Source organism: Serratia bockelmannii, assembly GCF_051803255.1.
Lineage (GTDB): Bacteria > Pseudomonadota > Gammaproteobacteria > Enterobacterales > Enterobacteriaceae > Serratia > Serratia bockelmannii.
Genome location: NZ_CP196512.1, coordinates 3634466 through 3689587, shown reverse-complemented (window position 1 = coordinate 3689587; position 55122 = coordinate 3634466). Strand labels below are relative to the sequence as shown.

The following is a 55122-nucleotide window of genomic DNA, read 5'->3' as shown; positions in this document are numbered from 1 at the left end:
GCCCGAGGTTAAGGCCTTGCGTTTATCCACCGCATCCTCCCTCGACATTGTTCCTACTTCTTCGCATTAGGTTCAATAATTTTATCAGCCGACCAAACAATAAATTCACGATTTAATTTGTGATGATGAAATTCCTATTCGGCCATGCCAGTGGAGTGTAAAAAAACACGTTAAGATAAAACAATTGGCAAAAAGTGTGATTCTCCCTGGAGATGTAAATGCATCTTTGACGGGAGCATTTTATGTGGGTTGTTTTTGTTTTGCCGTTTTTTTGCGGGTGGATTTATATAACATGATCATTTTCAGTTATTTAAGTAATGACTTTTCCTATGCCGCAAAAATGGCGCTGCCAAGGTGATTTTTTTTAGGATTAATCTTAATGACTTGGTTTGGTTGGTTAACGATTTTAATGAAAAGGACACAATTTTTATAAAGGCAGGGAGCGCACATGGACTATCGGAAAGATATTCTTTTACAGGTATTAGAGTATATGGAGAAGAATATTATAGAGGGGCTTTCCGTCGAGAAAGTGTCTATTATCTCAGGGTATTCTAAATGGCATTTGCAACGGCTGTTTAAACATTATTTTGGTATGACGCTCGGAACTTATATCAGGCACAGAAAGCTGAGCCGATCCGCAATTTTGCTTAAACAACATCAAGGGAACATACTGGATGTCGCCTTGGCATCGGGCTTTGCCTCTCAGCAATGTTACACGCGGGCATTCAAACGTTTCTTTGGCGAAACGCCCAACAGCTTTAGAAACAGCCGGGGATGGGATTTCTCCATCCAGATCCCACCGTATGGCAATGACAATAAGCCCTATTTTTATCACACGGTCATGCCGGATGATATTGAGTTGTTAAAGCAGTACAAAGCATTGATTTTCCATTCCATAAGGAAATACAGAGATGCCAGTGACATTACGCAGACTAATGAAAAATGGTTAAGCAAGAATGGAAAAGCTTATGGTGTGGAAAAAACCAGAGCGGGTAAATGGCATTCAAATGGTAAGGAACAAGAGGTTTTCCACTCTATTTTTAACTTCTACATACCCAGAGGGAAATATATTGTTATTCCCTTTATGGGGGCGTTGCCTGAGTACATTGATTTTTTTGAAAGCATCTATGACGCTTACCTGCCGGCCATTAATGTCAAAATGAGGGAAAGCTTTTTTATCGAGCTATATAGAAACGAGCATTTAAACAGCGAAGTTGTTAATGTCGATATACTGATTCCTGTGGTGTAGCGTTGAGAAAAGGAGACATCATGAGTGTAGAGAAATCCCCCGGTTCAATGAATAAACACCATTACGCTTTCGGTATGCTACCTTTAACGTTGTCTGTGTCTGGCTGGGTGAACGTTGCCGGTTTAGGCTGGCAGGTCATTCAATTAATGCTGGCATTAACCCTCTTCATGTTTTCAGGAAATGCGATGGCCAATAATCGGGAGCCTCAACAAATAGCGTTAGTCGGTACCTGGACCCATATTCCGGATGCGCCCACGGTGCAGAAACCGGCGTTCCCCAGTGAAGGGCTCTATCGTCTGAGGGTAAATGTCGACGGCACGTTAACGCTGCTCAATGTTATCAAGATGAAAAGCCCGTCATGGATCGCAAAATCTCGCGATGGTCGTTTCGCCTATGTCACCAATGAAGAGGATGCGGGAACGGTGACCGCCTTGGCAATAGACGACGCAGGCAGCGTGCGGGTGCTGAATACGGTGAGCAGTGCGGGCCAGCAGCCGACGCATGCCACACTCAGCCCGGACGGCAAGTTTCTGTTTGTCGCCAACTACTCCGTCGCCAATGGCGGCGCGGGGGTGACGGTATTGCCGATTCGCAGCGACGGCACATTGGGTGAACGCGTGCAGCATTACCCGTTTATACCCGGCTCCGGCATCGTGCAGGGGCGCCAGGAAGGCGGGCATGCGCACTCCACCACCTTCAGCCGTGATGGCCAATACCTGTACGCGGCGGATCTCGGCGGCGATAAGTTGCACGCCTATCGCTATCGCCCGGATAACGCGCAGCCGCTGCAGGCGGATGCTTCGCGCGATGTCGGCTTTGCGCCCGGCGCCGGTCCACGGCACATGGTGTTCTCGCCAGAAGGCGAATATGCGTATGTCATCACTGAAATGGCGGGCGAGATCGAGGCGTTTGCCGTCAGCGATCATCGATTGACGCGGCAAGGGAAAGTGAAACTGAACGGCGGCCTCGATTCGGCGGAGGAGAAAAGCGGCGGGGCTATTATCCTGAGCCCGAGCGGCAGATATCTTATTGCCACCCATCGCGGTACCGATAACCACCTGCTGGTATTTAAAATAGGCAGGGACGGTCTGCCAGGCGTGCCGACGCGCTATGAGGCCGGCGGCATTGAACCGCGGGCGCTCGCTTTTGATGCCGACGGCAACCGCCTCTATGTCACGAATGTGTTCACCAATAGCGTTACGCTGTTCGATTTCGATGATGAGACGGGCGAGTTGCAGGCCAGAGGTGAGGCGGCGACGGTCTCAACGCCGACGGATATCAAGTTTTTCAACTAATGCCCATCATAACGCTTGGAGGAATCCGGGACTGAACAAGGGAAAAGGGGGATTGCGGGTGCAGATGATGGGGAATGGCTTGATGAGAAAGAATGGTGTCCCCGACTGGAATCGAACCAGTAACTAGCCCTTAGGAGGGGCTTGTTATATCCGTTTAACTACGGGGACGCTGCGGACCGGCAACCGAAGCTGCCGGGGCATTATACCTTTTTTTACCCGCAGAATAAGCGCTTAGCGGCGCGTTTGCTCAATACCTCGCCAGTTCGCGCCGAAATTTCCTCGGCTAACCGACGGCGATCACGGTTTTTCCCCGCCGTGGCGCCGTTTTTCCTCTTGCAGGCGCGCCGCCTTATTTTTGGCGCTCAAATCGTTGCGGATTTGCGCGTGGCTGATCAGCGCAAAGATAAAGGTGCCGCCGATGATGTTGCCCGCCAGCGTCGGCAGGGCGAACGGATAAACGAATGCTTGCCAGCCAATCGCGCCGTTGAACACCAGATACAGGATCTCCACCGAGCCGACCACGATATGCGTCAAATCGCAAATCGCCACCAGGTAGGTCATCAACACGATCACCCAAATTTTCGCCGCGCCGGCGGCCGGGAACATCCATACCATGGTGGCGATGATCCAGCCGGCCAGGATGCCGTTGGCGAACATTTCTCCCGGCGTATGGCGCATCACCTCTTCGCCCAGGCTGATGAAGGCGCGGCGCGTTTCGGCGTCGAACAGCGGCATATGGGTAAACGCCAGCGCCGCCAGCGCGGTGCCGATCAGATTGCCGAGCAGCACCACGCCCCACAGGCGCAGCAGGATAAGCAGGTTGCGCGGCGTGGGTTTATGCATAATGGGCAGCACCGCCGTGACGGTGTTTTCGGTAAACAGCTGCTGGCGCGCCATGATGACAATGATAAAACCGAAGGTGTAGCCGAGGTTCTCAATGAAAAAGCGGCTGGGATCGTCCGGCAAGCGGGCGTGGAAAATGCCTTTCGCCGCCAGCGAGGCGCCCATCGACAGCCCGGCGGCAATCGCCGACCACAGCAGCGCCAGCCCGTCGCGCTCCAGCTCTTTTTCGCCTTCCATTCGGATCTGTTCATGCACCGCCGCCGCGCGTGACGGCAGATTCTCTTCCCTGACTTCGATTTCGCGTTTGCCCTGTTCCTGCTCTTCGCTCTCTACCTGCATTGTCTCATCCGGCTCGTGCTGCTGGCGTTGCTGGTCGTTCATGCTGTCGCTCCTGCTCAATAAGGGTGAGGTCACGTCATTAAGCGTAGTTGCCCGGCCAAAATGCGGCGAAATACAGAAAAAGGTAACAAGAGTTAAAATCCGCCGATTTTTTCCACGCATTCTTGATCCTGCTCGCCATATTGGCCCCTCGGCGCGCCCGCCGCAGGCTGCGTGTGGGGAAAGGCTTATGCTATGATTCGCTATCCCAAAGAAAAATATGAGTTCCCTGATGCTGGAAGCCAAAAGTCTGAGTTGCGTGCGCGATGAGCGCATCCTGTTTAGCGAGCTAAGCTTTTCAGTTCAGCCGGGCGATATCATTCAGGTAGAAGGGCCGAACGGCGCGGGCAAGACCAGTTTGCTGCGCATCCTCGCCGGTTTGGCGCGGCCGGACGGCGGTGAGGTGTGCTGGCGCGGGCGCAACACGCTGCGCGATCGCGCGGCGTATCAGCAAGATTTGCTGTTTATCGGCCATCAACCTGGCATCAAAGCCGTATTGACACCCTTCGAAAATCTGCAGTTTTATCAGGCGGTGCGCGGCGCGGCCGAGCATCAGGCCATCTGGCGCGCGCTGGAGCAGGTCGGGTTGGTGGGGTACGAGGATCTGCCGGTGGCGCAGCTTTCGGCCGGGCAGCAGCGGCGGGTGGCGCTGGCGCGATTGTGGCTCAGCGCGGCGCCGCTGTGGATCCTCGATGAACCCTTGACGGCGATCGATAAACAGGGCGTAGCCGAGTTGATTAGCCTTTTTGAACAACATGCGCAGCGTGGCGGCATGGTATTGTTGACCACGCATCAGGATTTGGCCGGCGTCAGCCAAACGGTGGGCAAAATTCGTTTGGCGGAACACGACGCGGGGAGTTTGTGATGTTTTTGACTCTGGTGCGTCGCGAATTGAAGATCGCCTGCCGTAAAGGGTCGGAGATCGTCAACCCGCTGTGGTTTTTCCTGATTGTGATCACGCTGTTCCCGCTGGGGATTGGCCCTGAACCGCAGCTGCTGGCGCGGATTGCGCCGGGCATCGTGTGGGTGGCGGCGCTGCTGGCCTCGCTGCTGTCGCTGGAGCGGCTGTTTCGCGACGACTTTCTCGACGGTTCGCTGGAGCAGCTGTTACTGCTGCCGACGCCGCTGCCGATGACGGTGCTGGGCAAAGTGTGTGCTCACTGGGTCGTGACGGGATTGCCGCTGCTGATCCTGTCGCCGCTGGTGGCGCTGCTGTTGTCGCTCGATATGCAAACCTGGCTGGCGGTGGCGGGTACGCTGCTGCTCGGCACGCCGACGCTGAGCCTGATCGGCGCTATCGGCGTGGGGTTGACCGTCGGCTTGCGCAAAGGGGGCGTGCTGCTCAGCCTGCTGGTGTTGCCGCTGTATATCCCGGTGCTGATCTTCGCCACCGGCGCGATCGACGCCGCCTCGATGGGCATGCCGATTGACGGTTACCTGGCGATACTCGGTGCGATGCTGGCGGGCAGCGTGACATTGGCACCGTTTGCCACCGCAGCGGCGCTGCGAGTGAGCGTGCACTAGCTAACGTATTGAATGAACAGACGGGGCAAGGCCGACAAGAGCGTACCCTGCAGAAGATTTTCGCCGTTTCGATCGCTCGGGGCGGCCGACGCATAAAAATTACCGTGAGCACTGACGACAATGTGGAAATGGTTACATCAACTGGCGCGGCCTGAACGGCTGTATCACGTCTGCGGCCGCTTTATCCCCTGGCTGGGGCTGGCGGCGGCGGCCTGCCTGCTGCTTGGCTGGGCATGGGGCTTTGGTTTCGCGCCGAAGGATTATCAGCAGGGCGACAGCTTCCGCATCATTTATATTCACGTGCCGGCGGCCATGTGGTCGATGGGCATCTATGCCTCGATGGCGGTGGCGGCGTTTATCGGCCTGGTGTGGCAGATGAAAATGTCCGATACCGTGGTGGCGGCGATGGCGCCGATCGGCGCGGTGTTCACCTTTATCGCGCTGGTGACCGGCTCCGCCTGGGGCAAGCCGATGTGGGGCACCTGGTGGGTGTGGGACGCGCGGCTGACCTCCGAGCTGGTGCTGCTGTTCCTTTATATGGGCGTCATCGCGCTGTATAACGCTTTCGAAGACCGCCGCCTGGCGGGCCGGGCCGCCGGCATTCTGGTGCTGGTGGGCGTGGTGAACATTCCGATCATCCATTTCTCCGTCGAATGGTGGAATACGCTGCATCAGGGCTCGACCAACATGCAGCAATCCATCGCGCCAAGTATGCGCACCCCGCTGCGTTGGGCGATCCTCGGCTACCTGCTGTTGTTCGTTACGTTGACGCTGATGCGTCTGCGCAATTTGATTCTGTTCCAGGAGCGCCAGCGCCCGTGGGTTGCCGGGCTGGTGAATAAGGAGCGTCAGTCATGAATGCCGCATTCGATTCCTGGCCGGCGTTTTTCGCCATGGGCGGTTATGCCTTCTATGTCTGGCTGGCGGTCGCCGTCACGCTGATTTCGCTGTTGGGGCTGGTGGCACATACCGTCTGGCAGCGGCGGCAGTTGCTCGCCGAGATCGGCCGCCGTCAGGCGCGCGAGCGGCGCATTCGCCATGCGCAACAATCAAAACAAAAATCCGCCGCACCGCGGGAGAAATCATTGTGAATCCACGTCGTAAAAGCCGCCTTTATCTGGCGATCGTTGTGCTGATCGGCATTGCGCTGACCGCAACCCTGATGCTGTACGCGCTGCGCTCCAACATCGATCTGTTCTATACCCCGGGTGAAATCCTGCAGGGCAAGGGCGAAAATCATGAGAAGCCCGAGGTCGGCCAGCGGCTGCGTATCGGCGGCATGGTGATGCCCGGCTCGGTGAAACGCGATCCCAATACGCTGCAGGTCAGCTTCAAGATTTACGACGCGCGCGGCGCGATCGGCGTGACCTACACTGGCATTCTGCCGGACCTGTTCCGCGAAGGGCAGGGCGTGGTGGCGCAGGGCGTGCTGGGCGAGGGCAACGTGGTCAATGCGCGCGAAGTGCTGGCCAAGCACGACGAGAAATACACGCCGCCAGAAGTGGCCGACGCGATGAAAGAGAATCACAAAGGGCCGGCGGAAGCGTATAACGCGCCGCAGGCGGAGGGTGCCAAGTCATGATGCCGGAACTGGGCAGTTTTCTGCTGTGCCTGGCGCTGGCGATCGCGCTGTTGCTGAGCATCTACCCGCAGTGGGGCGCGGCGCGGCAGGACAGCCGCATGATGGCGGTGGCCCGGCCGCTGACCTATGGCATGTTCGCGGCGATTGCGCTGGCGTTCCTGTGCCTGGTGCATGCCTTCGTGGTCAACGACTTTACCGTCGCCTACGTGGCCACCAACTCCAATACCCAACTGCCGGTGTATTACCGCATCGCCGCCACCTGGGGGGCGCACGAAGGTTCGCTGCTGCTGTGGGTGCTGCTGCTGAGTTGCTGGTCGCTGGCGGTGGCGTTGTGCAGCCGGGCGATGCCGCAGGACGCGGTGGCGCGGGTGCTGTCGGTGATGGGCATGATCACCGCCGGTTTCCTGCTGTTCATCATCATGACCTCCAACCCGTTCACCCGCACGCTGCCGAACTTCCCGATCGACGGCAGCGATCTCAACCCGCTGCTGCAGGATATCGGCCTGATCTTCCACCCGCCGCTGCTGTACATGGGCTATGTCGGCTTCTCGGTCGCCTTCGCGTTCGCCATCGCCTCGTTGATGGCCGGCCGGCTCGACACCGCCTGGGCGCGCTGGTCACGCCCGTGGACTACCGCCGCCTGGGTGTTCCTCACGCTGGGCATCGTGCTCGGATCGGCCTGGGCCTACTATGAGTTGGGCTGGGGCGGTTGGTGGTTCTGGGATCCGGTGGAGAACGCCTCCTTTATGCCGTGGCTGGCCGGCACCGCGCTGATGCATTCGCTGGCGGTGACCGAGAAACGCGGCACGTTCAAAGCCTGGACGGTGCTGCTGGCGATCACCGCCTTCTCGCTGTGCCTGCTCGGCACCTTCCTGGTGCGCTCCGGCGTGCTGGTCTCGGTGCACTCCTTCGCCTCCGATCCGGCGCGCGGCATGTTTATTCTCGCCTATCTGGTGATCGTGATCGGCGGTTCGCTGCTGCTGTACGCGGTCAAGGGCGGCCAGGTGCGCAGCCGGGTGCAGCACGAAACCTTCTCGCGCGAGACCTTCCTGCTCGGCAACAACGTGCTGCTGATCGCCGCCATGCTGGTGGTGCTGTTGGGCACGCTGCTGCCGCTGGTGCACAAACAGCTGGGGCTGGGCAGCATTTCGATCGGCGAGCCGTTCTTCAATACCATGTTCACCTGGCTTATGGCGCCGCTGGCGCTGCTGTTGGGCATTGGGCCGCTGGTGCGCTGGCGCCGCGATGAGCCGCGCAAGCTGTGGCGGCGCCTCGGCGTAGCGCTGCTGGCGACGCTGGTGCTGTCGATTCTGCTGCCGTGGTTGCTGCAGGACAGCATCGCCGGCATGACGGTGGTGGGCCTGATCATGGCACTGTGGGTGATCATCCTGACGCTGATGGAGCTGCATGAGCGCGCCACCCATCGTCACGGTTTCTGGCGCGGCCTGCGACAGCTGTCCCGCAGCCACTGGGGCATGGTGCTCGGCCACCTCGGCGTGGCGGTGACGGTGATCGGCATCGCCTTCAGCCAGAACTACAGCGTGGAGCGTGACGTGCGGATGAAGGCCGGCGACAGCGTGGATATCCACAATTATCATTTCGTGTTCCGCGACGTGCACGACATCCGCGGCCCGAACTACAGCGGCGGCGTCGGTATCATCGACGTGACGCGCAACGGCAAGCCGGAGGCGACGCTGCATGCGGAGAAACGCTACTACAGCGTGGCGCGCAGCATGATGACCGAGGCGGCGATCGACGGCGGGTTCAGCCGCGATCTGTACGCGGCGCTGGGCGAGGAGCTGGAAGACGGCTCCTGGGCGGTGCGCCTGTATTACAAACCCTTCGTGCGCTGGATCTGGTTCGGCGGCGTCTTTATGGCGATCGGCGGCCTGCTGTGCATTCTCGACCCGCGTTATCGCATGAGCAAAAAGCTCAAGCGCGAAGGCAAGCTGGAGGCGCAATCATGAAGCGTAAGCTGCTGTTTATCCCGTTGGTGCTCTTCCTGCTGCTGGTGGCGGCCCTGATGGTGCAACTGACGCGCAACGCCGGCGGCGAAGATCCGACCATGCTGGAGTCGGCGCTGATCGGCAAACCGGTGCCGACCTTCAGGCTGGAATCGCTGGATCAGCCCGGCAAAACCTACGATCAGGCGGTGCTGCGCGACGGCAAGCCGATATTGCTCAACGTCTGGGCCACCTGGTGCCCGACCTGCCGCGCGGAGCACCAGTATCTCAATACGCTGGCGGCGCGCGGCGTGCGGGTGGTCGGCCTGAACTATAAAGACGATCGTGCCAAGGCGGTGACCTGGCTCAATTCCCTCGGCAATCCCTATGCGCTCAGCCTGTACGACGGCGACGGCATGCTGGGGTTGGATCTCGGGGTGTACGGCGCGCCTGAGACCTTCCTTATCGACGGCCAGGGGATCATTCGCTATCGCCACGCCGGCGACATGAACGAGCGCGTCTGGCAGCAGGAAGTGCTGCCGCTGTATAAAAAGTACGGGGGTGAGGCATGAGGCTGATTGTTCTGCTGTGTGCCGCACTGCTGAGCTGGAGCGCCGCCGCGGCGATCGATACCTATCGCTTCAACTCCGTCGAGCAAGAGCAGCAGTATCGCGAGTTGACCGAACAGCTGCGCTGCCCGAAATGTCAAAACAACAGCATTGCCGATTCCAACGCCATCATCGCCGCCGACATGCGCACCAAGGTGTACGAACTGATGATGCAGGGGCAAAACAAGCAGCAGATTATCGATTACATGGTGGCGCGTTATGGCAACTTCGTCACCTACGAGCCGCCGGTAACGCCGGCGACGCTGATCTTGTGGATCGGCCCGCTGCTGTTCGTATTGATCGGCGGGGCGGTGGTGATCCTGCGCACCCGTCGGCGGCCCGATGCGGCGGCGGATGATGAATTCTCCGAACGGGAACGGCAGCGCCTGGCGGCGCTGTTGCAAGAGACTGACAGGAAGAAACCCTAATGGCTTTTTGGCTGATTATTTGTGTGTTGTTGGCCGGCGCCGCCGCGTTGCTGGTGGTGCCGGCGATGCGCCACGGCAAGCAGAGCGCCGCCACGCGCGATGCGTTGAACAAGGCGTTTTATCAGGATCGCCTCAGCGAGCTGGAGCAGGATGAGCAGCAGGGCGTGGTGGCCGAGCGCCCGGAGCTGGTCAAAGAGCTGCAACAGAACCTGTTGAACGACATCCCGGCCGAGCAGATGGTGCAGGCGAAGCCGATCAACCGCTGGGCGCTGGTGCCGGGCGTGGTGTTACTGCTGGCGGTGACCGTTGGCTTTTATCTGAAAACCGGCGGGTTGGCGCAGGTGCTGGACTGGCGTCTGGTGCAGGCGCAAATGCCGGAATTGCGCGAGCGCGTCGCCAACGAGCGCGCCAAACCGCTGAGCATGGAAGAGATTGCCCGTCTCGGACTGGGGCTGCGCACCGCGCTGCAGCAGGACGATCGCAATATCAACGACTGGATGATGCTGGGGCGCGTCGGCATGGCGTTGAACAATGCCACTACCGCCACGCAGGCCTTTGCTCATGCTTATCAATTGGATCCGAATAGTCTGGAAGTGCGGCTCGGCTATGCCGAGGTCTTGACGCGATCCAACGATCCGGAGGATAACAAGCAGGCGACGCAGCTGTTGCGGCGCATGATCGCGGAAAACCACAGCGATCCGCGGGTGCTCAGCCTGCTGGCGTTCAATGCCTTCGAACAGGGCGATTTCAAGCAGGCGATCGGCGCCTGGCAAGTGATGCTGCAGCTGCTGCCGGCCAACGATCCGCGCGCGGAAGTGATAAAGCGCAGTATTGCACAAGCAAAAGCCCAGGCCGGCGGAGAAACTGTTAAACTGAATGTGACCGTTGCGCTGTCACCGCAGGCGGCGAAAGCCATGCCGCCGCAGGGGACGCTGGTCATTTCGGTCACCGACGGCGTCAGCCCGGTGCCGGTCGCAGTAAAACAATTGCCGTTGAGCCGTTTTCCGCTGTCTTTCTCACTGGATGACAGCAACGCCATGATGCCCGAGCGTCTGCTCTCGGCGCAGCATCAGGTGCAGGTGCGTGTGCGCCTCTCACAGGACGGATTGGCCACGCCGCAACCGGGGGACTGGTTCGGCGAAAGCTCGCTGCAGACATTCAGCGGTAAAGAGCAGGTTAGCGTTCAGATAAACAAGCAGGTCCCTGAAAAATAAGACCGAACGTGTTTTTATGGAGAAAAATATGAACTTTCGCCTGACTGGGGTGGCATTCGCAGCGGCATTACTGGTGGGCTGTGCCAGCGCGCCAGACAATGAGCCGCAAGGGCGTTCTGATCCTCTGGAAGGATTTAACCGGACGATGTTCGACTTCAACTACAACGTCCTGGATCCTTATATCTTGCGTCCGGTCGCGGTGGCCTGGCGTGACTACGTGCCGATGCCGGCGCGTAACGGCATCAGCAACTTCACCTCCAACCTGGAAGAGCCGGCCAGCATGGTCAACGCCTTCCTGAAGGGCGATCCTTACCGCGGGATGATCCACTTCAACCGTTTCTTCCTGAACACCCTGCTCGGGATGGGCGGCCTGATCGATGTGGCCGGCATGGCCAACCCGAAACTGGCGCGCGAAGAGCCGAATCGCTTCGGCAGCACGTTGGGGCATTACGATGTGGGTTACGGCCCGTACGTGATGTTGCCGGGCTACGGCAGCTTCACGCTGCGTGACGAAGGTGGCGACTTTGCGGATACGCTGTATCCGATGCTGAGCTACCTGACCTTCTGGATGTCGGCGGGCAAATGGGTGGTCGAGGGTATCGAAACCCGCGCTCAACTGCTGGATTCCGACGGTCTGCTGCGCAATTCCTCCGATCCTTACATCATGGTGCGCGAAGCTTACTTCCAGCGCCACGATTTCATCGCCAACGGCGGTTCGCTCAAGCCGGAAGAGAACCCGAACGCCAAGGCGATTCAGGGCGAACTGGACGAGATCGACTCGCAGTAATCCCGGGCATTATGCCAATGAAAACCCGCCGTCAGGCGGGTTTTTTTATGCCCGCGCGAGCGACAGGCAAAGAAAAAGCGCCCCAGGGGGCGCTTTGGCATCCATCTCAAGTGAGATTAGAAGCGGTAGTTGAAGTTGGCGCCGTACAGCCAGGCCTTGCCTTCGGAGGTGAAGGTATAAGGACCTTCGTTGATGGTGACTTTCTGGCCGTGCATGTAGGACACGCCGACGTCGACCGAGGCGTCTTTGTTGAACGCATAGGTAGTACCGGCACTCAGCCAGAAACGGTCCTGATCGGGAATGGAGATCGAACGGTTTTGGGCAGGCACCGGGCTGTCATCGAAGGCGATACCGGTACGGAAGGTCCAGTTATCGTCGTAGAAGTAGGTGGTACCCAGCGCGATGCGGTAAGCGTCTTTGAAGCCTTCATGCTTCTGGAACAGGGTCTGGCCGTTGTTGCCGGTGGCTTTCAGCTCCTGGAACTGGCTCCAACTGGTGTAGGCCAGGCTGTAGTGGATGGCCCACTGCGGCGCCACTTTGTTATAGCCGGACAGTTCCCACATTTCCGGCAGGTGCAGGCTCAGAGAACCCGGAATGGTGGTGCCGTTGGTGCCCCACGGAAGACCTTGAGAGGCCAGCAACGGGTTGAAGGCTGAAGGCAGGCTGCTCTTGTAATCGCCGTCGAAGTCGATTTTCACTTCTGAGCGATAGGTGAAGCCGTAACGGTTGTTTTCATCCACTTCGTAGAGAATACCGGCGTTCCAGCCGAAGCCCCATTCGTCGCCTTTCAGATGAGAAATTTGGGTATCTGCCGGGATCTGCGAAACCGGGCCGGCCAACTGTGGCGGCAATTTGCCTGAACCGGCGATCAATTTTGGCAGATCGCCGGCGTAACGCTCGAGTTTAGCCTTGGCGTAGACGGCGTCAAAACCCAGACCGAAGCTGAAGTTTTTGTTCAGGCGATAAGCGCCGCTCAGGTTCAGGTTCAGGGTTTCCAGATCGGTTTTGCCGCCCATGGAACCCGCCGCGTAACCGTCGTTATATTCGGTCGCCAAACCGAAGTTGCTGGTGACCGAGCCGCCTACGGCGAATTGATCGTTAATTGGGTGAACATAATGCAGGTTCGGCACCCAGGCTGTCGGTGCGATGTTTTTCGCATCCAGGCTGGCGCCGGAAGGAGATCGGCCACTGATATCGACGTCCGGATCGATGAAGACTGCGCCGAAAGAAAGTTCCGGACGGGTATACATCATCAGCAATGCCGGGTTGCGGCTTGCGGAGGCCGCCGTATCCGCCATGGCGCCTTCGCCAGAATACGAACGTCCTAAACCAGCTGATGAGAACTCATTCAGCTGGAATCCTGCGGCAGACACGTTTGAAGAAATAATTGCCACTGCAGCTGCGAGAGCTGATTTAGTCAATAGGTTTTTCTGGCTCATGACCAAAACCTCATTATGTGTTTATTATTTAAACTATTGTTACACGAAGTAACAAGGAGCGCGGGATTGTAGGGTCCGTTATCGTTCAGACAAATCAGACCAGTGGCTGAAGTATAGGTCTGACCTGTGAAAATGTTGCAAGTTTGTTTTTGAAATATTTCCAACCTGATATCAAAAAAGAGATCTGCTTAACAAAAAGCCAGCGGTAAATAACAAAATTCTTACCATTCCTTAGCAGACGCTCATTTTTATTTGTGATTTCCATCACTTAAAACACCCAGTAAAAGTAAGTGCTAGTGATTGCCGGCGTGGAAGCGTAAAATACCCGCAGAATTTTGTGGCTTTGTGCCGGTGAGTGAAACGGCAATTTGGGCTGATAACAGAGGCCCTTGAGGAGAACCAATCATGTCAGATGCAATTAATAAATGCAGCGCCCAGGAAACCGCCGCGTGTTGCTGCGTGGATGTCGGCACCGTGATGGATAACACCGATTGCACCGCGTCCTACAGCCAGGTGTTCAGTAATCAACAAGATGCGGAAGCGATGCTGGCCGCCCTGAGCGAAAAGGCGCGCGCGGTCGAATCCGATCCTTGTGACATCAGCAGTAGCATTAAACCGGTTGACGGTGGCGTGCAGTTGGAGGCCGATTTCACCTTCGCCTGCCAGGCGGAAACCCTGATCTTCCAGCTCGGCCTGCGTTAATCCCCGCTTTACCCCCGGCGCCGCCTGCTGCGCGCCGGGGATTTCCTTCCCCGTGCCGCCCCGATAGAAAGTGCGCCTGCTCGCAGTTTTGATCTCTGCCGGTTTGCCAAATGTAACCGTTTGGTTAACAATGACCTCATCAGGTCAGACCTCTTTCTGCCCATTGCGCTGACGTTATTTTCTTCAGGAGCATTTATGAGTAAGGCACTGCCGTTGGTGACCCGTCATGGTGACCGCATTGCGATTGTGAATGGACTGCGTACCCCCTTTGCCAAACAGGCAACTGCCTATCACGGCATTCCGGCGGTGGATTTAGGGAAAACGGCGGTGAGCGAGCTGTTGGCGCGTAGCGGCATCGATCCGCAGCTGATCGAACAGCTGGTGTTCGGCCAGGTGGTGCAAATGCCCGAGGCGCCGAACATCGCGCGTGAAATCGTGCTCGGTACCGGTATGAGCGTTCATACCGACGCTTACAGCGTGTCGCGTGCCTGCGCCACCAGCTTCCAGGCGATCGCCAACGTGGCGGAGAGCATCATGGCCGGCAGCATCAGCGTCGGTATCGCCGGCGGGGCGGACTCTTCTTCCGTCTTGCCGATCGGCGTCAGCAAGGCGTTGGCGCGCACGCTGGTGGACGTCAACAAGGCGCGCACGCTGTCGCAGCGTCTCAAACTGTTCAGCCGGCTGAAATTCCGCGATCTGATGCCGGTGCCGCCGGCGGTGGCGGAGTATTCCACCGGTCTGCGCATGGGCGATACCGCTGAGCAAATGGCGAAAAGCCACGGCATCACCCGCGAAGCGCAGGATGCGCTGGCGCACCGTTCCCACGAACTGGCGGCCAGGGCCTGGCGTGAGGGGTGGCTGCGCGATGAGGTGATGACGGCCTACGTGCCGCCTTACCGCGCGCAGCTTTCTGAAGACAACAATATCCGCAAAGACTCCAGCCTGGCTTCCTACGCCAAGCTGAAACCGGCGTTCGATCGCAAACACGGCAGCGTCACTGCGGCCAACAGCACGCCGTTGACCGACGGCGCGGCGGCGGTACTGATGATGAGCGAATCGCGCGCCAAAGAGCTGGGGCTGCAGCCGCTCGGCTATCTACGCAGTTTCGCCTTTGCCGCCATCGACGTGTGGGAAGACATGCTGCTGGGGCCTTCCTACGCTACGCCGCTGGCGCTGGATCGCGCCGGCATCGGTCTGGCCGATCTGACACTCATCGACATGCATGAAGCCTTCGCTGCGCAAACGCTGGCCAACCTGAAGATGTTTGCCAGCGAAGCGTTCGCCCGCGAGAAGCTTGGCCGCAGCCAGGCGATCGGTGAGGTGGACATGGACAAATTCAACGTCTTGGGCGGTTCCATCGCCTATGGCCACCCATTCGCCGCCACCGGCGCGCGCATGATCACCCAGACGTTGCGCGAGCTGAAACGCCGCGGCGGCGGGCTGGGCCTGACCACCGCCTGCGCCGCCGGCGGGTTAGGGGCCGCGATGATCGTGGAGGTGGAATGATGAGTGCCGAAAACGCATTGCACGAACAGCGGGCCAAACCGTCGGCCTTTCAGCTGACGATTCGCCCCGACAACATCGGCGTGATCACCATCGACGTGCCGGGCGATAAGGTCAATACGCTCAAGGCCGAGTTCGTCGAACAGGTGAACGACGTGCTGATCCGGGCGCAGCAGCATACCGCGCTGGAAGGATTGGTGATCGTTTCCGGCAAGCCGGACTCGTTTATCGCCGGCGCCGACATCACCATGATTGCCGCCTGCACCAGCGTCAAAGAGGCGGAAACGCTGGCCAAGAAAGGGCAGAGCACGCTAGCGCAGATCGCCGCCTTCCCGGTGCCGGTGGTGGCCGCCATTCATGGCGCCTGCCTGGGCGGCGGCCTGGAATTGGCGCTGGCCTGCCACGGCCGCGTCTGTTCGTTGGATGACAAAACCGCGCTCGGTCTGCCGGAAGTGCAGCTGGGCCTGCTGCCGGGCTCCGGCGGCACTCAGCGCCTGCCGCGCTTGGTTGGCGCCGCCAAGGCGCTGGACATGATCCTGACCGGCAAGCACATTCGCGCCCGCCAGGCGCTGCGCATGGGGCTGGTGGACGACGCCGTGCCGCAGTCGATCCTGTTGCAGACCGCCATCGAGCGGGTGAAACAGGGCTGGAAGCATCAGCGCGAGCTGCCGTGGCAGGATCGCCTGCTCAATGGCCCGCTGGGCAGAAATCTGCTGTTCAGCATTGTGCGCAAAAAAACGTTGGCGAAAACCCACGGCAACTACCCGGCGGCGGAACGCATCATTCAGGTAGTGCGCACCGGGCTGGATCACGGCAGCGCCAGCGGCTATGAAGCCGAAGCGCGCGCCTTTGGCGAACTGGCGATGACGCCGCAGTCGGCGGCGCTGCGCAGCCTGTTCTTCGCCTCCACTGCGCTGAAAAAAGAGCGGGGCGGCAATGCCAAGCCGCATGCCCTGCATCGCGTCGGCATTCTCGGCGGCGGCCTGATGGGCGGCGGCATCGCCTGCGTCACCGCCACGCGCGGCGGTTTGCCGGTTCGTATCAAAGACATTAATGAAACCGGCATCAATCACGCGCTGAAATACAGCTGGGACGTGCTTGGCAAACGGGTACGCAGCAAGCGCATGCGCCCGGCGGAACGGCAAAAACAGATGATGCTGATCTCCGGCTCTACCGATTACACCGGCTTTGAGCAGGTGGATATCGTGGTCGAGGCGGTGTTTGAGGATCTGGCGCTAAAGCAGAAGATGGTGGCCGAGGTCGAAGCGAACTGTGCGCCGCATACCGTGTTTGCCTCCAATACTTCCTCGTTGCCTATCGGCCACATCGCCGAAAAAGCCCAGCGGCCGCAGCAGGTGATCGGTCTGCACTACTTTAGCCCGGTGGACAAAATGCCGCTGGTGGAAGTGATCCCGCACGCCGGCACCAGCGAAGAGACTATCGCGACCACCGTGGCGCTGGCGCACAAGCAGGGCAAGACCGCTATCGTGGTGGGCGACAGCGCGGGTTTTTATGTCAACCGCATCCTGGCGCCGTACATCAACGAAGCGGCCCGTTGCCTGCTGGAAGGCGAGCCGATGGAGTCGCTGGACAAGGCGCTGGTGGACTTCGGTTTCCCGGTCGGCCCGATCACCCTGTTGGACGAAGTGGGCATCGACGTCGGCACCAAGATCATTCCGGTGCTGGTCGAGGCGCTGGGGCCGCGCTTCGCCGCGCCGGCTGCGTTCGATGCGGTGCTGAAGGACGGGCGTAAAGGGCGCAAGAACGGCCGCGGCTTCTATCTTTACCCGAGCGAAGGGCAGCAGCGGCAGCGGCGTAAACGTGCGGATACCTCATTGTATACGTTGCTCGGCGTCACGCCGAAGGCGCACATGCTGCCGGCGACCGTCGCCCAGCGCTGCGTGATGATGATGCTGAACGAAGCGGCGCGCTGCCTGGATGAAGGCGTGATCCGCAGCGCGCGCGACGGCGACATCGGCGCGGTGTTCGGCATCGGCTTCCCGCCGTTCCTCGGCGGCCCGTTCCGCTATATGGACGAGCTCGGCGCCGAAAAAGTGGTGAAAACGTTGGAATACCTGCGCCAGCAGCACGGCGAGCACTTCGCGCCGTGCGAACGCTTGCAGCGCATGGCGCAGCAGGGCGAGCGTTTTTACCCGCTGGGGAGCTGAACGCAGGGCGGCCCGATTTGCACTATAGTTGCAACAGGGCCGCGTTGTGATCGCCATCACTCCTTGTAACAGCGTCAGCCGGTGAGGCTGTACAGCAAGGCGTAGGCAGCGGTAAGTTAGCTTGACCGCCATCAATAAATCTCATGGCGGTAAGGTTAAAATTTAACCCGTTGAATTGATTGTTCTGTGAGCAATCGAGGTTTGCCAAGGGAGGGTTGCTGTAAAAAACAGCATTTTCTTTAGGCAAACTTTCAGGCAAAATGCCCGGCCGCCATAAAGAGACGGCGCGTTATCGTTTTAAAGCTTTGGCTTTGGGTTGTAAAACTCGGCGGTACAGCACGCACGGCGTTTCTGTATAGCGTTACTTTGTCAACAACAGCGGTGCAATATGCAAGTTTTGATTATGCGTCACGGAGAGGCGGCGCTCGAGGCAGCCAGCGATGCGGTAAGGCCCCTTACCCTGTGCGGCCGCGACGAGTCCCGTCAGATGGCGGCCTGGTTGAACACCAAGTCTGTGGATATTGAACGCGTGCTGGTCAGCCCCTATCTGCGGGCCGAACAGACGCTGGCGACGGTGCGTGAAGCCTTGACGCTGCCGGAGGGCGAAGAAGTGCTGCCCGAGCTGACGCCGGGCGGCAACGCCGAACAGGTCGGCAGCTATCTGCAGGCGCTGGCGATGCAAGGGGTGAGCTCGGTGCTGATCGTGTCGCACCTGCCGCTGGTGGGCTACCTGGTGGCTGAACTGTGCCCGGGCGAGTGCCCGCCGATGTTCGCGACCTCGGCGATCGCTAACGTCGATCTGCCGGCGGACGGCAGCTACGGCAAATTTGAATGGCAGGTCAGCCCGTCGCAGGTGATGGCCAAAGTGTGAGCCGCGGATGCGGTGCGGAATAAACTCAGGGCGATGTCTGACATCGCCCTGAGTCGTTTCTGCGGGGGGCTATTCTGCCAGCTCCACCAACAGCAGGACGGCGGCGTTGCCGCCCCATTCCTTCGGCGCCTGATGGAACGCCAGCACGTCGGGATGCTGCGCAAGCCACAGCGGCGTTTGCTGTTTGAGAATGTGTTTGCCGTGCCCGTGCATCACGCAGGCGCAGTGCACGTGCTCGCGTTTGCAGGCGGCGATCAACGCCCCCAGCTCCTGCTTGGCCTGCAGCTGGGTCAGGCCGTGCAAATCGAGAAACAGCTCCGGCGAATAATCGCCGCGTCGCAGCTTCTTCAGCTCATACGGGCTGCTGCCGGGGCGCACGTAGCGCGTCGGGCCTTCCTCTTCCAGCTGCGGCTGATATTCATCTGAAAAATAATAGCTGGCATCGACCTGCTCCTGCAGCAGCCGCTGCGGCGCAACCTGTTTGACCTTGAGCTTCGGCGGGCGGTGGACGATAGTGTCCTGGCGCAGCTTTTTTGCGCCCGCCACCGACTCTCTGAAGAGCTGTTGTTCGTCTTTGCTCAGAGGGGGCTTGTTCTTCATGCTTCATTCACCGGAAATCGTTTATTTCGCTAGTTTACCTTGTGAATGAGCGCTGTCGACGCAAAACTCGGGCCAGAGTGAAAAGCGCGAGGGGCGCGCGTGATTTGTCGCGGGCTTCATGGCAAACTATGCGGCTAAATCATGAAACACAGCGCCTGCCGGAGGGCAAATTGGACAAAATTTTCGTCGACGAAGCAGTGAACGAACTGCACACCATTCAAGATATGCTGCGCTGGACGGTAAGCCGCTTCAACGCCGCCAATATCTATTATGGTCACGGAACCGACAATCCGTGGGACGAAGCGGTGCAATTGGTGCTGCCAAGCCTGTTCCTGCCGTTGGACATTCCTGAGGACATGCACACCGCCCGTCTGACCTCCAGCGAGCGCCATCGCATCGTTGAGCGCGTGATCCGCCGCGTCAACGAACGCATCCCGGTCGCTTACCTGACCAACAAGGCCTGGTTCTGCGGCATGGAATTCTACGTCGACGAACGCGTGTTGGTGCCGCGCTCGCCGATCGGTGAGCTGATCAACGATCGTTTCAGCGCGCTGATCCCGCACCCGCCACGCCATATTCTCGACATGTGCACCGGCAGCGGCTGCATCGCCATCGCCTGTGGCTACGCTTTCCCGGAAGCGGAAGTGGACGCGGTGGACATCTCCAGCGAAGTGCTGGCGGTGACCGAGCGCAATATTCAGGCGCACGGCGTCGAACATCAGGTGATCCCGATCCGTTCCGATCTGTTCCGCGACGTTCCCGCGATCCAGTACGATCTGATCGTCACCAACCCGCCGTACGTCGATGCGGAAGACATGTCCGATCTGCCGCAGGAGTTCCGCTTTGAGCCGGAACTGGGCCTGGCGGCGGGCAGCGACGGCCTGAAGCTGGTGCGCCGCATCCTGGCCTGCGCGCCGGACTACCTGACCGACGACGGCGTGCTGATTTGTGAAGTGGGCAACAGCATGGTACATCTGATGGAACAATATCCGGACATCCCGTTCACCTGGCTGGAATTCGAAAATGGCGGCGACGGCGTGTTCATGCTGACCAAACAGCAGCTGGTGGATTGCAAGGATCACTTCAGCCTCTATCGCAGCTAAACCGCATTTCCAGGGCCCGCACGGCGGGCCTCATAACGATAAAAGACTAACGGTAAGGAGCCGTGATGGCAGGAAACAGTATTGGGCAGATTTTCCGCGTCACCACCTTCGGTGAATCTCACGGGGTGGCGCTGGGTTGTATCGTCGATGGCGTACCGCCCGGCATTCCGCTCACCGAAGCCGATTTGCAACACGATCTGGATCGTCGTCGTCCGGGCACCTCGCGTTACACTACCCAGCGTCGCGAACCGGATCAGGTGCGCATTCTCTCCGGCGTATTCGAAGGCGTGACCACCGGCACCAGCATCGGTCTGATCATTGAAAACACCGATCAGCGCTCGCAAGACTACAGCGCCATCAAAGACGTGTTCCGTCCGGGGCATGCCGACTACACCTACGAACAGAAATACGGTCTGCGCGACTATCGCGGCGGTGGCCGCTCTTCGGCGCGCGAAACCGCCATGCGCGTTGCGGCGGGCGCCATCGCCAAGAAATACCTGCAGCAGAAGTTCGGCGTGCAGGTGCGCGGCTATCTGGCGCAGATCGGCGATGTGACCTGTGAGCTGAAAGACTGGGATCAGGTCGAACAGAACCCGTTCTTCTGCCCGGATCCGGACAAGCTGGAAGCGCTGGACGAACTGATGCGCGCGCTGAAAAAAGAGGGTGACTCCATCGGCGCCAAGGTCAGCGTGATTGCGGAAAACGTGCCGGTTGGCCTGGGCGAGCCGGTGTTTGATCGCCTCGACGCCGATCTGGCGCACGCGCTGATGAGCATCAACGCGGTGAAAGGCGTGGAGATCGGCGACGGATTCGCCGTGGTGACCAAACGCGGCAGCGAAAACCGCGATGAAATCACCCCGGAAGGCTTCCAAAGCAACCATGCCGGCGGCATTCTCGGCGGCATCAGCAGCGGCCAACCGGTGATCGCGCATCTGGCGCTGAAGCCAACCTCCAGCATCATGGTGCCGGGCCGCACCATCAATCGCCACGGGGAAGCGGTGGAAATGGTGACCCGCGGTCGCCACGATCCGTGCGTGGGCATCCGCGCCGTACCGATCGCCGAAGCGATGATGGCGATCGTGTTGATGGATCACCTGCTGCGCCAGCGTGCGCAAAACGGTGATGTGGTTTCCGACGTGCCTCGCTGGTAATCGCCATGAAAAACTGGATGTTGGGCCTGGTGGCCCTGACGGCCTCCGCTTCCGCCATGGCGCTGACGCCGTGGCAGAAAATCGACCATCCGGTGGCCGGCGCGCCGCAGGCGGTGGGCGGTTTCGCCAACGGCTGCATCATCGGCGCGCAGCCGTTGCCGCTGAATTCACCGGACTATCAGGTGATGCGTACCGACCAGCGCCGCTATTTCGGCCATCCGGATCTGCTGGCGTTCATACAGCGCCTCAGCAGCCAAGCGAACCAGAAAGCGCTGGGCACGGTGCTGATCGGCGACATGGCGATGCCGGCCGGTGGGCGCTTCAGCAGCGGCCACGCCAGCCACCAGTCTGGGCTCGACGTCGACATCTGGCTGCAGCTGCCGCGCCAACGCTGGAGCGCGCAGCAATTGCTCAAGCCGCAGCCGATCGACCTGGTGTCAGGGGATGGCAAGCAGGTGGTGGCGAGCCAATGGCAGCCGCAAATTGAGTCGCTGATCAAACTGGCGGCGCAGGACGCGGACGTGACGCGCATCTTCGTCAACCCGGCGATCAAGCAGCGTCTGTGCCTGGACGCCGGCGCCGATCGCGCCTGGCTGCACAAGGTGCGGCCGTGGTTCGGCCACCGTGCGCACATGCACGTGCGTCTGCGTTGTCCGGCCGGCAGCCTGGAGTGCCAGGAGCAGGATACGCCGCCGCCGGGCGACGGCTGCGGCGCCGAACTGGCGAGCTGGTTCGTGCCGCATCAGCCGAACGCGAAGCCGGGCAAACCCGTGCCGCCGCCGTTACCGCCGACCTGTCAGGCATTGCTGGATCACCATTTCTCAGCGGAATAACACATGGACTGGTTCGTCATTGGCCCCGAGATGCTCGGGGTGTTGTTTGCGGTAGCGCTGTTGGCGGGGTTTATCGACTCCATCGCCGGCGGCGGCGGATTACTGACGGTGCCGGCCCTGCTGGCGGTGGGGGTTCCTCCGGCGCAGGCGCTGGCGACCAATAAGTTGCAGTCGGTCGGCGGCTCCTTCTCCGCCAGTCTGTACTTCATTCGTCGGCGAGCGGTGAATCTCAACGACCAGAAGCTGACGATTTTTCTGACGCTGATCGGCTCGATCGCCGGCGCCATTTTGGTGCAGCATATGCGCGCCGATTTGCTGCGGCAGATGTTGCCGCTGCTGGTGATCGGCATCGGTCTCTATTTCTTGTTGATGCCGCGACTGGGTGAGGAAGATCGTCAACGCCGTCTCGGGGCCTTGCCGTTCGGGCTGGTGGCCGGCGGTTGCGTCGGGTTTTACGACGGTTTCTTCGGCCCCGGCGCCGGGTCATTCTACGCGCTGGCCTACGTGACGCTGTGCGGTTTCAACCTCGCCAAGTCCACGGCGCACGCCAAGGTGCTGAACTTTACCTCCAACGTCGGCGGGCTGGCGCTGTTCATCATCGGCGGCAAGGTGGTGTGGAGCATTGGTCTGGTGATGTTGGTGGGGCAGGTGCTGGGGGCGCGTTTGGGCGCGCACATGGTGCTGACCCGCGGCCAGAAATTGATTCGGCCGATGATCGTGATCGTCTCGCTGGTGATGAGCCTCAAGCTGCTGTACGACAATCACGGCGCGGAAATTCAGCAGTGGTTGACCGCCTTGGTGCACGGTTAAAGATGAAGAGGGGGCGTTGCTTACGCGCCCTGTCTTATCAGGTATAATGGCCTCTTTATTTTTGTGGTTATAGAGTTTTTATGTCAGACATGCAGACCCGCCATCACTATGAGCAGTTGATCGAGATCTTCAATCGGTGCTTCAGCGATGACTACAACACCCGCCTGGTGAAGGGCGACGACGAACCTATCTACCTGCCGGCCGACGACGAATTGCCGTATCACCGCATCGTGTTCGCCCACGGCTTCTACGCCAGCGGCCTGCATGAAATCTCGCACTGGTGCATCGCCGGTGAAGCGCGCCGCCAACTGGTGGACTTCGGTTACTGGTATTGCCCGGACGGGCGCGACGCGCAAACCCAGAGTGAATTCGAAGCGGTGGAGATCAAACCGCAGGCGCTGGAATGGATGTTCTGCGTGGCGGCCGGTTTCCCGTTCAACGTCAGCTGCGACAACCTGAACGGCGACTGCGAGCCGGATCGCATCGCGTTCCAGCGCAAGGTGCGCGCCCGGGTATTGATGCTACTGGAGCAGGGAATACCCACACGGCCTGCGCGCTTTATTCAGGCGTTGCAATCGTTCTACAATACGCCACCGCTGGCGGCCGAGCATTTTCCGTATCCGGAAGATCTCAACTGACGCCACAGCCCGTTATTTAATGAGGAAATTTGATGATCGCAGAATTTGAAGCGCGCATTTTGGCGCTGATTGATGACATGGTAGAGCACGCCAGCGATGATGAACTGTTTGCCGGTGGCTACCTGCGCGGTCATCTGACGCTGGCGGTGGCCGAAGCGGAAGAACAGGGCGAGCATACTGCCGAAGCGCTGAAAGCGCGGGTGGAAGAGAGCCTGCACAAGGCGATCGCCGCTGGGGAACTCTCGCCGCCGGATCAGATTTTGGTGCGCGGCATGTGGGAAAACCTCTATCAGGCTGCCACCCCTGCCGCCTGACCGCCATGCCGGGGCGCGTCGCCGCGCCCCTCATCCATGAATTAAACCGCACGTCCTTTCAGTAACTTTCGCACCCACATTCGATTCGGATTCAACGCCGCCAGCAGGCGCGCGTCGCCCGGTAACGGTTCGCCGAACAGCTGCGCCGCCAGAATTTCCGCCGCCAGCGGCGCCGAACACAGCCCGCGCGATCCCAACCCACCGATAGCGAACAGGCCGGGATAGACCGGCGCATCGGCGACGGTTTCGCCGCGCTGGTTCTGCCGCTGCAAATCCTGATACTGCGTCAACGTGGCCTGATAGTCCGGCAGCGCGCCGACCATCGGCAAATGATCGCGGGTGGCGCTGCGCACGCCGCAGCGCGCCTGATGAGCGCTGACGTCCACCTGCTGCGGCCAGGCCTGCTCCGGCAGGCAGCGCAGCAGGCGTTCACGGTTTTCCTGTTGCTCCTGCTCGCGGTAGTCGGTGGTGATGTCGCCGCGCTGGTAGCTGGCGCCAATGCAGTGGTGGCCGTTGTTGGCATTAACCGGCGTCAGGTAGCCGTCGTAACACAAGACCTGTTTCAATTGACCGAGGGCCGGCGAGCTTGGGATATGCGACACCTGTCCGCGTACCGAATACAGCGGCAGGGCTTCCGTCGGCGCCAGTTCGGCCAGCCGATGGCCATTGGCCAGGATCACCGTCGCATGGCTGCGGCTTTCGCCGTGGGCGAAGTCGATGCGCCAGCCGTTTTCTTCCTGCGTAAGCCTCTGTGCATCGTGCCGGTAGTGGCAGACCAAGCCCTGGCGCTGCGCCAGCGCGAGAACGCCGCGCGTCAGCTCGGCCGGACAGAGCCAACCGCCTTGGGGGTAGGTGATGCCGCCAAAGCCGGTATCGACGCCGCACAGTCCGCTGAGCGTCTCGCGGTCGGCCGCCATCGCCAAGGCCTGCGGCCAGTCGGTTTTCAGCATATTGGCGATCTTGGCGCCGCTCTTGTCGTCATAGGCCAACTGGCTGACGCCGCACCACTGATGATCAAAGGCGACGCCTTGTTGCAACAGCGCGTCGTACTGGCGGCGGGCGAAGGGAAACGCGGCGCTGAAGAAGCTCTCCAGCGCGTCGCCGCTGCCGTTCAGCAACGGATAAATCGCCCCCTGGCGATTGCCGGATGCCCCCTCCGCCGCCTGCTCATCGGCGCAGTACAGCGTGACGGTGGCACCGCGCCGCAGCAAGGCCAGCGCGGTGAGCGCGCTGGCGACGCCGCCGCCGATCAGGGCGATGTCGGCGGTGTTGTCCGCCGCCGGGCGCCGATACCAGGGCGCCGGATGTACGGCGGGCTGCGCATCGGCCGGGAGCTCGCCGGCGAGCATCTCACGCTTTTGGCCGAAGCCTTTGCAGCGGTTGACCTGAAAACCGGCCTGTTGCAAGCCACGGCGCACAAAGCCGGCGGCGGTAAAGGTGGCGAAGCTGCCTCCCGGCCGGGCGAAACGCGCCATGGCGGCGAACAGTTGATCGGTCCACATGTCGGGATTTTTTGCCGGCGCGAAACCGTCGAGGAACCAGGCATCCACCTGGTTATTCATGCTGGCGTCAAACTGCGGCAGCAGGTCGTTGACGTCGCCGAACCACAGATCGAGCGTAATGCGGCCTTCGGCCAGCAACAGACGATGGCAGCCCGGTAGCGGCAGCGGCCATTGGGCGCGCAGCTCGTCGGCATAAGGCGCCAGCTCCGGCCAGCGCGCATGCGCCGCCGCCAGGTCAGCCTGCTGCAGGGGGAATTTTTCGAAGCTGATAAAGTGCAGGCGTTGCAGCGCGGCGTCCGGCTCGGCCTGGCGGAAGCCGGCGAAGGCCTGCCACAGCGTGAGGAAATTGAGCCCGGTGCCGAACCCGGTTTCCGCCACCACCAACAACGGACGCGGGTGGGTGGCGAAACGTTGCGGCAGCCGATTGCCGTACAGGAAGACGTAGCGGGTTTCTTCCAGCCCATCCTGATTGGAAAAATAGACGTCATCAAACTGTTTCGAAACAGGTGTACCCTGTTCGTTCCAGGTTAGCGTTGCGGTTTGGATGGGGGCGTGATTCACGGTCAATGGCTCGAAATTCAAGGGATGCCGCGAATTCTAACGGCGCTGGCGCCCCGGCGCAAACTGGACAACAATAAAGCTGAAAAACGCTGATCGGACTTGTTCGGCTTACATCTGTACGCTAAAGTGCGATGCAAAATCCCGTAGGTAAATAGTGGAAGAGGTATTGAATGAAACGTGCAGTGATTACTGGCCTGGGAGTTGTCTCCAGCATTGGTAATAACCAGCAGGAGGTCCTGGCAAGCCTGCAGGAAGGACGTTCTGGGATCACTTTCTCCCAGGAGCTGAAAGATTCCGGCATGCGTAGTCACGTATGGGGGCAAGTTAAGCTCGACACGACCGGCCTGATCGACCGCAAGGCAGTGCGTTTCATGAGCGATGCTTCCATTTATGCCTTCCTGGCGATGCAAGAAGCGATCGCGTCTTCCGGCCTGAAGGAAGAAGAGTATCAAAACAACCCGCGCGTAGGCCTTATTGCCGGTTCCGGCGGCGGTTCTCCGCGCTTCCAGGTGTTCGGCGCCGATGCGATGCGCAGCCCGCGCGGCCTGAAAGCGGTTGGCCCGTACGTGGTGACCAAAGCCATGGCTTCCGGCGTTTCCGCCTGTCTGGCAACGCCGTTCAAAATCCACGGCGTGAACTACTCCATCAGCTCCGCTTGCGCGACCTCCGCGCACTGCATCGGCAACGCGGTTGAGCAAATTCAGTTGGGCAAACAGGACATCGTGTTCGCCGGCGGCGGTGAAGAGCTGTGCTGGGAAATGGCCTGCGAGTTCGACGCGATGGGCGCGCTGTCCACCAAGTACAACGACACGCCGGAAAAAGCCTCCCGCACCTACGACGCCGATCGTGACGGTTTCGTCATCGCCGGCGGCGGCGGCATGGTGGTGGTTGAAGAACTGGAGCACGCGCTGGCGCGCGGCGCGCACATCTACGCAGAAATCGTTGGCTACGGCGCGACTTCCGACGGCGCCGACATGGTTGCCCCTTCGGGCGAAGGCGCAGTGCGCTGCATGAAGATGGCGATGCAGGATCTGGATGCGCCGATCGACTACATCAACGTGCACGGCACCTCTACGCCGGTAGGCGACGTGAAAGAGCTGGGCGCTATTCGTGAAGTGTTCGGTGACAATACCCCGGCCATCTCCTCCACCAAGGCGATGACCGGTCACTCGCTGGGCGCCGCGGGCGTGCAGGAAGCGATTTACAGCCTGCTGATGCTGGAGCACGGCTTTATCGCGCCGAGCATTAACATCGAAACCCTGGATGAGCAGGCGGCCGGCATGAACATCGTGACCCAGCCGACTCAGCGCGAGCTGACCACCGTGATGTCCAACAGCTTCGGTTTCGGCGGCACCAACGCCACCCTGGTGATGCGCAAACTGGCGAAATAATTCCGCCGGAGCGTCACTTCGCTATCAAGCCCGCGTTTTCGCGGGCTTTTTACTGCCCAAAGCCCGCCGGGCGATCGCTCGGAGTTTTCCCAAATCACATCCCCTGACACATCATTACCTCGCCATTACACGCGTTGGGCATACAATAGCCAGGTAGCGTGATTATCGCTCGGCGTAGCTTTCTAAAGTGATCGAACATTGAGGCAAGAAGTATGAAAAAGTTAATTGCGGTTGGGTTACTGTCGGCCGTGTTGGCCGGATGCGCCACCGATTCTCCCTGCGTGCCGGTCTACGATGACCAGGGGCGTCTGGTGCACACCAACACCTGTATGAAGGGCACCACTCAGGATAACTGGGAAACCGCGGGCGCGATCGCCGGCGGCGCGGCGGCGGTTGCCGGTCTGACCCTCGGTATCATCGCGCTGACCAAGTGATCGGCGCGGAACAGGAATAAGCCCGGCCATTGCGCGCCGGGCTTTTTTATCTCACTGCACCAAAAACGCTTTGAATTGCGGCGTCATCACGGCGCTGAAACCGTCGTCGGTTTTGCTGATCAGGTAGACCGCCAGCCCTTTATCTTCTGCGAGCTGCAACGCTTTCTCCGGGCCCAGCACCATCAAGCCGGTATCCCAGCCGTCGGCCTCGAGCGCAGTGGGGGCGATCACCGTGGCGGAAACCAGCCGGTGGTTGATCGGCCTGCCGGTGGTCGGATCGATGACATGGGAGTAGCGCTGGCCGTTTTGTTCAAAGTAGTTGCGGTAGCTGCCGGCGGTGCTGATGCCGTAACCGTGCAGATCCACCAGCGCCTGCACCGCATTTTCACGATCGGTCGGCTTTTGGATCGCTACCCGCCAGGGTTTGCCCTGGCCGTTGACGCCGCGTGAAGAGACCGCGCCACCGACCGATACCAGGTAGTTGGTAATGCCGTGACGGTTCATCAGGCGCACCAACTCATCCGCGCCATAGCCTTCGCCCAGCGTCGAGAGATCGACATACATGCCCGGCAGATCTTTTTGCAGCCACTCCCCGCGACTGTCGCTGATCAGCTTCAGGTGTTGCAGGCCGATGTTCTGCTTCGCCGCGTCGATCTGCGCCTGTTCCGGCACCTTGACCGGATGCTTGTCTGGGCCGAATCCCCACAGGTTTACCAGCGGGCCGACGGTGATGTCCATGGCGCCGCCGGTATCACGGCCGATGCGCTGGGCCATCAACACGATGTCCGCCATGCCGCGCGGGATAGGCTGCGGTTCGAGGCTGGCGCTGTGGTTAAACCGCGACAGCACCGAATCGGCGCGGTAGGTCGAGATGTCGTCGTTGGCCCGTTCGAGCACCGTGTCGATCTGCCGCTGCAGCTCTTGTTTGCCGATCGCGACGTCACCGCTGACCTTAACGCTGTAGAAGGTGCCCATGGTCTTGCCGTCGATATCGATTTGCGGGCGGGAGGCGGCATCGTCGCAGGCGGCGAGCAGGGCGCATAAGGCGCTGAGCAACGCCCCTTTGGCGAACAGGGAAGCCATAACATGTCCTTTGAAACCGTGAAAGCCGCTACAAATAAAGTAAAGCGCGGCAAATGAAAAGCGGATAAAGGTAAAATAGCATTTTGCTGGCGCTGAAGCCGCGCCTGAGCTAACGTCTCGCTCATGCTTTTCGCTGAGGTTTCAAGCTGCCACCATGAGTGCAACCGCCATTTCCCGGATTATCCATCCCTTTGTCAAAGATCGCTTCTTGCATGTATTGCTGCTGGCCGGCGTGGCGATGTTCGTCTTTCATCCGCAGCCATTGGCGGCGTTGGGCGGCTTTATCGACGGCCGCACCCTCATCACCCTGCTGGGGCTGATGCTGCTGACCAAAGGCGTTGAGGTTAGCGGCTACTTCGACTTCGTTGGCCGTAAGATTATCAACCGGTTGCACAGCGAACGACGGCTAGCGCTGTTCCTGGTGTTTTCAGCCGCGCTGCTGTCGTCGTTTCTGACCAACGACGTGGCGCTGTTTATCGTCATTCCGCTCACCATCACGCTAAAAAAGCTGTCGGCGCTGCCGGTTGGCCGCTTGATCATCTTCCAGGCGCTGGCGGTGAACGCCGGTTCGTTGCTGACGCCGATCGGCAACCCGCAAAATATCCTACTGTGGAGCCGATCCGGCCTCTCTTTCCTCGATTTTATCGGCCAGATGGCGCCGTTTGGCGCCGCAATGATGTTGAGCCTGCTGGCGCTGACCTGGTTCAGCTTCCCGGCGCGCGACATCGTGAAAACGCCGAATACCGAGGGGTATCCCTACCAGCGGCCGCTGTTGCTGAGCTGTGTAGGGCTGTATGCAGTTTTCCTGCTGTGTCTCGATTTCGATCTGCCGTTGTACGGGCTGCTGGCGGTGTTCGCCGGTTTCTTGCTGCTGGCGCGCCGAGTGCTGTTGCAGATCGACTGGAGTCTGATTTTCGTGTTCGCCGCCATGTTCATCGATGTCGGCCTGTTTACCCGCTTGCCGCCGCTTCAGCCGGCGTTCGCCGCCATCGCCGGGCTGAGCGAGGGGAGCGTGTATGCGTTGGGCGTCGGGCTGTCGCAGATCGTCAGCAACGTGCCGGCCACCATACTGTTGCTCAACTATGTGCCCTCCAGCGCTCAGCTGGCCTATGCGGTCAACGCCGGCGGCTTCGGGTTGGCGATCGGATCGCTCGCCAACCTGATTGCGCTGCGCATGGCGGGGGAGCGCAAGATCTGGTTGCGCTTCCACTATTATTCGCTGCCGCTGTTGGTATGGGCCGCGTTGCTCGGCTGGGTGATGAGCTAAGCCGGTTGGCCGCTTTGCCGCGCGGCCAGCAGGCAAATGCTGCGGGTCACCTGATAGGATTTCACGAAGGCGCTGACGGGTAAAAACTCGAAGCGCGAGTGGAAGTTATGCGCGCCGGTGAAGTAATTGGGCGTCAGGATACCGCGGCTGGAGAGCGCCGCACCGTCGGTGCCGCCGCGCATTGGGATCACCTTCGGCGGGATGCCGTGGGCGGCAAGGGCGCCGAAGATCAGATCGATAGCGCGTCGATCTTCGCCGATGGCATTGCTGATGTTGCTGTAGATGTCGCTGACGTTGCAGCTAACGTTGGCGCGCGGATAGTTGGCCGCCACCTGGCGCACCGTCTCCTCAAGGCGGGCCTTGCGCGCCTCGAACGCCGCGCGATCGAAGTCGCGAATCGACACCTTCAGCGTCGCCTGATTGGCGTTGGCGGCCAGATCGGTGAACCAGAAATAGCCCTCGCGCCCTTCGGTGTGCTCCGGGGTATCCAGTACATCGAATCGGTTAATGATGTCGTTGGCGATGCGTATCGGGTTGATTAACACGTTTTTCGCCGACATCGGGTGGGCGGTCACCCCCTCGATGCGGATCTCCGCCGCTGCCGCGTTGAAATTCTCGTACACCACTTCACCCAGTTCGCAGCAGTCGATGGTGTAGGCGAAATCGACGGGGAAACGCTGCAGATCCAGCGCCTTGGCGCCGCGCAGGCCGATTTCTTCGTCCGGTACGAACGCCACCACGATATCGCCGTGGCGATCGGCCGCGGTCAGGTTGGCCAGCAGCGTCATCACCACGGTGACCGCCGCCTTATTGTCGGCGCCCAGCACGCTGGTGCCGTCGCTGAACAGGATCTCTTCGTTCCGGTAGGGCAGGATCTCCGGATGCTCGGCGGTACGCAGCCAGATGTCCTGCTCGGCGTTCAGGCATAAATCCTCGCCGGTGAAGCGCAGGCGCTGCGGATGAATCTCGGGCGACAGGCCGACGTCCACGGTGTCGATATGCGTGATGAAGCCGATGCGCGGCGCGCCGGGTTGGGTGCCGGGCTTGCGGGCGGTCACGGTGGCGTGCTCGTCGATTTGCACGTCGGCCAGGCCGAGCCGGCGCAGCTCGTCCGCCAACAGTTGCGCCATCTCATGCTGCCCCGGCGTGCTGGGCAGGGCGGTTGCGGCGGCGTCGCTCTGGCTGGTCACCGCCAGATAGCGGAAGAAACGTTCGGTAAGCTGTTCGGCAATCGGGCTGGTCATCGGAACTCCTCGCGGTTGGCAATCTACCGGTTTTAAAACGAAATCAGCCGATTGTCCAACGGCGCAATGCGTAAACCGCCAGAATGCGAAGCATCGCGCAGAAACGAAAAATAGCGGTGCAACTAGGAAATAGTCGCAGGTTTCTGCGGCAAAATCGGTGTTAGCTGTGGGCCGGGAAGCGCCTACATAACACTTATCTGTCCCTCAAGGAGAATTCATGCACACCGGTCACGCTCTGCTTATCACTTTACTGTCCCTGGGCATCTCTCACAGCGCCTGGGCGTCTGCCGATACCGGGCATGCCAACAGCAACGCCAACAGCCGCGAAGTGGCCAGCGCGTTGGGCGGCCTGAAGAACAAAACCTACGAGCTGGAGCAGGCGCCGAAGATCCGCGTCGCCAGCTTCAATATCGCCGCCGGCAAGGTCAGCGACATGACCGCCATCGCCAAGGCGATTCGCGCGATGAACGTCGACGTGGTGGCGCTGCAGGAGGTGGATAAACTCACCGCCCGCAGCGGGCGCGTCGATCAGGCGGCGGAACTGGCGAAGCTGACCGGCATGCAGGCGGTGTTTGGCCGGGCGATCGATTTCGACGGCGGTGAATATGGCCTGGCGTTTCTCTCGAAGTATCCGCTGCACGACGCCGTGATCTATCCGTTGCCGTCCGGCCAGCGCGAACAGCGCATCGCCTTCAGTGCCAAAGTTGACGTGCCGGAGTTCCCGGCGCCGATCACCCTGTTCAACGCACATCTCGATACCAAGGAAGATCCGACAATGCGTCTGGATCAGGTGCGGGAGCTGAACGATCGCGCCATCGAAGTGCGCGGCATCAAGCTGCTGTTCGGCGACATGAACGATGTGCCGGGCAGCGTGACCTGGCTGGAGCTGAGCCGCTATTGGAACGACATCATGCCTAACGGGCAGGACGGCCGCAGCTGGCCGGCGGAAAACGCCGAGATCAAGGTGGATTACATCTTTAGCGGCAATGCGCAGCGTTGGCATCTGGACAGCCTGACGGTGCCGAACGCCAGCGGTGATTGGAACGGCGTGCACTGGCCGGCGGTGAGCGACCACCTGCCGCTGGTGGCGGAGATGCGCCTGACCGAGCAATAAGCCGGCCGGCGTCTCTCCGGGGCAGGGCTAAGCCGCGGCGATCCGCGCCAGCCGCTCGACGGCGCTGCGGATCTCGCCCGGCGTCAGGGCCGAAAAACCCAGCAGCCAGCCATCGCGCTGGGCCTGAACCGTTTGGTATTGCGCCGTTAACCCGGGCGTAAGGACGCCGAGCCGCCACGCCTGCCGGCTGAGCGCCGCCTCTCGGCCGGGCGGCAGCCAAACGCTGAGCTGCAGGCCGCCGGCGGCGGGAACGGCCGTGGCGAAGTGGCTCAGCTTTTCGCGCACTTCCGTCAGCAGCACATCGCGCCGGCTGTGGTAGAGCTGGCGCATATAGCGAATATGCGCGGCGAAGTGCCCCTGACGGATGAATTCGGCGGTGATCGCCTGCATCAGCTGCGCGCTATGGCCGTCATAGACCGTGCGCGCGGTGACGAACGGTTCGACCAGCGCGGGTGGCACGATCAGGTACGCCAGCCGCAGCGAAGGGAACAGCGATTTGGAGAAGGTGCCGAGGTATAACACCCGGCCACGGCGATCCAGGCCCTGCATCGCCGGTATCGGCAGGCCGTCGTAATGAAACTCGCTGTCGTAATCGTCTTCGATGATCCAGGCCTGCTGCCTTTCCGCCAGCGCCAGCAACGCTAACCGGCGCGCCAGGCTGAGCGCAGCGCCGGTCGGGTACTGGTGCGAGGGCGTCAGATAAATCAAACGCGGATCGGGCAAGGAAGGTTCTGCTCGCAGGCCGTCGGCGTCTACCGCTACCGGCGTCAGCGCGGCGCCGGCGCTGATGAAGGCATTTCTCGCCCCGGCGTAACCCGGCTCTTCCATCCAGACGCTGTCGCCACTGTCCAGCAGTAACGTGGCAATCAGTTGCAGCGCCTGCTGCGAACTGGTCAGCACGATAACCTGGTTTGCATCGCAGACTACGCCGCGCGTTTGGTTGACGTGGGCGGCAATCGCTTCACGCAGCGGCAAATAGCCCTGCGGGTCGCCGTAGCGCAGCAGGCTTTCTCCCTGTAGCCGCAGGCGCTGCGCGGTCAGCTGCTTCCATAAGGCCAGCGGAAACGCGCGCAGGTCCGGCGAGCCGGCAGCGAAGGCCTGAGGATACTGCGGATCGCGGCAGCCGCCGGTTTGCACGATCTGTTGGCCGCGCTGTGAAAGACGTGGCATGCCGGAGCCGGTCGCCGGTGGTGGCGACTTGGCGATACGGATCGCCACAAATGTGCCCTGGCCGACGCGGCGCTGCAAATACCCCTCCGCCTCCAACTGGCCGTACGCCGCTTCTACGGTCACCCGCGAGAGGCTCAGATCGCGGGCCAACACCCTGCTGGAAGGCAGGCGTTGCCCAACGTTTAATGCGCCGTGGTGGATGGCCTGCCGCAATGCCGCACACAGACGATCGCGCAGCGTGCCGGCGGCGTGAGGCGATTGCTGAAACAGCGTGATCAGCGTGTGCCGCATAATGGGTCTTATCATGAGTAAAAAATGGGTATCAATCATAAGACCAAAATCGGGCACTATTGTCATCTGTCTTGATCAACGGGAGTGAGTGATATGCCGAAAGAATCCTTGGTGCTGGCTTTTCCGCCAGCGGCGCCGGAAGAGAGCCTGGCCTATCTGGCGGCCAAACTGAGCCGCTATGCGGATGCCTGGGACGTGGCGGAAGATTTGCGCAATGGCGTGGACGGGATGGTGGTGATCGATACCCGTGCGGAGGCGCTGTACGCCGCCGGGCATATCCCCGGCGCATTCAGCTTGCCGCATCGCCTGATGGATGAAGCCGGCACGGCGCACCTGGATCGCCAAAAGGTGTATGTGACCTACTGCGACGGCATCGGCTGCAACGGTTCCACCAAAGGCGCCTACAAGCTGGCGACGTTGGGGTTCAGGGTGAAGGAGTTGATTGGCGGGCTGGATTTCTGGCTGCGCGACGGCCATCCGTTGGCCATCGGCGAACTGCCGGGGTCACTGCGCGATCGGGCGGCCGCAGCGGACTGCGGCTGCGCCTAAGGCGTTAAAACACCAGCGCCAGCACGACGGCCAACGCCAACAGCAGCAGGATCAGCGCCACGGCGGGCTTACTCAGCGCTTTTTGCAGCGGCAGAGGCAGGGCGGCGATCAGCGGGTTGAGCAGCGGCTGCGGTTCGATAGGGGGGCTGGCGATCGGCTGTGCCTGGCCGGCTTTCTCCAGACGGCGGGCAAACAGCTGATGAATGGCGTCGCTCATTTGCGGATGCGTCAGCGGCGCGTTGGCGCCGCAGTTGAAGCGCGTCTGGCAATAGTCGTTCATCTGCTGCAGTTCTTGCTCATCCGCCGGCTGTTTGAGCGCCGCCAGCAGGTTGTTCAGCGTTGGCGCGTTCTGCGGGCTGAGCGCCACCTTCACCTGTAAAAATTGGTTCAGCAGCTGGAAGTGGCGCGCCGGCAGCGGATCGTTGGTTTTCACGCCCGCCAGATCGAACAGCGTTTGCCAAATTTTAGCCGGCGCTTCACCGGTCGCGGCGCTGAGTTTGGTGACCTGCTGCTGCAGGCTTTGATGCTCTGCGGGCAGCAGCGGGCGATCGCTGGTGGCGGTTTGCTGCGGTTGGGGAATGGTCAGGCCGCCGGTCTGCAACAGATTCAGCACCTGCTGCAGCTGTGGTGGGCTTAACTGGCTCAACACCGTATGGCCGAACCGTTGACGAATAAAGTCACTGACCGCCTGGCGGTTGTTGCCCAGGGGCAGTAATTCGGCCAGCTGTTGCAGCAGTTGGCGCCCGGCATGGTTTTGCTGCGCCTGCGTCAGGCGCGTTTGCAGCAGCTGTTCCGCCGGTTGAAAATGGCGCGCCAGCAGTTCGCCGCCTTTGTCGGCGCCGAGATCGTGACGCAGAGACGCCCAGATCTCCGCCGATTTTACCGGGCTGAGCGTCATGATTTTCACGATCAGTTTTTCCAGCGTTGTGCGCTGTGCCGGAGAGAGGGGTTGATCGTCAGTGGCCGCCGTTTTGCCCGGGGAAGGGGGGCGCTCGCCGGCGATTGGGGTGCCCGGCCCACTCAAAGGTTGCATATCACCAGTCCTTCGCTGTGTATCCCCGCAGTGTGCCTGGAGGAGAGAATCGTCATCGTACCCGGCGAAAAGCGCAGGCTTACCCTCTATGATACCTGTAATTCGCCGCCATCAATACCGCCGCTCAGACATTTCTTTACCGACAAAACGTTGCTAATCGCGTCTGCGCCGCTAAGATAACCCCAGATCTGAACATGAGGATGGCATGGTTAAACGGCAGCGGATTGCAAAATGGTTTTTATGCCTGGCTTGCCTGGTGGTGCTGACGTGCATGACCCAGCGCATGGCGGGCCTGCATGCGCTGCAGCAAACGCTGGGGATCCCGGCCGCTACCGCCGTTCAGTCCAGCGATGCCGCCGCCGAAGCGCAGCCGACGCCCTGTGAACTGAGCGCCAAATCATTGCTGGCCGCGCCGCCGGTAATGTTCGAAACCGTGCTGTTCGGGCTGGGTCTGCTGCTGGCTCTGTTGGCGCCGACCATTGCCGCGCGTCTGCGCATTCCTCCTCCTCGCGCCATTTCTCCACCCACCCTCAGGGTGCACCTTCGATTATGCGTCTTCCGTGAATGAGTTAATCGCCCGTTTTTCGCGGTGAATTAATCATTTATGGAGAATTAACATGTTGAAAATTATCAGGCTGGCCTGCGCTTGCCTGTTTATGCTGTGGCTGCCCGCCTTGCAGGCGGCGGACAGCGGCTGGCTGCAAAATCCGGCCAACGATCATGCCAAGGTGCGGCTGCGCGCCGACACGTCACAGCCGGGAGAGACCCGTCTGCTGCTGTCGGTCGAGCTGCAAAAAGGCTGGAAAACCTACTGGCGCTCTCCAGGCGAAGGCGGCATCGCGCCGGCTATCGTCTGGCAGGGCAACCCGCCGCCCGCAACCTGGCACTGGCCGACGCCGCAGCGTTTCGAGGTGGCCGGCATTTCCACCCAGGGCTATCACGATCGGGTCACGCTGCCGATCGTTATGCCAGGCCAGGTGTCCGGCCCGCTGGCGGGCACCCTGACGCTGTCCACTTGCAGCAATGTCTGCATTCTGACCGACTACCCGTTCAGCCTGGATCTGACTACGCCGAACGATCCGCTGTTTAACCACGATTTCGCGCAGGCGATGGGGCAGGTGCCGATCGCCGCTGGGTTGGCGGAAAGCGTCAAGGCCGGTTACCGCAGCGGCGAGCTGCAGATTTCCGCCGAACGTGCCGCCGGTTGGCAGCAACCCGCGCTGTTCTTCGATACGCTAGCGGATGCCGATCTCGGCAAGCCGCAGGTCGAGACCGACGGTGCTCAGCTGTTGGCGCGAGTGCCGGTCAGCGACGGTTGGGGCGATGCGGCGCCGGATCTGCGCGGCAAAACGCTGACGTTGGTGATTGACGACGGCGGCATGGCGCAGCAGATTACGCTGCCGATTGGCGATCCGCTGGCCGCGCCTGCCGGTGCGGCGTTCCCGTTATGGCAAGCGGTATTGATGGCGCTGGCGGGTGGGTTAATCCTCAACCTGATGCCGTGCGTGCTGCCAGTGCTGGGCATCAAGCTCGGTTCTATCCTGCAGGTGGAGCATCGCGATCGGCGCAGCGTTCGTTTGCAGTTCCTGGCGTCGTCGCTGGGTATCGTCGCCTCGTTTATGGCGTTGGCCTTGCTGATGACGCTGCTGAGACTCGGCAACCACGCGCTTGGCTGGGGCATTCAGTTCCAGAATCCGTGGTTTATCGGCTTTATGGTGCTGGTGACGCTGCTGTTCAGCGCCAACCTGTTTGGCCTGTTCCATCTGCGCCTCTCATCCGATCTGAATACCTCACTGGCCACCCATAACGGGCACGGTCTGAGCGGCCATTTCTGGCAGGGCGCGTTCGCTACGCTACTGGCGACGCCGTGCTCGGCGCCGTTTCTCGGCACGGCGGTGGCCTTCGCGCTGGCGGCGTCGCTGCCGGTGCTGTGGGGCATGTTCATCGCACTCGGCATCGGCATGAGCCTGCCGTGGCTGCTGATTGCCGCCTGGCCTTCGCTGGCGCTGCGCTTGCCGCGCCCCGGCCACTGGATGAATACCGTCAAGCTGGCGATGGGGTTGTTGATGCTGGCGTCGTCGCTGTGGCTGCTGAGCCTGCTGAGCAATCATATCGGCGTGCAGGCCACGCTGTGGCTGGGGGCGCTGGCGCTGCTGGCGTTGCTGCTGGCAGTATGGCGTCAGCAGGGAGCACGGTTAGCGGCCGAGCTGGCGGCGGGCACGTTGGTGCTGGCTGGCGTGGCCTTGTTGGCCGGCTCGCTGACCGCCGGCCTGTGGCGCCAACCGTTGCAGGATCGGGTGCAGTGGCAACCGCTGAGCGAACAGGCGATTGCCGAGGCGCTGGCCCAGCATAAGCGGGTGTTCGTCGACGTGACCGCCGACTGGTGCGTGACCTGTAAAGCCAACAAATTCAATGTGCTGCTGCGCGATGACGTACAGCGCGCGCTGAGCGCCGACGATGTGGTCGCGCTGCGCGGCGACTGGAGCCGCCCGTCGGCCGACATCAGCGCCTTCCTGCAAAAGCGCGGCAGCGTCGCCGTGCCTTTCAACCAAATCTATGGCCCCGGCAGCCCGGACGGCGAGGTGTTATCCCCGCTGTTGACCCGTGACGCCGTGCTGCAAACGCTCTCCCATGCCAAAGGAACCGAACAATGAAAAAGCTACTGATTTTACTGATGATCATCGCCGCCCCGGCGTGGGCCGCCGAGCCTTTCACCCCGGCGCAAGAGGCGCGCATTAAAGAGATGATCCGCGAAACGCTGGTGTCCAACCCGGACATTCTGGCGCAGGCGGTGGACGCCTGGCAGCAGCAAACCGCCGGCCAGCAAATCAGCCAGGCTATCAAGCAGAACGCCAAAACGCTGTATCAGGATCCGGCCAGCCCGCGCCTGGGCGCCGCCAACGCCAAACTGACGCTGGTGACCTTTACCGACTATAACTGCCCGTACTGCAAGCGGTTTGATCCGATGCTGGAGAAGATCGTCAAGCAATACCCGGATGTGGCGCTGGTGGTGAAGCTATTGCCGTTCAAGGGCGAAAGCTCGGTCAGCTCGGCGCGCGTGGCGCTCACCACCTGGCAGCAGCATCCGGATCAATTCTGGGCTTTGCACCAGCGGCTGATGGCGAAAAAGGGCTTCCACGACAAGGCCAGCATCGCCGCCGCGCAGGAGAAAACCGGCGTCAAGGCGGTGGCTCCGAGCGAACAAAGCATGACCACGCTGCGCACCAATATGGAATTGGCGGAACAATTGGGCGTACAAGGGACGCCGGCGACGCTGATCGGCGATCGGATGCTGCCGGGGGCGGTGTCCTATGAAGAGCTGGAAACGATGGTGAAGCAGCAGCTGGCGAAGGCCAACCATGGCTAAGCTCAAGCGCTGGGGGCGCGAGTTGCTGCTGCTGGCGCTGATCGTACTGGCGGTGGTCACGGTAATGGATTGGCTGAACGCGCCGCAGGCGCCGCCGGCCTTCGATGCCCAGACGCTGACCACGTTGGACGGTGATCGCGTATCGTTGGCGCAGCTCAGCCATGAACGGCCGCTGCTGGTTTACTTCTGGGCCAGTTGGTGCGGCGTCTGCCGTTTCACCACGCCGGACGTCGCCCGTTTGCAGGCGACGGGCGGCAACGTGCTGACCGTCGCGCTGCGCTCGGGCGACGATACCCAGGTGAAACAGTGGCTGGCACGCAAACGGCTGGCGCTGCCGGTGGTCAACGATCCGGCCGGTACGCTGTCGGCGCAGTGGCAGATTGGTGTGACGCCGACCTTCGTGGTGATCTCGCAGGGCAAAGTGGTGCAGAGTACCACCGGCTGGACCAGTTACTGGGGGATGAAGCTGCGGCTGTGGTGGGCCGCCGTCTAACCGGCGTTTTTCTCTGTTATCACTTCCTCAATCGCCCGGCCCAGCCGGGCGATACCTTCTTCAATCTGCGGCGGCGAGTTGGCGGCGAAGTTTAGCCGCAGACTGTGCGCGCCCAGCTGTTCCTGGGCATAAAAGCATTCGCCGCGCGCGAAAGTGACGCCGTGTCGCCAGGCCACCGGCATCAGTTCGGTGGTGGTTACCGTCGCGGGCAGCGTCAGCCAGATAAACAAGCCGCCTTGCGGCGTTTCGAAACGGCACCCCGGCGGCAACCGCCGTTGCAACGCGTCGATCATCACTTCCAGATGGCGGCGGTAGACGCGCCCGGCGCGCCGCAGCTGCTTGTCGTAACGGCCGACGGTGACGAACGCGTCCAGTGCCCGCTGGATCAGACTGGAGCTGGTGAAGCTGTCGACGTGTTTCAGCCTGGCGAAACGCTGATAGTGTTCGCTGTCCGCCACCAGATAGCCGATGCGCATGCTGGGCAGCAGCATCTTGGAGAAAGTGCTGACGTAGATCACCGCGCCCGGCTGCGCCAGCGCGCGCAGCGACGGCAGCTGCTTGCCCTGGTAACGCAGATCGCCGACGAAATCGTCCTCCAGGATCACCACGCCGGCCTGTTGGGCGATCGCCAGTAGGCGTCGCCGACGCACCTCGCTCAGGCAGCGGCCGGTCGGGTTGTGGAAATTGGGGATGGTATAGATCAGTTTAGGGCGGTGGCGTTCCAGCAACTCGGGCAATCGTTCGACCAGCATGCCGTGGCGATCGCCGGGCACGGTGACGATATTGATGCGGTGCTGGCGCAGCAGGCCCAGCGCTTCGGCGTAGGTCGGCTCTTCGACGATCACCGTATCACCCGGCGCCAGCAGGCTTTGCACCACCAGACTGATGGCGTGCTGCGAGCCGTTGGTGATCAGCACCTGTTCCGCCTGCGTGGGGATACCCTGTGCGCTGAGGATGCGGCTCAGCGTATCGCGCAGCGGGTAGTAGCCGCAGTACTCCCCGTAGCTGAAGGCTTCTTCCGCATGGCGGCTGAGCACCGACAGCAGCACTTTGCGAAACGCCTCCAGCGGAAACACCTTAGGGCTGCCGACGCCGGCGGCGAAGTTGATCAGCCCCTCGGGCAGCGGGGCGTCGGCATAGCCGTCCAGCCGCGAGGTGAGGGTGGTGAAGCTTTCCAGCGGGAAGGGGGTATCGCTGCTCGGCCGGGCTGGGCGCGCCTGCGTCTGCGGGTGCGCAACATAGGCGCCGCTGCCGCGCCGCTGATGCAAAAAGCCCTTGGCCGCCAGTTCGGCATAGGCGTTATCCACCGTTAAACGGCTGACCGCCAGCTCGGCCGCCAGCGTGCGCGTCGAGGGCAGCTTGTCGCCATCGACGAACACGCCGGTAAGGATGGCGCGCCGCAGCGCTTCTTCGATCTGTAAATAGAGCGGAACGTCCTGCTCGCGATCTAACGGGATGTGCATGCAAAATTGGCCCGGTTAGGGAGAGATATTTTCACTATACCCCATGTCATCAGGGCTTCAAGCGCAGAAAAGTGGCCTGTATGACAACGCCGTAAAGTGGCTATAGTGAGAAAAAATGGCCGAGTTACACTCTGTGCCTGAGTATTTATGTCGCCATTTCTCCGAGGATCTCATGTCATTACCGTCAGGCGTTTCCGCCCGGCCTTTGCTGCCCGGCGCGCGTCTCTTTCAGGGCAGCCGCCAGGGTTACGTCATCGCCATTATCAGCGCCATGCTGCTGGCCTTTACCGCCATCATCATTCGCGCGCTGACCGAGTACTATCACCTGCCGACTTTCGTGCTGGCGTTCTGGCGCGCGGCGCTGGTGGCGCTGGTGCTGTTGCCGCTGCTGTTGGTGGTGAAACCGCAGTGGGCGCGCCTGCGCCGTGAACAGGTATTGTTCTACGCGCTTTACGGGCTGCTGCTGGCGCTGTTCAACAGCCTGTGGACGCTGTCGGTGGCGCTGAACGGCGCATCGGTGGCGACCATTCTGACCTACTGCTCGGTGGGCTTTACCGTGTTCCTCGGCTGGGTGATGTACAGCGAACGCCTGACGCTGCGCCAACTGCTGGTGATCGCCATCAGCCTGGGCGGTTGTTTCCTGGTCAGCAACGGCGACAGCATGGGCAACCAGCACTTCGACTTGTTGGGGCTGCTGGTGGGGATGCTGTCGGGCATCGGCTATACCCTGTATACCCTCGGCGGGCGAGTGGCCAGCGAACGGGGCTATCCGGTGTGGAACACCATTTTGTACGTTTTCGGTTTTTCGGCACTGTATCAGCTGGTGTTCAACGCGGCGCTGACGGCGTTCCCGCTGGCGGCGTTCCACGGCATGGCCGGCTCTCTGTGGTTCCTGTCGCACGGCGCGCAGGGCATTCAGTGGAGCGGCTGGCTGTTGTTGCTGGCGCTGGCCGCCGGGCCGACGCTGCTGGGCTTCGGGCTGTACAATATCAGCCTGAAAACGCTGCCGCTGGCCGTAGCCAACCTGATCCTGTCGCTGGAACTGGTGTTCACCGCGGCGATCGCCTATTTCCTGCTGGGGGAGAGCATGAATCAGCTGCAGCTGCTGGGCAGCGCGCTGGTGATGGGCGGGGTGCTGCTGTTGAAAAGCAAGACCGCCGAGACGTGATCGGCTACCATTACGCCTCGCAAGAGAGGCGGTAATGATGAATAACCCGAGATTGAAACGAGCGCTTATCGCTTGAATGGCCGTGTTGAGTGAACGACAACACGGCCACAGACATTCCGTTCCGTGGCTTTTATTCCCGTAACAAGAGAATACGCCATGTCCGAAAAACACTGGTCTAAAACCGAGCTGCTGCATCAGACGGTGACCAACCCGAATATCATCGTCAAAGGCACCCACAGCTACTACAGCGACTGTTGGGATAACGGCTTCGAACGCTCGGTAGTGCGCTATCTGCACGGCGACGCGGTCAGCCGGCAATGGCAGCCGCTGGGTGACATAGATCGCTTGCTGATCGGCGATTATGTGTGCATCGCGGCCGAAGCGGTGATCCTGATGGGGGGCAATCACACCCACCGTATCGACTGGTTGAGCCTGTACCCCTTTATGGAAACCATCAAACGGGCGTACCGCCCCAAAGGCGACACCCGGCTGGGGGACGGTTGCTGGATTGGCATGCGGGCGATGTTGATGCCAGGGGTATCGATAGGCGAAGGGGCGATCGTCGCCGCTGGCAGCGTGGTGGCCGGCGATGTTGAGCCTTATGCCATCGTCGGCGGTAACCCGGCGAGGTTTATCCGTTGGCGATTCGCGCCGGAAATCATCGCGCGGTTGCTTGCGTTGCGCCTCTATGACTTGTCCGAGGCGGACTTTGCGGTGGTACAGCCTTTGCTGGTCGACAATGATATTGCGGCCGTAGAGCGGGCGATATGCAACATTAAGCGTTATTAAATGAAAAGGACGGGGTAATGACCCCGTCCGAGTGTGACTGAGATAATCGGGCCAAGTGTACCAGAAACTCTCCGACTGTTAATCCTCGCTCCACGGCAGCCGTATAACTGCATTATAGAAATGCAATGTATATAATAGCATTGCCTGAGAAAGGTCCTGGGTCTACGGTATTATTGGCTGTCAGTTTTGCTTTTAGATTGATATTTTTCTGTTGGCCGCCAGTCAAAGAATAATCCACGCCTGTCCATGCGGAGTTTCCATCTAAAAAAAGCGTCGAATAAAAATTTTTGGTGTTTCTGAAATAAATATTTCCATCGCCTAATGTAGATTGGGCATATATTTTTACCGTGCCTGACTGAGTGCATCCGATTGTTCCATAAATCGTTCTCTCCATCCCGGAAATCTCGTCCTGCGAAAGCGTACCAAAATCTATCACAGGAGGGAGATTCACATCACAAGATTGGTTTTGGGGAGGCAATTTGCCGCAAACAGAATTAGGCCATAAAAACGCCCCCCCGGCTAGTGATGGCGTATGTACATAAAAAAGCCCAACGCAACTGGCATCCCTACCGTTCACCAGGTAGGGTCGCGAGGTCCATGGAATGCCAAAGGAGTTTTTCCAGGCGATCTCTATTTCTTTTGCGGTTCTATATTTTTCAATTCGAAGACAATTTTTAGAGTCTATACATGAGCCATGTAGCCCAGGATTTCGGGTACTGTATTTGACATCAGGGCCAATAAAACAAGACGACCATCCATAACAAGGATTGAGATCGGAAGGGTTCTCATCCCACGCAACCAACGATTGAACAACCGTTAGGTTAACAAAAGATACGGGAAGCATATATGCGCCAGCTATAGCTTGTTGAGATAATAAAAATGTGCAGCAAAAAATAAATATTATAAACATTATAACTCCTGATTTTATATTTATCTTCCCTATTGATTGTCATCTATAATGCCGCCCATGTTTTGGTGGATTTATAGAGAATATCGGCATCACATTATCATGTGTCTGAGTGAACAGCAATAATTTGGGTTCTCGAATTAGCTGGTTGATTTAGTCTGGGTTTTTATTTTTATGATTAAATAAAAAGTATAATTAATGACAATGTAATAGCTCAGGTTACTTTCTTCACTCTCTCCGTCAATAACGATATAAAAGGGTCACGTAGAGTGTGTGTGGGGGGAGGAGGAGGGGCCAAATGTAGTGGCAAAAATTGATAGCCGTTATCAGGTTAAAAAACGGTATCAAAAAGGTAACGGACATCTGTAATGGATCAATCGCGGACAACAAAAGTTTTTGCGTGTTTAGACATGAAAAATCCAGAGTCAAAAGTCTGGCTCTGGATTTTTTCTCTGGTCGGCTTATTCAAGCTCTCTCAAACGATCGGCATCAGAGATCATAACACCGCCCGTTTCGCATTACTCGGCCTTGGCCTCGGCCGCCGGTTGGCGGCGTTTACGCATCAGGCGCAGCAGCGGCGGCAGCGCCAGTACCGCGACCGCCAGCACCAGCAGCGTTTGCGCGATGCTGCTGCTCCACAGGATGCCGAATTCGCCGTTGCTGATCGACAGCGCGCGGCGCAGGTTCTGCTCCAGCATCTCACCCAGCACGAAGCCCAGAATCAGCGGCGACATCGGGAAGTGCATTTTCCGCAGGATATAGCCGAACACGCCCAACCCCACCATCAACAGCAGGTCGAAGGTGGTGCTGTGCACCGCATAAACCCCCACCGCGGAAACTGCGGCGATCGCCGGCACCAGGAACCACAGCGGAATGGTCAGCATGCGGGTGAACAGGCCGACCAGCGGCAGGTTCATGATCAGCAGAATGACGTTAGCGATCAGCAGTGCGGCGATCAGCCCCCAGACGATATCCGGCTGTTCGGTGAACATCGCCGGGCCGGGGGTGATGTTGTACAGCGTCAGCGCCCCCATCATCACCGCCGTGGTGCCGGAACCCGGCACCCCCAGCGTCAGCATCGGAATGAATGAGCCGCAGGCCGAGGCGTTGTTGGCCGCTTCCGGCGCCGCTACGCCGCGGATGTCGCCCTTGCCGAAGGTGTCGCTGTTACCGCTGATTTTCTTCTCGGTCATGTAGGTCAACGCGCTGGCGATGGTGGCGCCGGCGCCCGGCAGAATGCCGACGAAGAAACCGATCACCGACGAGCGCAGGGTCGGGCCTGCGCACTGCGCCGCCTCTTTGCGGTTGAACAGCAACCGGCCGGTTTTACGCACCAGCTTTTGCCCGGCGCTGGTGCTTTCCAGCATCAGCAGGATTTCGCTGACCGAGAACAGGCCGATCACCACCACGATAAACTGCACGCCGTCGGAGAGGTGCACACTGTCGAAGGTAAAGCGGTAAACGCCGGTGTTGGCGTCGACGCCCACCGTCGCCAGCCCCAGGCCGATCAGCGCCGCCAGCAGCGATTTCAGCGGGTTCTGGCTCATCATGCTGCCGAGGCAGGCGATGGCGAACACCATCAGGGCGAAATACTCCGCCGGGCCGAAGGCCAGCGACCAGCGGGCCAGCAGCGGCGCGAACAGGATGATGCCGCCGATGGCGATCATCGATCCGACGAACGAACTGACCGCCGAGATGGACAGCGCCACGCCGGCGCGCCCCTGCTGCGCCATCGGGTAGCCGTCCAGCGCGGTCATGATCGCCGCCGCGTCGCCCGGCACGTTGAGCAGAATCGACGAGATGCGGCCGCCGTACTCGCAGCCGATATACACCGTCGCCAGCAGGATTAGCGCCGATTCGGCCGGCAGCTTGAGGGCAAATGCCAGCGGCAGCAGGATCGCCACGCCGTTGATCGGCCCGAGGCCCGGCAGCAGGCCGACGATGGTGCCGACGAAGCAGCCGATCAGGGCGATAATCAGGTTCTGCGGCACCAGTGCCACTTCGAACCCTTGGGTCAAATACATCCAGGTATCCATCATCGCTCCCGTTAGCTCAGCCAGATGCCGAGCGGCAGTGTGACATCGAGAAGTTGGTCAAAGGCGTAGTACAGCGCTGCGCCCATGACGACGCCGGAGAGGGCCGCCGCCGGCAGGCTGGCCTGAAACAACAGGCCGATGCTGAACGTCAGCAGCGCGGTCGCCAGTGGAAAGCCCAGCCATTCAAAGCCCCAGGCATACAGCACCAGGGTGATCACCAGCACCAGCAGCCGCTGCAGCACCTTGTGGTGCGGCCATTCCACCGCCTGTGGGCGGCGCAGCAACAACAGGGCCGCGCACAGCGCCATCAGGCTGAGGATCGCCAGCGGGAAAGGGCGCGGCCCCAGCGGTTCATAGCTGTATTCGCTTTGAATGCCCCAGCCGATGAACAGCCCGCCGATACACAGCAGCAGCCAAAAGCCGGCAAAAATACGATCGCTCATGGTTTTCCCCTGCGGTTATTTGGCCAGGCCGAACACTTTCGCCTGCTCACGGTATTGGGCAACCTGATTCTTCACGTAGGCGTCCAGCTCTTTGCCGGTCATGTTGAATTCGAACAGGCCGCGCAGATCGCGTTGCTGCTTGAATTCATCGGTCGCCATCATTTTCTGGAAGGTGTCGATCCACCACTGATACTCTTCATCGCTGACTTTCGGCCCGACGTAGAAGCCGCGAATGATCGGCCACACCAGGCTGTACCCCTGTTCTTTGGCGGTTGGAATGTCGGCCAACTGGCCAGGCAAACGTTGTTCGGCATACACCGCCAGCACGCGGATTTTGTCGCCCTGCAGGTAAGGCACCATCTCGCTCAGATCACCGGAAACTGCCTGAATATGATTGCCCAACAGCGCGGTGACCGGCTCGCCGCCGCCTTCGAACGCCACGTAGCGCATCTTGCGCGGATCCACGCCGACTTCGCGCGCCAGCAGCGCAGTTTTCATCCAGTCCTGGCTGCCGATGGAGGCGCCGGCGCCGAACACCACGCTGTTGGGATCTTTTTGGAAGGCGTCCATCAGGTCTTTCAGAGTCTTGTAAGGCGAGTCGGCGCGCACCGCGATCATGCCGTAGTCGGTTCCGACCGCCGCCAGCCATTTCACGTCGTCCACGTTATAGCGGCCGAACTTGCCCTGGGCCAGATTGAGCAGCGAGCCGCCGGAGAAGGCCACCACGGTGCCGAACTCCGCCGGGCGCTGCGCGACGATGGCGTTGTAGGCCACCGCGCCGACGCCGCCGGGCATATAGGTGACGCGCATCGGTTTATCGATGGCCTTGGTGTCCTGCAACGACACCTGAATCAGCTTGCAGGTCAGATCGAAGCCGCCGCCGGGCTTGGCCGGCGCAATACATTCGGTGCGTTTGGGCGCTTCCACGGCAAAGGCCTGAGAGGCTGCCAGCAACAGTGCGGCGGCGGTAAAGGTACGGGTCATTATTTTTTTCATTGTGGCTTGCCCTCGGTATTGTTCTGGTTGTGAATCCCGCAGAGCGCGGTTGCAGGATTGTTAAAACAACAACCTTTCATTTACCTTTCAGTGGCCGGAAAAGTTTCCAGTCTGTGATTAGGGTCTCTTGTCGCCAGTGAATCACGGGTGCGCTACCATAGAAATGCGGGCAGGAACAGGGCGCAAAACCGGCCAAAATCCTGCGTAATATCAGGTTTGCCGTTCTGCTTTCGCGATAAAATCATGATCAGTGAAATGAATAGAGACGCAGTGATATGTTTTCGTTAGGGAAATTATTTGGTGGTAGGGACAGCTCCAAAGTATGCGCGATTAAACGGTTGCCTGAGGTCTATGCGGAGATGGTCGGTGAAACCGGGCAGTGCCGTTTGAAGCGACTGCGTGCCGACGTTGGCGTGTTTGAACTGCATTTCGTCAACGCCGACGGTGAAAAGTATGCCTGCCAGATGACCGCCTGCGTGACCGGCATCGATCTGGTATTTGCCGTCAACAATCGCTCCGTGCTGGTTTCTTCGCCGTTTACCGCCGACAAGCTGCGCCCGGTACTGGACATTGCCGTGGCCGATAGCCCCATTCCGCTGATCTGACATCGTCCTGCGATCGCGCTCTATACGCATAATTGTGTGCCAGCTCCCAAAACTGGCGGCGCGGCGCTCTTTTATCCCCTTATTTTCCATGCCATTCTCTGTTATCGACCTGTTAACAAGCGCGATATTGGCGCCAGGTTGTTCAGATAAATCAATGGAATGGGAACATGCGACTGTTATTGGTTGAAGATCACCCCGAGCTGTCTCACTGGTTGCAAAAGGCGCTGACCGGCGCCGGCTTTGCCGTCGACGTCGCCCCGGACGGCGTGGCAGCGGATCACCTGCTGCTCAACGAACGCTATGCGCTCGCGGTGCTGGATGTGGCGCTGCCGCGTATGAACGGTCTGGATTTGCTGGCGCGCCTGCGCAAGCGCGGGCAGGATCTGCCGGTGCTGCTGCTGACGGCGCGCACCGACGTGGCCGACCGGGTAAAAGGCCTGAATCTGGGGGCGGACGATTACCTCACCAAGCCGTTCGAACTGGACGAGCTGGAAGCGCGTATTCGGGCGCTGCTGCGCCGCAGCGTCGGCGCCCCGCAGCCGGCGTTGCAGTACGGCGCGTTGACCTATCACGACGAAGGCTATTTTCTGCTGGAGAGCAAACCGCTGGCGCTGACGCCGCGTGAGCTGGCGGTGTTGACCGCGTTGATGCACCGGCGCGGCCGCCCGGTGGCCAAGCAACAGCTGTTCGAGCAGGTATTTACGTTGTCCGACGAGGCCAATCCGGAGAGCATCGAGCTTTACGTACACCGCCTGCGGAAAAAGCTGCAGGGCAGCGACGTGGCGATCGTCACGCTGCGTGGCCTGGGTTACAGCCTGGAGCTGTGCGATGCGGTGGTTTAACGCGCCGCGTTCGCTGTTCTATCAACTGCTATTGTTTTTTGGCCTGCCGCTGCTGGCGTTGGGCGGCATCTCTATCTACACCCACTATTTCAGCGCCATGAGCGCCGCCACCCTGGCTTACGATCGCACGCTGCTGGCGTCGGCGCGCACCGTAGCGGAGCGACTGGTGGTGCGCGAAGGCAAGCTGGCGGTTGATGTGCCCTATGTGGTGCTCGACAGCTTCGAGCGCAACATGAACGATCAGCTGTATTACGAGGTGATCTCGCCGCAGGGGAAAAGCATCTCGGGCTATGACGATTTGCCGCCTTTGCCGCCCCATATCCCGCGTTCCACGCTCTACCCGGCGCTGGTGCATTTTTACGATGCGGAATACCTCGGCAGGCCGATCCGCGTGGCGGCGCTGTTTCAACCGGTCAACGAGTCGGGCGTGAGCGGCATGGCGACCATTCTGGTGGCGGAAACCCTGGAGTCGCGCCGTTACCTGGCGCGGCAGATGATGATCGCGGCGCTGCTGAGCCAGGGCACGGTGGTGGCGTTAACCCTGATCCTGGCGTTCGCATTGCTCAAGCGGGTGTTGAAGCCGATGCGTAAGCTCTCCGGTATCATGCTGCGGCGCGATCCGGGCGAGCTGACGCCATTGCCGCGGGTATTGCCATGGTCGGAGATGCAGCCGCTGCTGGTGGCGTTTAATCGTTACATCGAACGGCTGCGGCTGATGGTGGCACGTCAGGAGCGCTTCAGCGCCGACGCTTCGCACCAACTGCGCACGCCGCTGGCGGTGTTGAAGACTCAGGTTGGGGTAGCGCTGGCCAGTGACCGGCCGCAGCAGTGGCGCGAAAGCCTGCAGGCGATGAGCGCGACGCTGGATAATACCGTGTCGCTGACCGACCGCCTGCTGCATCTTTCACGCCTGAAGGCCAGCGAGCACCAGGCCGATCGTAAGTTGCAACCGGTCAACCTGGCGCAGGTGCTGCGCGACGCCTGCTTTTCCCGCTTGCCGCAGGCGCGCAGTAAACAGATCGATCTCGGGTTCGAAGGCGAGGCGGCGTGTCAGGTGGCGGGGGAGCCGCTGCTGTTGGCCGAGCTGTGCGCCAACCTGCTGGACAACGCGCTGAAATACACGCCGCATCAGGGCGTGGTGACCGCGCGCCTCACGCAGGATAAGGCAGCAGGGGTAGGCGTGCTGGAGATAGAAGACAGCGGCCCCGGCATCGCCTTGCAGGACAAGGCGCTGGCGCTGCAGCCGTTTCACCGGCTGGACAACGTGGGCGATCAGCCGGGCGCCGGATTGGGACTGGCGTTGGTGAAAGACATCACCGCGTATCACGGCACCCGCCCGGAGCTGTTGAGCTCCGCCGCGCTGGGCGGCCTGTTGGTGCGGGTGCGTTTCAGGCTGCTGCCTTAAGCCTGTTCTTTGCAGGACTCTGCGTTGGCCGCCGGGGCTTTGGCTTTACGCGTCAGCGGCGTGCGCAGCCGCTGCGACAGGATAACGCCCAGCAGGGTAATGCCGCCGCCGATCAGGTGGTAACCGTGCAACTGCTCATGCAGGAACAGCACGGCGATAGCGGCGGTAAACACCGGTGCCAGGTTCATGAAGATCGAGGCGGTGTTGGCGCCCAGGCGCATCACGCCCTGGATCCACAGGAACGGGGCGATGATCGAAGCCGGAATGCCGGCGAACAGCACCAGCGGCAGGTTATGGCCGTTCAAGCCGACATCCTCCGCCATCAGGAAATTAGGCAGCAGCAACAGCACGCCGAACAGGATCTGCACATACAGCGATTGCCAGTTCGGCAGCGCGATGGCCCAGCGTTTGGTCAACACGCCATACAGCGCGTAAGAGGCGGTGGCGAGCAGCATCATTAATTCCCCCTTGCCAATACCGTGCTGCAGCAGCACGCCGGGCTGACCGCCGCTGACCAGCCAGATCAGGCCGCAGAAGGAGAGTATGCTGCCGAGCAGCACGCCGACGGTCGGCGCAATGCGCAGCAGAACGATGCTGATCAGGATGGTCAGCAGCGGGATCAGCGACACGATGATGCCCATAAACAGCGCGCTGACGCTGTGCGCGGCGTAATAGGCCAGGCTTTGGTACAGCACCATGCCCAGCAGGCCGAGGATCATCAGCTTCCACCAGTTGGCGCGCACGTGCGCCCAGTTGCGCAGCACGCCCGGCAGCACGAACGGCGTGAGGGCAATCAGCGCCAGCAGCCAGCGGTAGAGCGAGATGGCCGCCGGATCGATGGCGGTGGCGGAGAGTTTGCTGACGACGGCATTAATCGACCAAATCAGCACGGCCAACAGCGGGAAGAGCATATTCATGATAATTATTCTCAATAACGTCCAACATGCTGGCTAGTCTACGCGTGTCCGGTTTATCATATATAGTGATATCCAGACAAAAATCGGCGTAAACAAGACAAATCACGGGACGAAACCATGCCAGAAATCCGCCATTTCCCCGAGTCGTTGATCCCGGCGCCCAACCCGGTACAGTTCCGCTGCGAGGAGTTCAACGCGCGCACCGAATTCCAGCCGCACAGCCACACCTGGGGTCAGTTGATGTGGGTTAAAGCCGGGGTGATGGTGCTGCGCATCGGCGGGCAGCGCTTTCTGGCGCCGCCGGAATTCGTGCTGTGGGCGCCGGCCGGCATCGAACACTCCTGCTATAACCAGCGGCTGGCGCAGTGCCGCATGGTGGACATCACGCCGGCGCTGTGCACCGGCATGCCGGCCGACCCCTGTCTGGTGAGCGTAACGCCGATATTCCGCGCCATCGCCGAGGATTTCTATGCGCGCAAGCAGTACATTCCGCAGGCGGAGGCGGATTTGCGTCTCTGCCAGGTGCTGATCGATCAGCTGCGCCTGTCGCCGCGCCAGCAAACCTATCTGCCGTCGTCGGACGACAAGTTCTTGGCGCCGGTGCTGGAAGCATTGGAGCATTGTCCGGCGGACAACACCTCGCTGGCGGCGTGGGCGGCTCGGGTCTACACCACCGAGCGCACGCTGTCGCGACGCTGCCAACAGGATCTGGGCATGTCGTTCAGCGAATGGCGCCAGCGCCTGCGGTTCCTGCATGCCGTCTCCCTGCTCGAGCAGGGCAAGACCGTGCAGGACGTGGCGTTAGACGTCGGCTACAGCTCCGCGTCGGCCTTTATCGTCATGTTCCAGCAGATCGCCGGCACTACCCCTGAGCGCTTTCGCCGTGCCTGATTCAGTGGCACACTATTTCGCAGACAAATAGCCGTAAACCGTCGGAGAACGCAGTGAAAATTCTGGTTGATGAAAATATGCCGTACGCGGCCGAGCTGTTCAGCCGCCTGGGCGAGGTGCAGGCGGTACCGGGCCGCCCGATCCCGCTCGAGGCGCTGGCGGATGCCGATGCGCTGATGGTGCGTTCGGTCACCAAGGTCAATGAAGCCTTGTTGGCCGGCAGCCATATCGACTTTGTCGGCACCGCCACCGCCGGCACCGATCACGTCGATGAAGCCTGGCTGCAACGTCAGGGCATCGGCTTTTCCGCCGCGCCGGGCTGCAACGCTATCGCGGTGGTCGAGTATGTGTTCTCTGCCTTGATGCTGCTGGCCGAACGCGACGGCTTCCACCTGCGGGATAAAACCGTCGGCATCGTCGGCGTGGGCAACGTTGGTTCCCGTCTGGATGCTCGCCTCAAAGCGCTGGGCGTGCGCACGCTGCTGTGCGATCCGCCGCGTGCCGATCGCGGCGACGCCGGGGAGTTCTGGCCGTTGGAGAAGCTGGTGGCCGAGGCCGACGTGCTGACCTTCCATACGCCGCTGAATAAATCCGGCCCATACCATTCGCTGCATCTGGCGGACGCCGAGCTGTTGGCGGCCCTGCCTGACAACCGCATTCTGATCAACGCCTGCCGCGGGCCGGTGGTGGATAACGCCGCCTTGCTGCAGGCGCTGGAAAAGGGCAAAAAGCTGAGCACGGTGCTGGACGTGTGGGAACCGGAGCCGGATCTCGCCTTACCGCTGCTGGCGCGGGTGGATATCGGTACCGCGCACATCGCTGGGTATACGCTGGAAGGCAAGGCGCGCGGCACCACCCAGGTGTTCGAGGCGTTCAGCCGCCATCTGGGGCAGCCGCAACAGGTGGCGCTGGCCTCGCTGTTGCCGGTGCCGGAGTTCAGCCAGATCCGCCTCAATGGGCCGCTGGATGAAGCGCGGTTAAAACGATTGATGCACTTGGTGTATGATGTGCGCCGCGATGATGCGCCGCTGCGCAAAGTCGCTGGGCAACCGGGCGAATTCGATCGCCTGCGCAAGCACTACCAGGAGCGCCGCGAGTGGTCTTCGCTGGCCGTGCAATGCGATGACAGCGCCAGCGCCGAGCTGCTCGGCAAGCTGGGCTTTAGCCTGGCGTAGCGCGTAAGGTTGTCTTAAGCCAACGCCGCTACAGTGAGCGGTAAAGATTATCGGGCGGTGATTGCACTGCCCGTCTGCTTTTATGAATGAAATACTCTGGAGAAAACCCGATGTCTGACGGCTGGAATATCGCGCTGCTCGGCGCCACTGGCGCGGTAGGTGAAGCGTTGCTGGAATTGTTGCAGGAACGCCAGTTCCCGGTGGGTGAGCTCTATCCTCTGGCAAGCGAACGCAGTGCGGGCGCCAATGTGCGCTTCAACGGCAAGTCTCTTCTGGTGCAGAACGCCGAAGAGTTCGACTGGTCGCAGGCCCAACTGGCCTTCTTCGTCGCCGGCAGCGACGCTTCCGCTCGCTATGCCGAAGAGGCCGGCAACATGGGCTGCCTGGTGATCGACACCAGCGGTCTGTTCGCCATGGAGCCGGATGTGCCGCTGGTGGTACCGGGTGTTAACCCGCAGGTGCTGGCGGATTACCGCAACCGCAATATCGTCGCGGTGGCCGACAGCATGGTCAGCCAACTGCTGACGGCGATCAAACCGCTGACCGAACAGGCGGGGCTCTCGCGTCTGCACGTTACCACGCTGATGTCGGTATCCTCGCGCGGCAAGGCCGCGGTGGACGATCTGGCCGGCCAGAGCGCGCGCCTGCTGAACGGCATTCCTGCCGAGGAAGGCGTCTTCGCTAAACAGCTGGCGTTTAACCTGCTGCCGCTCGTTGCCGACGAGCAGGGCAGCGTGCGCGAAGAGCGTCTGATCGTCGATCAGGTGCGCAAGGTGCTGCAGGACGAAGGATTGCCGATTTCGGTGAGCTGCGTTCAGTCGCCGGTGTTTTACGGCCATGCGCAGGTGGTGCACCTGGAAGCGCTGCGCCCGCTGTCCGCCGAAGAGGCGCGCAGCGAGCTTGAAGAAGTCGAGGACATTCAGCTGAGCGAAGAGGACGATTACCCGACTCAGGTGACCGAAGCCTCCGGCAGCGATGCGCTCAGCATCGGTTGCCTGCGTAACGATTACGGCATCCCCGAGCTGCTGCAGTTCTGGACGGTGGCGGACAACGTGCGCTTCGGCGGCGCGTTAATGGCGATCGAAACCGCCGAGCGTCTGGTGCAGGAGCAGATGTACTGATGTCAGAGGTGGTCTCGCCCGCTCAGCCGACGCTGAAGGTAGCGCTGGGCATCGAATATGACGGCAGCCGGTACTACGGCTGGCAGCGGCAGCAAGAAGTGGCCAGCGTGCAGGAGCGCCTTGAGCAGGCGTTGAGCAAGGTGGCGGATGCGCCGATCAACGTGCTGTGCGCCGGGCGCACCGACGCCGGGGTGCACGCCACCGGGCAGGTGGTGCATTTCGAAACCACCGCGCGTCGCAAGGACGCCGCCTGGACGATGGGCGTGAACACCCATTTGCCGCCGGACATCGCGGTGCGCTGGGTGAGCCCCGTCGCCGACGATTTTCACGCGCGTTTCAGCGCTACCGCGCGCCGTTACCGCTATATTATTTTCAACCATCGCTACCGGCCGGCGGTGTTGCAACAGGGGGTGACGCACTTTTATCACCCGCTGGATGCCGATCGCATGCACCGGGCGGCGCAGGCGCTGCTGGGCGAGAATGACTTCACCTCGTTCCGCGCGGTGCAGTGTCAGTCGCGCACCCCGTGGCGCTGCGTAAAACACGTTAAGGTTACGCGCTACGGCGAATATATTGTGGTAGATATCAAGGCGAATGCCTTTGTGCATCACATGGTTCGCAATATCGTCGGCAGCCTGATGGAGATCGGCTGCGGCAATCAGGATGAGAACTGGATGGCCGAGTTGCTGGCGCTGAAGGATCGCAATCTGGCGGCGGCGACGGCGCGAGCCGAGGGGCTGTATCTGGTTGCCGTGGACTATCCCGATCATTTTGGTCTACCGCGGCCGCCGATGGGGCCGCTGTTTTTGCCCGACGATTAAACGCCGGCACGCCTGAAAGCGTCGCTCCCTTGTGCTTCTGCCGGGTGATTGAAACACCCGG

Annotated in this window: 54 protein-coding genes and 1 tRNA gene; 40 read left to right on the top strand and 15 right to left on the bottom strand. The window is 60.7% G+C overall.

The window, feature by feature from the left end; genetic code table 11:
* Positions 1–448: 448 nt before the first annotated feature.
* Together ACSJLU_RS17580 and ACSJLU_RS17575 are read left to right on the top strand one after the other, a co-directional pair.
* Positions 449–1249 (top strand): helix-turn-helix domain-containing protein, encoded by an 801-nt coding sequence (locus ACSJLU_RS17580; protein ID WP_049207364.1) that lies wholly within the window; start codon positions 449–451, stop codon positions 1247–1249.
* Positions 1250–1269: 20 nt separating this feature from the next.
* A complete protein-coding gene (locus ACSJLU_RS17575; protein WP_226905687.1) occupies positions 1270–2544 on the top strand; it encodes a lactonase family protein in 1275 nt (424 codons plus the stop codon).
* Positions 2545–2637: 93 nt separating this feature from the next.
* Here the strand turns inward: ACSJLU_RS17575 and ACSJLU_RS17570 are convergent.
* Positions 2638–2712, bottom strand: a tRNA-Arg gene (locus ACSJLU_RS17570).
* A 129-nt stretch (positions 2713–2841) separates the two neighbouring features.
* Positions 2842–3768 (bottom strand): formate/nitrite transporter family protein, encoded by a 927-nt coding sequence (locus tag ACSJLU_RS17565; protein WP_049207362.1) that lies wholly within the window; start codon positions 3766–3768, stop codon positions 2842–2844.
* 229 nt (positions 3769–3997) lie between these two features.
* On the opposite strand from ACSJLU_RS17565, the gene ccmA reads away from it, so the two are divergent.
* From ccmA to mlaA, 10 genes are all read left to right on the top strand, one after another.
* Positions 3998–4630: a cytochrome c biogenesis heme-transporting ATPase CcmA gene (gene ccmA / locus ACSJLU_RS17560; RefSeq protein ID WP_015378626.1), complete on the top strand. Its 633-nt coding sequence runs from the start codon at positions 3998–4000 to the stop codon at positions 4628–4630.
* The gene (gene ccmB, locus ACSJLU_RS17555) at positions 4630–5289 is read left to right on the top strand and encodes a heme exporter protein CcmB (protein ID WP_025303731.1); all 660 of its coding nucleotides are present in this window, start codon (positions 4630–4632) and stop codon (positions 5287–5289) included. Before ccmA ends, ccmB begins: the two co-directional genes overlap by 1 nt.
* Positions 5290–5409: 120 nt before the next feature.
* On the top strand, positions 5410–6147 hold the full coding sequence (locus ACSJLU_RS17550) for a heme ABC transporter permease (RefSeq protein ID WP_004936270.1): 738 nt from the start codon (positions 5410–5412) through the stop codon (positions 6145–6147).
* Positions 6144–6380 (top strand): heme exporter protein CcmD, encoded by a 237-nt coding sequence (gene ccmD, locus ACSJLU_RS17545; protein WP_025303729.1) that lies wholly within the window; start codon positions 6144–6146, stop codon positions 6378–6380. Before ACSJLU_RS17550 ends, ccmD begins: the two co-directional genes overlap by 4 nt.
* Positions 6377–6871, top strand: a complete 495-nt coding sequence (gene ccmE / locus ACSJLU_RS17540; RefSeq protein WP_004936264.1) for a cytochrome c maturation protein CcmE — start codon at positions 6377–6379, stop codon at positions 6869–6871. The genes ccmD and ccmE overlap by 4 nt, the downstream gene beginning before the upstream one ends.
* On the top strand, positions 6868–8838 hold the full coding sequence (locus ACSJLU_RS17535; RefSeq protein WP_025303728.1) for a heme lyase CcmF/NrfE family subunit: 1971 nt from the start codon (positions 6868–6870) through the stop codon (positions 8836–8838). Before ccmE ends, ACSJLU_RS17535 begins: the two co-directional genes overlap by 4 nt.
* Positions 8835–9386 (top strand): DsbE family thiol:disulfide interchange protein, encoded by a 552-nt coding sequence (locus ACSJLU_RS17530; protein ID WP_015378623.1) that lies wholly within the window; start codon positions 8835–8837, stop codon positions 9384–9386. Before ACSJLU_RS17535 ends, ACSJLU_RS17530 begins: the two co-directional genes overlap by 4 nt.
* Positions 9383–9850 carry a cytochrome c-type biogenesis protein gene (locus ACSJLU_RS17525; RefSeq protein WP_043140196.1) on the top strand — a complete coding sequence of 156 codons (468 nt, stop codon included), beginning with the start codon at positions 9383–9385 and terminating at the stop codon, positions 9848–9850. The genes ACSJLU_RS17530 and ACSJLU_RS17525 overlap by 4 nt, the downstream gene beginning before the upstream one ends.
* Positions 9850–11064 carry a c-type cytochrome biogenesis protein CcmI gene (ccmI, locus tag ACSJLU_RS17520; RefSeq protein WP_043140192.1) on the top strand — a complete coding sequence of 405 codons (1215 nt, stop codon included), beginning with the start codon at positions 9850–9852 and terminating at the stop codon, positions 11062–11064. The genes ACSJLU_RS17525 and ccmI overlap by 1 nt, the downstream gene beginning before the upstream one ends.
* A gap of 28 nt (positions 11065–11092) precedes the next feature.
* Positions 11093–11851, top strand: coding sequence for a phospholipid-binding lipoprotein MlaA (gene mlaA / locus ACSJLU_RS17515; RefSeq protein WP_025303725.1), 759 nt, complete (start codon positions 11093–11095; stop codon positions 11849–11851).
* Between the two features lie 116 nt (positions 11852–11967).
* On the opposite strand, the gene fadL is transcribed toward mlaA, so the two are convergent.
* Positions 11968–13290, bottom strand: a complete 1323-nt coding sequence (gene fadL, locus ACSJLU_RS17510; protein ID WP_004936243.1) for a long-chain fatty acid transporter FadL — start codon at positions 13288–13290, stop codon at positions 11968–11970.
* 405 nt (positions 13291–13695) lie between these two features.
* Between fadL and ACSJLU_RS17505 the strand changes: the two genes are divergently transcribed.
* The 4 genes from ACSJLU_RS17505 to sixA all read left to right on the top strand — a co-directional run bounded on the left by ACSJLU_RS17505 (position 13696) and on the right by sixA (position 18534).
* Positions 13696–13992 carry a YfcZ/YiiS family protein gene (locus ACSJLU_RS17505; RefSeq protein ID WP_072145088.1) on the top strand — a complete coding sequence of 99 codons (297 nt, stop codon included), beginning with the start codon at positions 13696–13698 and terminating at the stop codon, positions 13990–13992.
* 195 nt (positions 13993–14187) lie between these two features.
* The gene (fadI, locus tag ACSJLU_RS17500) at positions 14188–15498 is read left to right on the top strand and encodes an acetyl-CoA C-acyltransferase FadI (protein WP_025303722.1); all 1311 of its coding nucleotides are present in this window, start codon (positions 14188–14190) and stop codon (positions 15496–15498) included.
* Positions 15498–17663 (top strand): fatty acid oxidation complex subunit alpha FadJ, encoded by a 2166-nt coding sequence (gene fadJ / locus ACSJLU_RS17495; RefSeq protein WP_325977559.1) that lies wholly within the window; start codon positions 15498–15500, stop codon positions 17661–17663. The genes fadI and fadJ overlap by 1 nt, the downstream gene beginning before the upstream one ends.
* A 388-nt stretch (positions 17664–18051) precedes the next feature.
* The gene (gene sixA / locus ACSJLU_RS17490; protein WP_004936230.1) at positions 18052–18534 is read left to right on the top strand and encodes a phosphohistidine phosphatase SixA; all 483 of its coding nucleotides are present in this window, start codon (positions 18052–18054) and stop codon (positions 18532–18534) included.
* A 69-nt stretch (positions 18535–18603) separates the two neighbouring features.
* Here the strand turns inward: sixA and smrB are convergent, their stop codons facing one another.
* Positions 18604–19134 carry an endonuclease SmrB gene (gene smrB / locus ACSJLU_RS17485; protein WP_025303720.1) on the bottom strand — a complete coding sequence of 177 codons (531 nt, stop codon included), beginning with the start codon at positions 19132–19134 and terminating at the stop codon, positions 18604–18606.
* 170 nt (positions 19135–19304) lie between these two features.
* On the opposite strand from smrB, the gene prmB reads away from it, so the two are divergent.
* The 6 genes from prmB to ACSJLU_RS17455 all read left to right on the top strand — a co-directional run bounded on the left by prmB (position 19305) and on the right by ACSJLU_RS17455 (position 23983).
* On the top strand, positions 19305–20237 hold the full coding sequence (gene prmB, locus ACSJLU_RS17480; RefSeq protein ID WP_025160157.1) for a 50S ribosomal protein L3 N(5)-glutamine methyltransferase: 933 nt from the start codon (positions 19305–19307) through the stop codon (positions 20235–20237).
* Between the two features lie 65 nt (positions 20238–20302).
* On the top strand, positions 20303–21388 hold the full coding sequence (gene aroC / locus ACSJLU_RS17475) for a chorismate synthase (RefSeq protein WP_033643909.1): 1086 nt from the start codon (positions 20303–20305) through the stop codon (positions 21386–21388).
* Between the two features lie 5 nt (positions 21389–21393).
* Positions 21394–22221 carry a penicillin-insensitive murein endopeptidase gene (gene mepA / locus ACSJLU_RS17470; RefSeq protein WP_049207359.1) on the top strand — a complete coding sequence of 276 codons (828 nt, stop codon included), beginning with the start codon at positions 21394–21396 and terminating at the stop codon, positions 22219–22221.
* A gap of 3 nt (positions 22222–22224) precedes the next feature.
* On the top strand, positions 22225–23031 hold the full coding sequence (locus ACSJLU_RS17465) for a sulfite exporter TauE/SafE family protein (RefSeq protein ID WP_025303718.1): 807 nt from the start codon (positions 22225–22227) through the stop codon (positions 23029–23031).
* A gap of 80 nt (positions 23032–23111) precedes the next feature.
* Positions 23112–23669: an elongation factor P hydroxylase gene (locus tag ACSJLU_RS17460; RefSeq protein WP_043140178.1), complete on the top strand. Its 558-nt coding sequence runs from the start codon at positions 23112–23114 to the stop codon at positions 23667–23669.
* A gap of 32 nt (positions 23670–23701) precedes the next feature.
* Positions 23702–23983 (top strand): YfcL family protein, encoded by a 282-nt coding sequence (locus tag ACSJLU_RS17455; protein ID WP_016926855.1) that lies wholly within the window; start codon positions 23702–23704, stop codon positions 23981–23983.
* A gap of 41 nt (positions 23984–24024) precedes the next feature.
* On the opposite strand, the gene mnmC is transcribed toward ACSJLU_RS17455, so the two are convergent.
* Positions 24025–26046 carry a bifunctional tRNA (5-methylaminomethyl-2-thiouridine)(34)-methyltransferase MnmD/FAD-dependent 5-carboxymethylaminomethyl-2-thiouridine(34) oxidoreductase MnmC gene (gene mnmC / locus ACSJLU_RS17450; protein WP_439041014.1) on the bottom strand — a complete coding sequence of 674 codons (2022 nt, stop codon included), beginning with the start codon at positions 26044–26046 and terminating at the stop codon, positions 24025–24027.
* 170 nt (positions 26047–26216) lie between these two features.
* Here mnmC and fabB point away from each other — a divergent pair, with 170 nt between their 5' ends.
* Positions 26217–27437 carry a beta-ketoacyl-ACP synthase I gene (fabB, locus tag ACSJLU_RS17445; RefSeq protein WP_016926857.1) on the top strand — a complete coding sequence of 407 codons (1221 nt, stop codon included), beginning with the start codon at positions 26217–26219 and terminating at the stop codon, positions 27435–27437.
* Positions 27438–27649: 212 nt separating this feature from the next.
* Entirely contained in the window at positions 27650–27871 is a 222-nt protein-coding gene (locus tag ACSJLU_RS17440) for a hypothetical protein (protein WP_004936201.1), read from the top strand.
* A gap of 51 nt (positions 27872–27922) precedes the next feature.
* Here the strand turns inward: ACSJLU_RS17440 and apbE are convergent, their stop codons facing one another.
* Entirely contained in the window at positions 27923–28954 is a 1032-nt protein-coding gene (gene apbE, locus ACSJLU_RS17435) for an FAD:protein FMN transferase ApbE (RefSeq protein ID WP_342096463.1), read from the bottom strand.
* 154 nt (positions 28955–29108) lie between these two features.
* On the opposite strand from apbE, the gene ACSJLU_RS17430 reads away from it, so the two are divergent.
* The gene (locus ACSJLU_RS17430; RefSeq protein ID WP_049203718.1) at positions 29109–30221 is read left to right on the top strand and encodes an SLC13 family permease; all 1113 of its coding nucleotides are present in this window, start codon (positions 29109–29111) and stop codon (positions 30219–30221) included.
* On the opposite strand, the gene pepT is transcribed toward ACSJLU_RS17430, so the two are convergent.
* Positions 30218–31465, bottom strand: a complete 1248-nt coding sequence (pepT, locus tag ACSJLU_RS17425; RefSeq protein ID WP_049294897.1) for a peptidase T — start codon at positions 31463–31465, stop codon at positions 30218–30220. The two genes, ACSJLU_RS17430 and pepT, sit on opposite strands and share 4 nt — an antisense overlap.
* A 217-nt stretch (positions 31466–31682) precedes the next feature.
* Between pepT and ACSJLU_RS17420 the strand changes: the two genes are divergently transcribed.
* Positions 31683–32579 carry an endonuclease/exonuclease/phosphatase family protein gene (locus tag ACSJLU_RS17420; RefSeq protein ID WP_025303712.1) on the top strand — a complete coding sequence of 299 codons (897 nt, stop codon included), beginning with the start codon at positions 31683–31685 and terminating at the stop codon, positions 32577–32579.
* Between the two features lie 27 nt (positions 32580–32606).
* Here ACSJLU_RS17420 and ACSJLU_RS17415 read toward each other — a convergent pair whose 3' ends face one another.
* Complete coding sequence (locus ACSJLU_RS17415) at positions 32607–34040, bottom strand: PLP-dependent aminotransferase family protein (RefSeq protein ID WP_342096462.1); 1434 nt, start codon at positions 34038–34040, stop codon at positions 32607–32609.
* Positions 34041–34133: 93 nt separating this feature from the next.
* Between ACSJLU_RS17415 and ACSJLU_RS17410 the strand changes: the two genes are divergently transcribed.
* Entirely contained in the window at positions 34134–34589 is a 456-nt protein-coding gene (locus tag ACSJLU_RS17410) for a rhodanese-like domain-containing protein (RefSeq protein WP_089181159.1), read from the top strand.
* A gap of 4 nt (positions 34590–34593) precedes the next feature.
* On the opposite strand, the gene flk is transcribed toward ACSJLU_RS17410, so the two are convergent.
* Entirely contained in the window at positions 34594–35622 is a 1029-nt protein-coding gene (gene flk, locus ACSJLU_RS17405) for a flagella biosynthesis regulator Flk (protein WP_060433740.1), read from the bottom strand.
* A gap of 205 nt (positions 35623–35827) precedes the next feature.
* On the opposite strand from flk, the gene ACSJLU_RS17400 reads away from it, so the two are divergent.
* Genes ACSJLU_RS17400 through ACSJLU_RS17385 form a run of 4 tightly spaced genes read left to right on the top strand, consistent with a single transcriptional unit; the run spans position 35828 to position 39482 of the window.
* Entirely contained in the window at positions 35828–36190 is a 363-nt protein-coding gene (locus ACSJLU_RS17400; protein ID WP_033639760.1) for a hypothetical protein, read from the top strand.
* Positions 36191–36239: 49 nt separating this feature from the next.
* Complete coding sequence (locus tag ACSJLU_RS17395; protein ID WP_342096461.1) at positions 36240–38276, top strand: protein-disulfide reductase DsbD family protein; 2037 nt, start codon at positions 36240–36242, stop codon at positions 38274–38276.
* Positions 38273–38989, top strand: coding sequence for a DsbA family protein (locus ACSJLU_RS17390; RefSeq protein WP_049294894.1), 717 nt, complete (start codon positions 38273–38275; stop codon positions 38987–38989). The genes ACSJLU_RS17395 and ACSJLU_RS17390 overlap by 4 nt, the downstream gene beginning before the upstream one ends.
* The gene (locus ACSJLU_RS17385) at positions 38982–39482 is read left to right on the top strand and encodes a protein disulfide oxidoreductase (RefSeq protein WP_089196121.1); all 501 of its coding nucleotides are present in this window, start codon (positions 38982–38984) and stop codon (positions 39480–39482) included. Before ACSJLU_RS17390 ends, ACSJLU_RS17385 begins: the two co-directional genes overlap by 8 nt.
* On the opposite strand, the gene ACSJLU_RS17380 is transcribed toward ACSJLU_RS17385, so the two are convergent.
* Entirely contained in the window at positions 39479–40945 is a 1467-nt protein-coding gene (locus ACSJLU_RS17380) for a PLP-dependent aminotransferase family protein (RefSeq protein WP_089181156.1), read from the bottom strand. The two genes, ACSJLU_RS17385 and ACSJLU_RS17380, sit on opposite strands and share 4 nt — an antisense overlap.
* 172 nt (positions 40946–41117) lie before the next feature.
* Here ACSJLU_RS17380 and ACSJLU_RS17375 point away from each other — a divergent pair, with 172 nt between their 5' ends.
* Positions 41118–42113 carry a DMT family transporter gene (locus ACSJLU_RS17375; protein ID WP_197819236.1) on the top strand — a complete coding sequence of 332 codons (996 nt, stop codon included), beginning with the start codon at positions 41118–41120 and terminating at the stop codon, positions 42111–42113.
* 156 nt (positions 42114–42269) lie between these two features.
* Positions 42270–42902 carry a CatB-related O-acetyltransferase gene (locus ACSJLU_RS17370; protein WP_025303702.1) on the top strand — a complete coding sequence of 211 codons (633 nt, stop codon included), beginning with the start codon at positions 42270–42272 and terminating at the stop codon, positions 42900–42902.
* Between the two features lie 112 nt (positions 42903–43014).
* Here the strand turns inward: ACSJLU_RS17370 and ACSJLU_RS17365 are convergent, their stop codons facing one another.
* The 4 genes from ACSJLU_RS17365 to ACSJLU_RS17350 all read right to left on the bottom strand — a co-directional run bounded on the left by ACSJLU_RS17365 (position 43015) and on the right by ACSJLU_RS17350 (position 47284).
* Complete coding sequence (locus tag ACSJLU_RS17365) at positions 43015–43812, bottom strand: MrpH family fimbial adhesin (protein WP_144334739.1); 798 nt, start codon at positions 43810–43812, stop codon at positions 43015–43017.
* 515 nt (positions 43813–44327) lie between these two features.
* Complete coding sequence (locus tag ACSJLU_RS17360; protein ID WP_016926872.1) at positions 44328–45845, bottom strand: tripartite tricarboxylate transporter permease; 1518 nt, start codon at positions 45843–45845, stop codon at positions 44328–44330.
* An 11-nt stretch (positions 45846–45856) separates the two neighbouring features.
* Positions 45857–46288, bottom strand: coding sequence for a tripartite tricarboxylate transporter TctB family protein (locus ACSJLU_RS17355; RefSeq protein ID WP_049203701.1), 432 nt, complete (start codon positions 46286–46288; stop codon positions 45857–45859).
* A 15-nt stretch (positions 46289–46303) separates the two neighbouring features.
* Entirely contained in the window at positions 46304–47284 is a 981-nt protein-coding gene (locus tag ACSJLU_RS17350) for a Bug family tripartite tricarboxylate transporter substrate binding protein (RefSeq protein ID WP_025303700.1), read from the bottom strand.
* A gap of 275 nt (positions 47285–47559) precedes the next feature.
* Between ACSJLU_RS17350 and ACSJLU_RS17345 the strand changes: the two genes are divergently transcribed.
* From ACSJLU_RS17345 to ACSJLU_RS17335, 3 genes are all read left to right on the top strand, one after another.
* Complete coding sequence (locus ACSJLU_RS17345; RefSeq protein WP_380824476.1) at positions 47560–47889, top strand: hypothetical protein; 330 nt, start codon at positions 47560–47562, stop codon at positions 47887–47889.
* Positions 47890–48056: 167 nt separating this feature from the next.
* Positions 48057–48731: a transcriptional regulator TctD gene (gene tctD / locus ACSJLU_RS17340; protein ID WP_025303698.1), complete on the top strand. Its 675-nt coding sequence runs from the start codon at positions 48057–48059 to the stop codon at positions 48729–48731.
* Positions 48718–50136, top strand: coding sequence for a sensor histidine kinase (locus tag ACSJLU_RS17335; protein WP_141998582.1), 1419 nt, complete (start codon positions 48718–48720; stop codon positions 50134–50136). Before tctD ends, ACSJLU_RS17335 begins: the two co-directional genes overlap by 14 nt.
* Here ACSJLU_RS17335 and ACSJLU_RS17330 read toward each other — a convergent pair.
* Positions 50133–51053 carry a DMT family transporter gene (locus tag ACSJLU_RS17330; RefSeq protein WP_342096459.1) on the bottom strand — a complete coding sequence of 307 codons (921 nt, stop codon included), beginning with the start codon at positions 51051–51053 and terminating at the stop codon, positions 50133–50135. The two genes, ACSJLU_RS17335 and ACSJLU_RS17330, sit on opposite strands and share 4 nt — an antisense overlap.
* A gap of 117 nt (positions 51054–51170) precedes the next feature.
* Here ACSJLU_RS17330 and ACSJLU_RS17325 point away from each other — a divergent pair, with 117 nt between their 5' ends.
* From ACSJLU_RS17325 to truA, 4 genes are all read left to right on the top strand, one after another.
* Positions 51171–51944, top strand: coding sequence for an AraC family transcriptional regulator (locus ACSJLU_RS17325; RefSeq protein WP_025303695.1), 774 nt, complete (start codon positions 51171–51173; stop codon positions 51942–51944).
* A gap of 53 nt (positions 51945–51997) precedes the next feature.
* Positions 51998–53119, top strand: a complete 1122-nt coding sequence (gene pdxB, locus ACSJLU_RS17320) for a 4-phosphoerythronate dehydrogenase PdxB (protein WP_043140127.1) — start codon at positions 51998–52000, stop codon at positions 53117–53119.
* A 110-nt stretch (positions 53120–53229) separates the two neighbouring features.
* Complete coding sequence (locus ACSJLU_RS17315) at positions 53230–54240, top strand: aspartate-semialdehyde dehydrogenase (RefSeq protein ID WP_025303693.1); 1011 nt, start codon at positions 53230–53232, stop codon at positions 54238–54240.
* The gene (truA, locus tag ACSJLU_RS17310; protein ID WP_025303692.1) at positions 54240–55061 is read left to right on the top strand and encodes a tRNA pseudouridine(38-40) synthase TruA; all 822 of its coding nucleotides are present in this window, start codon (positions 54240–54242) and stop codon (positions 55059–55061) included. Before ACSJLU_RS17315 ends, truA begins: the two co-directional genes overlap by 1 nt.
* Positions 55062–55122: the final 61 nt, after the last annotated feature.

What these genes read in the sequence shown, in the direction of transcription:
- ACSJLU_RS17580 (WP_049207364.1), top strand. Translation starts at nt 449, where the DNA reads ATGGACTATCGGAAAGATATTCTTTTACAGGTATTAGAGTATATGGAG.
- ACSJLU_RS17575 (WP_226905687.1), top strand. Translation starts at nt 1,270, where the DNA reads ATGAGTGTAGAGAAATCCCCCGGTTCAATGAATAAACACCATTACGCT.
- ACSJLU_RS17565 (WP_049207362.1), bottom strand. Translation starts at nt 3,768, where the DNA reads ATGAACGACCAGCAACGCCAGCAGCACGAGCCGGATGAGACAATGCAG.
- ccmA (WP_015378626.1), top strand. Translation starts at nt 3,998, where the DNA reads ATGCTGGAAGCCAAAAGTCTGAGTTGCGTGCGCGATGAGCGCATCCTG.
- ccmB (WP_025303731.1), top strand. Translation starts at nt 4,630, where the DNA reads ATGTTTTTGACTCTGGTGCGTCGCGAATTGAAGATCGCCTGCCGTAAA.
- ACSJLU_RS17550 (WP_004936270.1), top strand. Translation starts at nt 5,410, where the DNA reads ATGTGGAAATGGTTACATCAACTGGCGCGGCCTGAACGGCTGTATCAC.
- ccmD (WP_025303729.1), top strand. Translation starts at nt 6,144, where the DNA reads ATGAATGCCGCATTCGATTCCTGGCCGGCGTTTTTCGCCATGGGCGGT.
- ACSJLU_RS17535 (WP_025303728.1), top strand. Translation starts at nt 6,868, where the DNA reads ATGATGCCGGAACTGGGCAGTTTTCTGCTGTGCCTGGCGCTGGCGATC.
- ACSJLU_RS17530 (WP_015378623.1), top strand. Translation starts at nt 8,835, where the DNA reads ATGAAGCGTAAGCTGCTGTTTATCCCGTTGGTGCTCTTCCTGCTGCTG.
- ACSJLU_RS17525 (WP_043140196.1), top strand. Translation starts at nt 9,383, where the DNA reads ATGAGGCTGATTGTTCTGCTGTGTGCCGCACTGCTGAGCTGGAGCGCC.
- ccmI (WP_043140192.1), top strand. Translation starts at nt 9,850, where the DNA reads ATGGCTTTTTGGCTGATTATTTGTGTGTTGTTGGCCGGCGCCGCCGCG.
- mlaA (WP_025303725.1), top strand. Translation starts at nt 11,093, where the DNA reads ATGAACTTTCGCCTGACTGGGGTGGCATTCGCAGCGGCATTACTGGTG.
- fadL (WP_004936243.1), bottom strand. Translation starts at nt 13,290, where the DNA reads ATGAGCCAGAAAAACCTATTGACTAAATCAGCTCTCGCAGCTGCAGTG.
- ACSJLU_RS17505 (WP_072145088.1), top strand. Translation starts at nt 13,696, where the DNA reads ATGTCAGATGCAATTAATAAATGCAGCGCCCAGGAAACCGCCGCGTGT.
- fadI (WP_025303722.1), top strand. Translation starts at nt 14,188, where the DNA reads ATGAGTAAGGCACTGCCGTTGGTGACCCGTCATGGTGACCGCATTGCG.
- fadJ (WP_325977559.1), top strand. Translation starts at nt 15,498, where the DNA reads ATGAGTGCCGAAAACGCATTGCACGAACAGCGGGCCAAACCGTCGGCC.
- sixA (WP_004936230.1), top strand. Translation starts at nt 18,052, where the DNA reads ATGCAAGTTTTGATTATGCGTCACGGAGAGGCGGCGCTCGAGGCAGCC.
- smrB (WP_025303720.1), bottom strand. Translation starts at nt 19,134, where the DNA reads ATGAAGAACAAGCCCCCTCTGAGCAAAGACGAACAACAGCTCTTCAGA.
- aroC (WP_033643909.1), top strand. Translation starts at nt 20,303, where the DNA reads ATGGCAGGAAACAGTATTGGGCAGATTTTCCGCGTCACCACCTTCGGT.
- mepA (WP_049207359.1), top strand. Translation starts at nt 21,394, where the DNA reads ATGAAAAACTGGATGTTGGGCCTGGTGGCCCTGACGGCCTCCGCTTCC.
- ACSJLU_RS17465 (WP_025303718.1), top strand. Translation starts at nt 22,225, where the DNA reads ATGGACTGGTTCGTCATTGGCCCCGAGATGCTCGGGGTGTTGTTTGCG.
- ACSJLU_RS17460 (WP_043140178.1), top strand. Translation starts at nt 23,112, where the DNA reads ATGTCAGACATGCAGACCCGCCATCACTATGAGCAGTTGATCGAGATC.
- ACSJLU_RS17455 (WP_016926855.1), top strand. Translation starts at nt 23,702, where the DNA reads ATGATCGCAGAATTTGAAGCGCGCATTTTGGCGCTGATTGATGACATG.
- fabB (WP_016926857.1), top strand. Translation starts at nt 26,217, where the DNA reads ATGAAACGTGCAGTGATTACTGGCCTGGGAGTTGTCTCCAGCATTGGT.
- ACSJLU_RS17440 (WP_004936201.1), top strand. Translation starts at nt 27,650, where the DNA reads ATGAAAAAGTTAATTGCGGTTGGGTTACTGTCGGCCGTGTTGGCCGGA.
- apbE (WP_342096463.1), bottom strand. Translation starts at nt 28,954, where the DNA reads ATGGCTTCCCTGTTCGCCAAAGGGGCGTTGCTCAGCGCCTTATGCGCC.
- ACSJLU_RS17430 (WP_049203718.1), top strand. Translation starts at nt 29,109, where the DNA reads ATGAGTGCAACCGCCATTTCCCGGATTATCCATCCCTTTGTCAAAGAT.
- pepT (WP_049294897.1), bottom strand. Translation starts at nt 31,465, where the DNA reads ATGACCAGCCCGATTGCCGAACAGCTTACCGAACGTTTCTTCCGCTAT.
- ACSJLU_RS17420 (WP_025303712.1), top strand. Translation starts at nt 31,683, where the DNA reads ATGCACACCGGTCACGCTCTGCTTATCACTTTACTGTCCCTGGGCATC.
- ACSJLU_RS17415 (WP_342096462.1), bottom strand. Translation starts at nt 34,040, where the DNA reads ATGCGGCACACGCTGATCACGCTGTTTCAGCAATCGCCTCACGCCGCC.
- ACSJLU_RS17410 (WP_089181159.1), top strand. Translation starts at nt 34,134, where the DNA reads ATGCCGAAAGAATCCTTGGTGCTGGCTTTTCCGCCAGCGGCGCCGGAA.
- flk (WP_060433740.1), bottom strand. Translation starts at nt 35,622, where the DNA reads ATGCAACCTTTGAGTGGGCCGGGCACCCCAATCGCCGGCGAGCGCCCC.
- ACSJLU_RS17400 (WP_033639760.1), top strand. Translation starts at nt 35,828, where the DNA reads ATGGTTAAACGGCAGCGGATTGCAAAATGGTTTTTATGCCTGGCTTGC.
- ACSJLU_RS17395 (WP_342096461.1), top strand. Translation starts at nt 36,240, where the DNA reads ATGTTGAAAATTATCAGGCTGGCCTGCGCTTGCCTGTTTATGCTGTGG.
- ACSJLU_RS17390 (WP_049294894.1), top strand. Translation starts at nt 38,273, where the DNA reads ATGAAAAAGCTACTGATTTTACTGATGATCATCGCCGCCCCGGCGTGG.
- ACSJLU_RS17385 (WP_089196121.1), top strand. Translation starts at nt 38,982, where the DNA reads ATGGCTAAGCTCAAGCGCTGGGGGCGCGAGTTGCTGCTGCTGGCGCTG.
- ACSJLU_RS17380 (WP_089181156.1), bottom strand. Translation starts at nt 40,945, where the DNA reads ATGCACATCCCGTTAGATCGCGAGCAGGACGTTCCGCTCTATTTACAG.
- ACSJLU_RS17375 (WP_197819236.1), top strand. Translation starts at nt 41,118, where the DNA reads ATGTCATTACCGTCAGGCGTTTCCGCCCGGCCTTTGCTGCCCGGCGCG.
- ACSJLU_RS17370 (WP_025303702.1), top strand. Translation starts at nt 42,270, where the DNA reads ATGTCCGAAAAACACTGGTCTAAAACCGAGCTGCTGCATCAGACGGTG.
- ACSJLU_RS17365 (WP_144334739.1), bottom strand. Translation starts at nt 43,812, where the DNA reads ATGTTTATAATATTTATTTTTTGCTGCACATTTTTATTATCTCAACAA.
- ACSJLU_RS17360 (WP_016926872.1), bottom strand. Translation starts at nt 45,845, where the DNA reads ATGGATACCTGGATGTATTTGACCCAAGGGTTCGAAGTGGCACTGGTG.
- ACSJLU_RS17355 (WP_049203701.1), bottom strand. Translation starts at nt 46,288, where the DNA reads ATGAGCGATCGTATTTTTGCCGGCTTTTGGCTGCTGCTGTGTATCGGC.
- ACSJLU_RS17350 (WP_025303700.1), bottom strand. Translation starts at nt 47,284, where the DNA reads ATGAAAAAAATAATGACCCGTACCTTTACCGCCGCCGCACTGTTGCTG.
- ACSJLU_RS17345 (WP_380824476.1), top strand. Translation starts at nt 47,560, where the DNA reads ATGTTTTCGTTAGGGAAATTATTTGGTGGTAGGGACAGCTCCAAAGTA.
- tctD (WP_025303698.1), top strand. Translation starts at nt 48,057, where the DNA reads ATGCGACTGTTATTGGTTGAAGATCACCCCGAGCTGTCTCACTGGTTG.
- ACSJLU_RS17335 (WP_141998582.1), top strand. Translation starts at nt 48,718, where the DNA reads ATGCGGTGGTTTAACGCGCCGCGTTCGCTGTTCTATCAACTGCTATTG.
- ACSJLU_RS17330 (WP_342096459.1), bottom strand. Translation starts at nt 51,053, where the DNA reads ATGAATATGCTCTTCCCGCTGTTGGCCGTGCTGATTTGGTCGATTAAT.
- ACSJLU_RS17325 (WP_025303695.1), top strand. Translation starts at nt 51,171, where the DNA reads ATGCCAGAAATCCGCCATTTCCCCGAGTCGTTGATCCCGGCGCCCAAC.
- ACSJLU_RS17315 (WP_025303693.1), top strand. Translation starts at nt 53,230, where the DNA reads ATGTCTGACGGCTGGAATATCGCGCTGCTCGGCGCCACTGGCGCGGTA.
- truA (WP_025303692.1), top strand. Translation starts at nt 54,240, where the DNA reads ATGTCAGAGGTGGTCTCGCCCGCTCAGCCGACGCTGAAGGTAGCGCTG.